The 55,456-nt window shown below is 61.4% G+C and carries 58 protein-coding genes (1 of these 58 cut by a window edge); 27 read left to right on the plus strand and 31 right to left on the minus strand.

Going from position 1 to position 55,456, the window contains the following annotated elements:
- Window positions 1–791: GAP family protein (locus tag AC5Y5B_RS18475; protein ID WP_500006092.1), on the plus strand; the 791-nt coding region annotated here is incomplete at its 5' end.
- A 13-nt stretch (window positions 792–804) separates the two neighbouring features.
- On the opposite strand, the gene AC5Y5B_RS18480 is transcribed toward AC5Y5B_RS18475, so the two are convergent.
- Complete coding sequence (locus tag AC5Y5B_RS18480) at window positions 805–1,569, minus strand: ANTAR domain-containing protein (protein ID WP_500006136.1); 765 nt, start codon at window positions 1,567–1,569, stop codon at window positions 805–807.
- A 93-nt stretch (window positions 1,570–1,662) separates the two neighbouring features.
- On the opposite strand from AC5Y5B_RS18480, the gene AC5Y5B_RS18485 reads away from it, so the two are divergent.
- Window positions 1,663–2,466 carry a transglutaminase-like domain-containing protein gene (locus AC5Y5B_RS18485; protein WP_205869132.1) on the plus strand — a complete coding sequence of 268 codons (804 nt, stop codon included), beginning with the start codon at window positions 1,663–1,665 and terminating at the stop codon, window positions 2,464–2,466.
- A gap of 212 nt (window positions 2,467–2,678) precedes the next feature.
- A complete protein-coding gene (locus AC5Y5B_RS18490) occupies window positions 2,679–3,149 on the plus strand; it encodes a DUF5994 family protein (RefSeq protein ID WP_500006093.1) in 471 nt (156 codons plus the stop codon).
- Window positions 3,150–3,217: 68 nt separating this feature from the next.
- On the opposite strand, the gene AC5Y5B_RS18495 is transcribed toward AC5Y5B_RS18490, so the two are convergent.
- Window positions 3,218–3,745, minus strand: coding sequence for a DUF5994 family protein (locus AC5Y5B_RS18495; protein WP_500006094.1), 528 nt, complete (start codon window positions 3,743–3,745; stop codon window positions 3,218–3,220).
- A gap of 775 nt (window positions 3,746–4,520) precedes the next feature.
- Here AC5Y5B_RS18495 and AC5Y5B_RS18500 point away from each other — a divergent pair.
- A complete protein-coding gene (locus AC5Y5B_RS18500; protein WP_112633609.1) occupies window positions 4,521–4,724 on the plus strand; it encodes a cold-shock protein in 204 nt (67 codons plus the stop codon).
- 129 nt (window positions 4,725–4,853) lie between these two features.
- Here AC5Y5B_RS18500 and AC5Y5B_RS18505 read toward each other — a convergent pair whose 3' ends face one another.
- Window positions 4,854–5,294: a hypothetical protein gene (locus AC5Y5B_RS18505; RefSeq protein ID WP_500006095.1), complete on the minus strand. Its 441-nt coding sequence runs from the start codon at window positions 5,292–5,294 to the stop codon at window positions 4,854–4,856.
- Window positions 5,295–5,436: 142 nt separating this feature from the next.
- Here AC5Y5B_RS18505 and AC5Y5B_RS18510 point away from each other — a divergent pair, with 142 nt between their 5' ends.
- Window positions 5,437–5,571 (plus strand): hypothetical protein, encoded by a 135-nt coding sequence (locus AC5Y5B_RS18510; protein ID WP_276310833.1) that lies wholly within the window; start codon window positions 5,437–5,439, stop codon window positions 5,569–5,571.
- A gap of 19 nt (window positions 5,572–5,590) precedes the next feature.
- Here the strand turns inward: AC5Y5B_RS18510 and AC5Y5B_RS18515 are convergent, their stop codons facing one another.
- The gene (locus AC5Y5B_RS18515) at window positions 5,591–6,859 is read right to left on the minus strand and encodes an MFS transporter (RefSeq protein ID WP_500006096.1); all 1,269 of its coding nucleotides are present in this window, start codon (window positions 6,857–6,859) and stop codon (window positions 5,591–5,593) included.
- A gap of 164 nt (window positions 6,860–7,023) precedes the next feature.
- Here AC5Y5B_RS18515 and AC5Y5B_RS18520 point away from each other — a divergent pair, with 164 nt between their 5' ends.
- The 3 genes from AC5Y5B_RS18520 (at window position 7,024) to AC5Y5B_RS18530 (ending at window position 9,945) form a co-directional block, all read left to right on the plus strand.
- The gene (locus AC5Y5B_RS18520; protein WP_500006097.1) at window positions 7,024–8,580 is read left to right on the plus strand and encodes a succinic semialdehyde dehydrogenase; all 1,557 of its coding nucleotides are present in this window, start codon (window positions 7,024–7,026) and stop codon (window positions 8,578–8,580) included.
- 88 nt (window positions 8,581–8,668) lie between these two features.
- A complete protein-coding gene (locus AC5Y5B_RS18525; RefSeq protein WP_500006098.1) occupies window positions 8,669–9,106 on the plus strand; it encodes a DUF4383 domain-containing protein in 438 nt (145 codons plus the stop codon).
- 167 nt (window positions 9,107–9,273) lie between these two features.
- Window positions 9,274–9,945 (plus strand): DUF2510 domain-containing protein, encoded by a 672-nt coding sequence (locus AC5Y5B_RS18530; protein ID WP_500006099.1) that lies wholly within the window; start codon window positions 9,274–9,276, stop codon window positions 9,943–9,945.
- Between the two features lie 19 nt (window positions 9,946–9,964).
- Here the strand turns inward: AC5Y5B_RS18530 and AC5Y5B_RS18535 are convergent, their stop codons facing one another.
- Complete coding sequence (locus AC5Y5B_RS18535) at window positions 9,965–10,393, minus strand: cellulose-binding domain-containing protein (RefSeq protein ID WP_112633605.1); 429 nt, start codon at window positions 10,391–10,393, stop codon at window positions 9,965–9,967.
- A 737-nt stretch (window positions 10,394–11,130) separates the two neighbouring features.
- Between AC5Y5B_RS18535 and AC5Y5B_RS18540 the strand changes: the two genes are divergently transcribed.
- Both AC5Y5B_RS18540 and AC5Y5B_RS18545 read left to right on the plus strand, forming a co-directional pair.
- Window positions 11,131–12,471, plus strand: coding sequence for an Rv2253/PknI dimerization domain-containing protein (locus tag AC5Y5B_RS18540; RefSeq protein WP_500006100.1), 1,341 nt, complete (start codon window positions 11,131–11,133; stop codon window positions 12,469–12,471).
- 54 nt (window positions 12,472–12,525) lie between these two features.
- Window positions 12,526–13,560, plus strand: a complete 1,035-nt coding sequence (locus tag AC5Y5B_RS18545; protein ID WP_500006101.1) for a hypothetical protein — start codon at window positions 12,526–12,528, stop codon at window positions 13,558–13,560.
- 101 nt (window positions 13,561–13,661) lie between these two features.
- Here the strand turns inward: AC5Y5B_RS18545 and AC5Y5B_RS18550 are convergent, their stop codons facing one another.
- Window positions 13,662–14,516, minus strand: a complete 855-nt coding sequence (locus AC5Y5B_RS18550) for a DUF2637 domain-containing protein (protein WP_500006102.1) — start codon at window positions 14,514–14,516, stop codon at window positions 13,662–13,664.
- Window positions 14,513–14,743 (minus strand): helix-turn-helix domain-containing protein, encoded by a 231-nt coding sequence (locus AC5Y5B_RS18555; protein WP_500006103.1) that lies wholly within the window; start codon window positions 14,741–14,743, stop codon window positions 14,513–14,515. Before AC5Y5B_RS18555 ends, AC5Y5B_RS18550 begins: the two co-directional genes overlap by 4 nt.
- Window positions 14,744–15,170: 427 nt before the next feature.
- Here AC5Y5B_RS18555 and AC5Y5B_RS18560 point away from each other — a divergent pair, with 427 nt between their 5' ends.
- The 3 genes from AC5Y5B_RS18560 to AC5Y5B_RS18570 all read left to right on the plus strand — a co-directional run bounded on the left by AC5Y5B_RS18560 (window position 15,171) and on the right by AC5Y5B_RS18570 (window position 17,594).
- Window positions 15,171–16,019: a hypothetical protein gene (locus tag AC5Y5B_RS18560; protein ID WP_500006104.1), complete on the plus strand. Its 849-nt coding sequence runs from the start codon at window positions 15,171–15,173 to the stop codon at window positions 16,017–16,019.
- An 18-nt stretch (window positions 16,020–16,037) separates the two neighbouring features.
- On the plus strand, window positions 16,038–17,012 hold the full coding sequence (locus tag AC5Y5B_RS18565; protein ID WP_500006105.1) for a DUF4268 domain-containing protein: 975 nt from the start codon (window positions 16,038–16,040) through the stop codon (window positions 17,010–17,012).
- A 63-nt stretch (window positions 17,013–17,075) separates the two neighbouring features.
- Window positions 17,076–17,594, plus strand: coding sequence for a hypothetical protein (locus AC5Y5B_RS18570; RefSeq protein ID WP_500006106.1), 519 nt, complete (start codon window positions 17,076–17,078; stop codon window positions 17,592–17,594).
- A 92-nt stretch (window positions 17,595–17,686) separates the two neighbouring features.
- On the opposite strand, the gene AC5Y5B_RS18575 is transcribed toward AC5Y5B_RS18570, so the two are convergent.
- Genes AC5Y5B_RS18575 through AC5Y5B_RS18585 form a run of 3 tightly spaced genes read right to left on the minus strand, consistent with a single transcriptional unit; the run spans window position 17,687 to window position 19,005 of the window.
- Window positions 17,687–18,049 (minus strand): helix-turn-helix transcriptional regulator, encoded by a 363-nt coding sequence (locus AC5Y5B_RS18575; RefSeq protein WP_500006107.1) that lies wholly within the window; start codon window positions 18,047–18,049, stop codon window positions 17,687–17,689.
- A 29-nt stretch (window positions 18,050–18,078) separates the two neighbouring features.
- Entirely contained in the window at window positions 18,079–18,564 is a 486-nt protein-coding gene (locus AC5Y5B_RS18580) for a helix-turn-helix domain-containing protein (RefSeq protein ID WP_500006108.1), read from the minus strand.
- A gap of 36 nt (window positions 18,565–18,600) precedes the next feature.
- Complete coding sequence (locus AC5Y5B_RS18585; RefSeq protein WP_500006109.1) at window positions 18,601–19,005, minus strand: helix-turn-helix domain-containing protein; 405 nt, start codon at window positions 19,003–19,005, stop codon at window positions 18,601–18,603.
- 448 nt (window positions 19,006–19,453) lie between these two features.
- Here AC5Y5B_RS18585 and AC5Y5B_RS18590 point away from each other — a divergent pair, with 448 nt between their 5' ends.
- The gene (locus AC5Y5B_RS18590) at window positions 19,454–20,089 is read left to right on the plus strand and encodes a DUF4760 domain-containing protein (RefSeq protein ID WP_500006110.1); all 636 of its coding nucleotides are present in this window, start codon (window positions 19,454–19,456) and stop codon (window positions 20,087–20,089) included.
- Between the two features lie 370 nt (window positions 20,090–20,459).
- Here AC5Y5B_RS18590 and AC5Y5B_RS18595 read toward each other — a convergent pair whose 3' ends face one another.
- Window positions 20,460–21,341, minus strand: coding sequence for a hypothetical protein (locus AC5Y5B_RS18595; RefSeq protein ID WP_500006111.1), 882 nt, complete (start codon window positions 21,339–21,341; stop codon window positions 20,460–20,462).
- 267 nt (window positions 21,342–21,608) lie between these two features.
- On the opposite strand from AC5Y5B_RS18595, the gene AC5Y5B_RS18600 reads away from it, so the two are divergent.
- The gene (locus AC5Y5B_RS18600) at window positions 21,609–22,532 is read left to right on the plus strand and encodes a hypothetical protein (RefSeq protein ID WP_500006112.1); all 924 of its coding nucleotides are present in this window, start codon (window positions 21,609–21,611) and stop codon (window positions 22,530–22,532) included.
- A gap of 15 nt (window positions 22,533–22,547) precedes the next feature.
- On the opposite strand, the gene AC5Y5B_RS18605 is transcribed toward AC5Y5B_RS18600, so the two are convergent.
- Together AC5Y5B_RS18605 and AC5Y5B_RS18610 are read right to left on the minus strand one after the other, a co-directional pair.
- Complete coding sequence (locus tag AC5Y5B_RS18605; protein WP_500006113.1) at window positions 22,548–23,225, minus strand: PaeR7I family type II restriction endonuclease; 678 nt, start codon at window positions 23,223–23,225, stop codon at window positions 22,548–22,550.
- Between the two features lie 28 nt (window positions 23,226–23,253).
- Window positions 23,254–24,921: an Eco57I restriction-modification methylase domain-containing protein gene (locus AC5Y5B_RS18610; RefSeq protein WP_500006114.1), complete on the minus strand. Its 1,668-nt coding sequence runs from the start codon at window positions 24,919–24,921 to the stop codon at window positions 23,254–23,256.
- A gap of 403 nt (window positions 24,922–25,324) precedes the next feature.
- On the opposite strand from AC5Y5B_RS18610, the gene AC5Y5B_RS18615 reads away from it, so the two are divergent.
- From AC5Y5B_RS18615 to AC5Y5B_RS18625, 3 genes are read left to right on the plus strand one after another with little or no spacing between them, the layout of a single operon-like run.
- On the plus strand, window positions 25,325–25,609 hold the full coding sequence (locus tag AC5Y5B_RS18615) for a hypothetical protein (RefSeq protein WP_500006115.1): 285 nt from the start codon (window positions 25,325–25,327) through the stop codon (window positions 25,607–25,609).
- 58 nt (window positions 25,610–25,667) lie between these two features.
- A complete protein-coding gene (locus AC5Y5B_RS18620; protein WP_500006116.1) occupies window positions 25,668–25,892 on the plus strand; it encodes a hypothetical protein in 225 nt (74 codons plus the stop codon).
- A gap of 52 nt (window positions 25,893–25,944) precedes the next feature.
- Window positions 25,945–26,535 (plus strand): hypothetical protein, encoded by a 591-nt coding sequence (locus AC5Y5B_RS18625; protein ID WP_500006117.1) that lies wholly within the window; start codon window positions 25,945–25,947, stop codon window positions 26,533–26,535.
- 570 nt (window positions 26,536–27,105) lie between these two features.
- Here AC5Y5B_RS18625 and AC5Y5B_RS18630 read toward each other — a convergent pair.
- The 9 genes from AC5Y5B_RS18630 to AC5Y5B_RS18670 all read right to left on the minus strand — a co-directional run bounded on the left by AC5Y5B_RS18630 (window position 27,106) and on the right by AC5Y5B_RS18670 (window position 38,100).
- Window positions 27,106–27,360, minus strand: coding sequence for a hypothetical protein (locus tag AC5Y5B_RS18630; protein WP_500006118.1), 255 nt, complete (start codon window positions 27,358–27,360; stop codon window positions 27,106–27,108).
- Window positions 27,353–28,729 (minus strand): hypothetical protein, encoded by a 1,377-nt coding sequence (locus tag AC5Y5B_RS18635; RefSeq protein WP_500006119.1) that lies wholly within the window; start codon window positions 28,727–28,729, stop codon window positions 27,353–27,355. The genes AC5Y5B_RS18630 and AC5Y5B_RS18635 overlap by 8 nt, the downstream gene beginning before the upstream one ends.
- Before the next feature lie 185 nt (window positions 28,730–28,914).
- Window positions 28,915–30,339: an ADP-ribosylglycohydrolase family protein gene (locus tag AC5Y5B_RS18640; RefSeq protein ID WP_500006120.1), complete on the minus strand. Its 1,425-nt coding sequence runs from the start codon at window positions 30,337–30,339 to the stop codon at window positions 28,915–28,917.
- A gap of 189 nt (window positions 30,340–30,528) precedes the next feature.
- A complete protein-coding gene (locus AC5Y5B_RS18645; protein ID WP_500006121.1) occupies window positions 30,529–31,128 on the minus strand; it encodes a recombinase family protein in 600 nt (199 codons plus the stop codon).
- Between the two features lie 294 nt (window positions 31,129–31,422).
- Window positions 31,423–31,644, minus strand: a complete 222-nt coding sequence (locus tag AC5Y5B_RS18650) for a hypothetical protein (RefSeq protein ID WP_500006122.1) — start codon at window positions 31,642–31,644, stop codon at window positions 31,423–31,425.
- Window positions 31,645–32,030: 386 nt separating this feature from the next.
- Window positions 32,031–32,432 (minus strand): DUF2510 domain-containing protein, encoded by a 402-nt coding sequence (locus tag AC5Y5B_RS18655; RefSeq protein WP_500006123.1) that lies wholly within the window; start codon window positions 32,430–32,432, stop codon window positions 32,031–32,033.
- Window positions 32,433–33,205: 773 nt separating this feature from the next.
- Window positions 33,206–33,703 carry a hypothetical protein gene (locus AC5Y5B_RS18660; RefSeq protein ID WP_500006124.1) on the minus strand — a complete coding sequence of 166 codons (498 nt, stop codon included), beginning with the start codon at window positions 33,701–33,703 and terminating at the stop codon, window positions 33,206–33,208.
- Window positions 33,704–35,603: 1,900 nt separating this feature from the next.
- Window positions 35,604–35,966: a hypothetical protein gene (locus AC5Y5B_RS18665; protein ID WP_500006125.1), complete on the minus strand. Its 363-nt coding sequence runs from the start codon at window positions 35,964–35,966 to the stop codon at window positions 35,604–35,606.
- Window positions 35,967–37,815: 1,849 nt separating this feature from the next.
- A complete protein-coding gene (locus AC5Y5B_RS18670; RefSeq protein WP_500006126.1) occupies window positions 37,816–38,100 on the minus strand; it encodes a hypothetical protein in 285 nt (94 codons plus the stop codon).
- Between the two features lie 277 nt (window positions 38,101–38,377).
- Between AC5Y5B_RS18670 and AC5Y5B_RS18675 the strand changes: the two genes are divergently transcribed.
- From AC5Y5B_RS18675 to AC5Y5B_RS18690, 4 genes are all read left to right on the plus strand, one after another.
- Window positions 38,378–38,641 carry a helix-turn-helix domain-containing protein gene (locus AC5Y5B_RS18675; protein WP_500006127.1) on the plus strand — a complete coding sequence of 88 codons (264 nt, stop codon included), beginning with the start codon at window positions 38,378–38,380 and terminating at the stop codon, window positions 38,639–38,641.
- A 342-nt stretch (window positions 38,642–38,983) separates the two neighbouring features.
- Window positions 38,984–40,915 (plus strand): putative alpha/beta hydrolase, encoded by a 1,932-nt coding sequence (locus AC5Y5B_RS18680; RefSeq protein WP_500006128.1) that lies wholly within the window; start codon window positions 38,984–38,986, stop codon window positions 40,913–40,915.
- Window positions 40,896–41,474: a lipoprotein LppJ family protein gene (locus AC5Y5B_RS18685; RefSeq protein ID WP_500006129.1), complete on the plus strand. Its 579-nt coding sequence runs from the start codon at window positions 40,896–40,898 to the stop codon at window positions 41,472–41,474. Before AC5Y5B_RS18680 ends, AC5Y5B_RS18685 begins: the two co-directional genes overlap by 20 nt.
- A 77-nt stretch (window positions 41,475–41,551) precedes the next feature.
- Entirely contained in the window at window positions 41,552–43,222 is a 1,671-nt protein-coding gene (locus AC5Y5B_RS18690) for a serine/threonine-protein kinase (RefSeq protein WP_500006130.1), read from the plus strand.
- Window positions 43,223–43,818: 596 nt separating this feature from the next.
- Here the strand turns inward: AC5Y5B_RS18690 and AC5Y5B_RS18695 are convergent.
- From AC5Y5B_RS18695 to AC5Y5B_RS18715, 5 genes are all read right to left on the minus strand, one after another.
- Complete coding sequence (locus AC5Y5B_RS18695; protein ID WP_500006131.1) at window positions 43,819–44,181, minus strand: hypothetical protein; 363 nt, start codon at window positions 44,179–44,181, stop codon at window positions 43,819–43,821.
- Between the two features lie 75 nt (window positions 44,182–44,256).
- Window positions 44,257–44,760, minus strand: a complete 504-nt coding sequence (locus tag AC5Y5B_RS18700) for a hypothetical protein (protein WP_500006132.1) — start codon at window positions 44,758–44,760, stop codon at window positions 44,257–44,259.
- A 456-nt stretch (window positions 44,761–45,216) separates the two neighbouring features.
- Complete coding sequence (locus AC5Y5B_RS18705; RefSeq protein WP_500006133.1) at window positions 45,217–46,206, minus strand: hypothetical protein; 990 nt, start codon at window positions 46,204–46,206, stop codon at window positions 45,217–45,219.
- A gap of 121 nt (window positions 46,207–46,327) precedes the next feature.
- Window positions 46,328–46,513, minus strand: a complete 186-nt coding sequence (locus AC5Y5B_RS18710) for a helix-turn-helix domain-containing protein (RefSeq protein WP_500006134.1) — start codon at window positions 46,511–46,513, stop codon at window positions 46,328–46,330.
- A 120-nt stretch (window positions 46,514–46,633) separates the two neighbouring features.
- Window positions 46,634–47,827 carry a tyrosine-type recombinase/integrase gene (locus tag AC5Y5B_RS18715; protein ID WP_500006135.1) on the minus strand — a complete coding sequence of 398 codons (1,194 nt, stop codon included), beginning with the start codon at window positions 47,825–47,827 and terminating at the stop codon, window positions 46,634–46,636.
- 362 nt (window positions 47,828–48,189) lie between these two features.
- Here AC5Y5B_RS18715 and AC5Y5B_RS18720 point away from each other — a divergent pair, with 362 nt between their 5' ends.
- The 3 genes from AC5Y5B_RS18720 (at window position 48,190) to AC5Y5B_RS18730 (ending at window position 49,478) form a co-directional block, all read left to right on the plus strand.
- Window positions 48,190–48,459, plus strand: coding sequence for a type II toxin-antitoxin system TacA family antitoxin (locus tag AC5Y5B_RS18720; protein ID WP_008257334.1), 270 nt, complete (start codon window positions 48,190–48,192; stop codon window positions 48,457–48,459).
- Between the two features lie 3 nt (window positions 48,460–48,462).
- The gene (locus AC5Y5B_RS18725; RefSeq protein WP_008257335.1) at window positions 48,463–48,975 is read left to right on the plus strand and encodes a GNAT family N-acetyltransferase; all 513 of its coding nucleotides are present in this window, start codon (window positions 48,463–48,465) and stop codon (window positions 48,973–48,975) included.
- 233 nt (window positions 48,976–49,208) lie between these two features.
- Complete coding sequence (locus AC5Y5B_RS18730) at window positions 49,209–49,478, plus strand: TOTE conflict system archaeo-eukaryotic primase domain-containing protein (RefSeq protein ID WP_371277662.1); 270 nt, start codon at window positions 49,209–49,211, stop codon at window positions 49,476–49,478.
- A gap of 104 nt (window positions 49,479–49,582) precedes the next feature.
- On the opposite strand, the gene AC5Y5B_RS18735 is transcribed toward AC5Y5B_RS18730, so the two are convergent.
- The 3 genes from AC5Y5B_RS18735 to AC5Y5B_RS18745 form a co-directional block, all read right to left on the minus strand.
- Window positions 49,583–50,566 carry a DUF732 domain-containing protein gene (locus tag AC5Y5B_RS18735; RefSeq protein ID WP_008257338.1) on the minus strand — a complete coding sequence of 328 codons (984 nt, stop codon included), beginning with the start codon at window positions 50,564–50,566 and terminating at the stop codon, window positions 49,583–49,585.
- Between the two features lie 350 nt (window positions 50,567–50,916).
- Window positions 50,917–51,876 (minus strand): M56 family metallopeptidase, encoded by a 960-nt coding sequence (locus tag AC5Y5B_RS18740; protein WP_008257340.1) that lies wholly within the window; start codon window positions 51,874–51,876, stop codon window positions 50,917–50,919.
- Window positions 51,873–52,031 (minus strand): hypothetical protein, encoded by a 159-nt coding sequence (locus AC5Y5B_RS18745; protein WP_154074423.1) that lies wholly within the window; start codon window positions 52,029–52,031, stop codon window positions 51,873–51,875. The genes AC5Y5B_RS18740 and AC5Y5B_RS18745 overlap by 4 nt, the downstream gene beginning before the upstream one ends.
- A 467-nt stretch (window positions 52,032–52,498) precedes the next feature.
- Here AC5Y5B_RS18745 and AC5Y5B_RS18750 point away from each other — a divergent pair, with 467 nt between their 5' ends.
- Complete coding sequence (locus tag AC5Y5B_RS18750) at window positions 52,499–52,936, plus strand: transposase (protein ID WP_008257343.1); 438 nt, start codon at window positions 52,499–52,501, stop codon at window positions 52,934–52,936.
- 310 nt (window positions 52,937–53,246) lie between these two features.
- On the plus strand, window positions 53,247–53,885 hold the full coding sequence (locus tag AC5Y5B_RS18755) for a DUF5134 domain-containing protein (protein WP_008257344.1): 639 nt from the start codon (window positions 53,247–53,249) through the stop codon (window positions 53,883–53,885).
- Window positions 53,886–54,113: 228 nt separating this feature from the next.
- Here the strand turns inward: AC5Y5B_RS18755 and AC5Y5B_RS18760 are convergent, their stop codons facing one another.
- A protein-coding gene (locus AC5Y5B_RS18760) for a copper-translocating P-type ATPase (RefSeq protein ID WP_008257346.1) crosses the window boundary here: on the minus strand, window positions 54,114–55,456 show its 3' portion. The gene runs 1,003 nt beyond the window's last position; only the last 1,343 of its 2,346 coding nucleotides appear in the window; its start codon lies beyond the right edge, outside the window; the stop codon is at window positions 54,114–54,116.

Raw genomic sequence — 55,456 nt, forward strand, 5'->3', positions numbered from 1 at the left:
GGGGGTCTGTGCTGGGCTTGGGGATCCTGGCAGCGCTCAATCCGGTCCGCCTCGGCCTCGCCTTGTTGATGATCTCGCGACCCCGTCCGGGGCCGAGCCTGCTCGCCTATTGGCTCGGCGGATTGACGGTATGCGTACCCGAGCTGCTCGTCCCGCTGATGCTGCTGAACTTCACGCCGGTGTTCGGCCACCTTGCGCACGGCTCGGCGTCCCCGTCGACGAGCTCGGCCCTCGGCAGAATCCAGATCACCCTCGGCGTGGTCGCCCTGTCGGTCGCCGCACTGATGACGGTCCGCTTCCTGACCGGGCAGCGGAAGCTGGAGCCCGCGCCCGACGCCGACCGCTCGCCAGAACTGTCGATGGTCTCGGGTGCGCCGATCGCGATGCCGCGGCTGCTGACCCGGGTCCAGGACGTCCCGGCCGACGACCCGTCCCGATTCCGGCGCCTGCTCGGCCGCATCCACCACGCCTGGGAAAGCGGGGCGTCGTGGGTGGCGTGGGTAATCGGCGTCATCGCGGTGCCGGTCGACGGCGTCCTCTTCATCGTCGCCATCATCGCCGCCTCGGGCGCCTCGATCACCGCGCAGGCCGGCGCCTCGGTTGCATTCGTCATCCTGATGTACGCCGTCGTCGAGATCATCCTCGTCGGCTACGTGATCAGGCCGGCGAAAACACAGTCCTTACTGTTGGTGCTGCACGACTGGGTGCGGTCCTACCACCGGCAGATCCTGGTGGCCCTGTTCACCGTCGTCGGGGTCTCGGAACTGGCCCAGGGTCTGCACATCCTCTGAGCGACTCGCCGACTCAGGACGACCCGCGACCCGCCGGCCCGGTCGGGGGCTGCTCGGACTCGACCAGCATGCGGGCGATCTGCTCGACCCGCGTATTCGTCTCCTGCGAGAGCCTGGTCAGTAGCCCGAACGCGGCGGCGGCATCAATCTTGAATCGTTCCATCAGCATGCCCTTGGCCTGACCGATGGTGTCCCGGGTGTCGATGGCGCGCATCAGCTGCGTCACCTCGTCGGACAATGCCCGCTGACGTTGGAGGTGACGGGCGGTCTCCACGGCGTTCACCGCCTCGAGCGTGTGCAACAGCTCACCGGGATCCCAGGAGGCGCCCTGCTCGACGTCGCGCGTCACCTCGGCAAGAACCTGCTTGCTTTCCGAGACTTCCGTGGCGCAGTGCACCACACCCACCAGTTCGCCGTGGTCGAGCAGCGGGGAGTTCGTCGGGCTCCACACCTTCGGCAGGTATTCCTCCGGGTTGGCGGGGTTGCGGATGTCGTACCGCTGCAGCCGCATCTTGTGGGTGTGTCCACTGTGCATCGCGGTCTCCAGCGACGACGCGAGTTTGGCGGTTCCGTCGGCGTGTGGGTCGTTGGGGTTGTCCGGGAAGGCGTCGAACAGGTACTGCCCGGGCAGCTCGTCGTGCTCTCGCAGCGTGACGTGCTCGTAGGCCGGGCTTGCCGCGCGGATCCGCAGCCCGCTGTCGAGCAACAAGCAGCACACCCCCGGTGCCCCTCGGACCAAATCCCGGGCGATCACGTCGAACTGATCTTGGTTGCGCACTGTGGAAGGCACTTACCCGTTTGTCAAGGTGCCTAACCCGCCGGTGGCGGCGTCCCGGTGGCGAATCCGGGGCGACTCGCGCAGGATCGCGCTATGAGACGCGAAGTGGGCGCCGAGCTCGAAGTCGAAATCACCGCGGCCACGACGCTGGAGTTTCAGATCGCTGTGGCACCGCATCCGCGGGCCGAGGTGTTCGAGTCGCTGCGGTTCGTCCTGAACGGGCGGCCGATCACGCCCCTGGAGATCAGCGGGCTGCACGGCAACCGCATCCACAAGTTCGACGCGGCGGTGGGCACGCTGCGCGTCGATTACGAGGCGACGATCGTTGGTCAGACCGATCCGGCGCCGGTGACCGAATACGACCAGTCGATGTACCTGCGGCCCAGCCGCTACGCCGAATCCGACAAGTTCTTTGGTTTCGCCGCAACGGAATTCGGCAAGGACCGCGATTCCGCCGAACTGCTGGAGCACGTGAGTTCGTGGGTGGGCACCAGGCTGGACTACGTGCCCGGCTCCAGCGACCCGATCGACGGGGCGGTGGACACCCTGCTCGCCGGCGAAGGCGTGTGCCGGGACTACGCGCATCTGGTGGTGGCGCTGTTGCGGGCGGTCAGCGTCCCGGCCCGGGTGGTGTCCGTGTACGCGCCCGGCGTGTACCCGATGGACTTTCACGCCGTCGCCGAGGCGTTCGTCGACGGGCACTGGCGGGTGGTGGACGCGACGCTGCTGGCGCCGCGCCAGACCCTGGTGCGGATAGCCACCGGCCGCGACGCCTCCGACACGGCGTTTCTCGACAATCACAAAGGCTCGGTCACCCTGAACCGTCTGGGCGTGAGCGCCGTCGTGGACGGCGATTTGCCCATGGACTCCATCGACCACCTGGTTTCCATCCGCTGAAATCGGTTGAAACCGACTGCGCTACAAGGCAAATCGAAGCCGACCAGGCAGCACACAGCCGGAAACCGCGATTTGGTGATTTGCGCCCCTTCGGGCCGGGGATACCGGGTAGTGTGGGAGCAATCGGCGATACTTCGTGCGTGGCTATTCAAAGCCATCGTCGTCGATTCGAATAATTTGGCCGGTTTCGCGGTCAAGACGGGAGCGTCGCTATGACGCCGCAAACGGACCATATGGATGTCGGACATCGACACACCCCACCGATCCACACCCCGCGGTTGCGCCTCAAACCCAAGGCACCGCCCAGCGGGTCTGTCGATGGAGCGTGGTGGCCACGCAGCCAGGATCTCGTGGCAGAACTGCCAGACCTGTTGGCGGTGCTGTCAGTCCGACTCGGTCCGGTCGGCCGGGTGATCTACAAACTCACCGATTGGGCGCCGGCGCCCGCCAAATGCGAGTTTGGCAACCAGGTGGTACGACTCGACGGGTATCGCCTCCAGCCCGTCAACACCATCGAAGTCGTCGGGACCAACCGCAAGAGAATCGTTCTCCTGGTGCTGTCGCCCGAGACCGACCCCGCGCAGGCGCATGCCGTCATGATGACCGCCGCCGGTCCGAACAACGGCTTGACGGTCGAAAGCTTGCTGATGATCAGCGCGAAAGAGATAGAAGCCCGCACGTAGGTCGCCCATACCGGCGGCAAGCGCTGCGATATTCAACGAGAACTGTCTATCCTGCCCGCGAGATCGTCTCAGCGGCGACGGCGCGCCACGGACATCGGCTCGCCCCCGGCGGTGCGCACAATGCCTTCGGCGGACTTGAACGCGCGCGAATCGTGATCGACCGCATAGACGGGTAGGCCGGCAGCTCGCCGTAGAACCATCACCGCCAGCGCAGTACCGGTGCGGTGCGGGACAATCAGAAGTGTTGCGCGCGCATCCCGTCCGGAGACCGTCATGATTTGAGGGTCAATGCCTAGCCACCAACCCCAATTCAGTTGCGGCTGGCCTTGCAACGCTGACCAGTTGACGTTGATGTCGACGACCTGCCCCAAACGGACGTTCAAGACGGACACCAATTCGGGGAGTTCTCGCGAGATCACCCCGGTCCGGGGCCACCACGCCCCATCGACCTTGTTCCCGAGCCGGGTCGCTAGCGTGAGCCGCAGCGAGCTCTGTCGGCACGCCGGCCCTATCGTCCCGATCATCCGTGGGGGTGGTTCCGCCACCGCATTCTGTCCTGATGCGACGAGATCGAACGACGGATTTGCGCGATTCATTTGCGACCCTTCACACTTCGCCGTGGCCGGCCCGAGAGACCGGGTCGACGGAGGAATCGCATTGTCCGTGATCTCGTGCGTGCGATGACGTTCGAGGCCAGTGCCGACAATGAAACGGCTCTGTATCAACGTTACGCCATCATGTGCTCGAGTAGCACCCAGTCGGCCACGGCACCCAACAGCAACTCACGTCGACGGAGCGAACCCCGTTGCGGCTCAACGTACCTCGTCACGAACCGGACGTCGGTGCACCCGTGGGCTGGGCCGACCGGAAGGTGATGGAACAGCGCGCCATCAGCCCAACCCATCGGCTCGCGCTGCACGCAGGTTTGCGGCGAACGGCGGAAAACGTGACTTTTTGCGGGCAGCCAGATTTCACCGTTTTGTGTCTTTTCAAGGCGTTCACCAGCAGTTTCTGGATAGATGAGGACGGGCGGCCCCGCAGGAGCGTAGACTCGGCGAACCGGGACCGATCAGGCCCCCAAATCACAGGGCGGCGATGTCTGACAAATCCCCCCGCCAAACTATGTCGAAGAAGTCGGGTAAGTCCCTGAAAGAAAAACGCGCTGCGAAGCGTACCGAGGCCGCCAGGGTGTCCCAGACTGATTCGTTACTGCACGGCAAAAAGGCCTGATCGGGGAACTAGCGATTCCACCATGCCGGCCGTCTCGAGGGTGCCGGGCAAAATCGGTCGGCACGTCGCGTTGCTGCCGCGTCGCGGCGGAATGTGGATATGCCTGAATCAGATCCACTGGGAAAAGAGAGAGAAGTTGTCATGCCGCAAGGAACTGTGAAATGGTTCAACAGCGAAAAGGGTTTCGGATTTATCGCCCCTGACGGTGCAGAAAAGGACGTGTTCGTCCACCAATCCGAGATTCAGGCAAGCGGTTTCCGAACGCTTGAGGAGAATCAACGGGTCCAATTCGAGATCACACAGGGGCCTAAAGGTCCCCAAGCGGTCGGAGTGTCCACCCTCTAGCGACGAAGCACGAGGCCGCGGCGCCTGACACCGTTGTCCGCGCCTGCCGTTCAGCGGCGTCGCGAAACTGCCTGAGGCAGTTGCCTTATCGAGCGCTGCCCGCGACCCGAAACGACCGACGAACGGTCCTCAATCCTCGGAGTCGTCGTCGGACTTCTCGGAGTCCTCGGAGTCCTCGGAGTCCTTCGACTTGCCGTCTGAGTCGTCCTTGTCGTCGGAGTCGTCCTTGTCGCCGGAGTCGTCCTCGTCGTCGGAGTCGTCCTTGGACTCGTTGTCCTTGTCCTTGTCCTTGGACTCCTTGCCCTTGCCCTTGTCTTTGGACTCCTTGTCCTTGGACTCGTCGTCCTTGGACTCGTCGCCCTTGGACTCCTTGTCGTCGGACTCCTCGTCCTTCGCATCCGCCTCGTCGGCCTTGTCCGCATACTTCGTCAAGAGGCCGGCGAGCTCGCGGGCCTCTTGTGGCGACAGCAGGTCGTCGAATATTCGCTCATCGCTGTCAGAGATGCGCTCGAGATAAACCGCCTTGGCTTCGGCGCCGACATCCCAGCGGCCCCCTTCGTGACGAACCATCCGATGCCGCCTTTCGACTACCTGATTGCACACTCGGCGCGGTCCCGCGCTTGTACGGTGCTTACCCACTTTTGCCGTCGAAGACGACCACGATTTTGCGCCGGGCCCGGCGGGTAGTCCTTGCGTCGACAGAGGAGTTGCGATGACCGAACGCCCAGAACCCGACCGCGACGACCCCAAGGACGACCCTCCCGGCCCCGCGGATCATGGCCGCGAAGGTGGAATGGCGACCCGCGAGAACGCGCCCGAACTCACCAAGCCCGACCGCGACGACTGACGTCGCGGCCCGCGCCGCCTCAGCGCGGCCGCAACAGACCCGCGGCCAGCATCGCGGCGGCCATCCAGGCCGCGGCGTAGCCGAACGCCGCCGCCGGAGACACCAGCGTGTACAGGAAGCCGGCCACCACGGTCGCCACTAGGTCACCCGCCGCCTGCACGGCGCCAAGGACACCGAAACCGCTGCCGCGCAGCCGGTCCGGCAGCAGCTGAGACACCACCGCCGACTGGGTGGGTTCGGCCAGCCCGATGCCTATCCCCGCCGCACAAAACGCCACCACGATCAGCGCGACGCTATGCCCCCCGACGGCGAACAACCCATATCCGACGACGTAGACCGCGGCGGCCGTGGCGAAGACGGCCCGGGGCCCCGCGCGGTCATACCAGCGTCCCGCCAGCAGCGAGGCGACCGTCGCGGCGACGTTGTGACCCGCATAGACCAGGATGGCCAGTGACGTGGCGGCGGTCGCCGACCGCAGCGGCGAAACGAAAAGATGTGCCGCCCGCAGAATGAGCAGAGTCGCGGCGAGGTTGCCGAACTCGAACAGCGCGACCGGCAGCAGGGCGCGCAGCATCCCCGCATCACGGAGCGCCGCAAGCTGCAGCCGCCGTGCCGCCGGCTCGCCGCGTGCGGAATCGTCGCGACGCGCCGCACGCGCGGCGACGAGAATCGCGAGCGCGGCGAACAACCCGGGCACCGCCGCCAGCAACAGCGCCGGCCGAACACCTACCCACGCCACCAGGCCCGCGGCCAGCAATGGCCCGACCACCGCGCCGAGGTTGTCCCCCGCCCGCTCCAGCCCGAAGGCTCTGCCGTGCGCCGACGGCGGGCTCAGCGATGCCAGCAGCGCATCGCGCGACGGCGAGCGCAACCCGCGTGACAGCCATGCCAGGGCGCGGAACAGCCCCGCCTGCCAGACCGCGACCGTCGCACCGATCGCGCCGGTGGCCAGCGCCGTACCCAGATAACCGCCGGACGCCGTGCGACCTCGCTTTGTGCGGTCATTGGCCAACGGAGCACCGGCCAGTTTCATGACGCCGACGAGAGCGTCACTGATGCCGTCGATGATTCCTAGGGCACTCGCGGAGGCCCCCAACGTTCCGGTGATGAATGCCGGCAGCACCGACGTGGTGATCTCGTGGCCGGAGTCGGAAAAGAAGCTTGCCGCGCCGACGGCTCCGACGCCCGGGGTCAGCCAGCGCCCTGCGGCACCGTCCCCGTCCGGCGCCCCCGCACCGGCAGGGAAGGCTTCCTCGAGGGGACGGTGCGACGACGGCTGATCGGACATGCGCCCTTCCTTCAACGCCTGCGGCTGCTCGCGTGCCGGCCCGGTGATGTCGATATTGTGCCGGACGCCCGCCCATTGCGTCGTCGCCGTGACAGCTACCGGCGGGCCCGCCGCCGCAGAGCCAATAGTCTGGTGTTTTCCGACGCCGTTCGAGAGGTGATGACATGCCTGCACCGTCTGCCGAGGTCTTCGACCGCCTGCGTCCGCTGGCCGCGATCAAAGACGCCACCGCACGCCAGACCAAGACGATCGACGAGGTCTTCACCGGCAAGCCGCTGACCACCATCCCGGTCGGCACCGCCGACGACGTCGAAGCCGCATTCGCCGAGGCGAGGGCGGCCCAGGCCGCGTGGGCGATCCGGCCGGTCACCGAGCGCGTCGCGATCATCGCCCGCTACCGCGACCTCGTCGTCGAGAACCGCGACTTCCTGATGGATCTCCTGCAGGCGGAGGCCGGCAAGGCCCGATGGGCGGCGCAGGAGGAAATCATCGACCTGATTGCGAACGCGAACTATTACGTGAGCGTCGCGGCCGACCTGCTGAAGCCGCGCACGGTGCAGTCGTTGCTCCCCGGGATCGGCAAGACCACGGTCGGCTACCAGCCCAAGGGTGTCGTCGGGGTGATTTCGCCGTGGAACTACCCGATGACGCTGACGGTGTCCGACTCGGTGCCGGCACTGCTGGCCGGTAACGCGGTGGTGCTCAAACCGGACAGCCAGACGCCGTATTGCGCGCTCGCGTGTGCCGAGCTCCTGTACCGGGCCGGCCTGCCGCGCGCGCTCTACGCGATCGTGCCCGGGCCGGGCTCGGTGGTGGGCACCGCGATCATCGACCGCTGCGACTACCTGATGTTCACCGGCTCGACCGCCACCGGCAGGCAGCTCGCCGAACACGCCGGCCGCCGCCTGATCGGCTTCTCGGCCGAGCTCGGGGGCAAGAACGCGATGATCGTCACGCGGGGGGCCAACCTCGACAAGGCCGCCAAGGCGGCCACCCGCGCGTGCTTCTCGAACGCGGGCCAGCTGTGCATCTCCATCGAGCGCATCTACGTCGAGAAGGACATCGCCGACGATTTCATCGGCAAGTTCGGCGCCGCGGTGCGAAACATGAAGCTGGGCACCGCATATGACTTCTCGGTGGACATGGGCAGCCTGATCTCCGCGGGCCAGCTGAACACGGTGACTGATCATGTCGAGGACGCGAAAGCCAAGGGCGCCAAGGTGATTGCGGGCGCAACGGCGCGGCCCGACGTCGGCCCCCTGTTCTACGAGCCGACCGTGCTGACCGATGTCACGCCCGAGATGGAGTGCGCGGCCAACGAGACGTTCGGGCCGCTCGTCTCGATCTATCCCGTCGCCGACGTGGACGAGGCCATCGAGAAGGCCAACAACACCGACTACGGCCTCAACGCCAGCGTGTGGGCGGGCTCCTCGGCCGAGGGCCAGCAGATCGCCGCCCGGTTGCGGTCGGGCACGGTGAACGTCAACGAGGGTTACGCGTTCGCGTGGGGCAGCCTGAGCGCGCCGATGGGCGGCATGGGCCAGTCCGGCGTCGGTCGCCGGCACGGTCCCGAGGGCCTGCTGAAATACACCGAGTCGCAGACGATCGCGACCGCGCGCGTGTTCAATCTCGATCCCCCGCTTGGCATTCCGGGAACCCTGTGGCAGAAGTCGCTGCTGCCGATCGTGCGGACGGTGATGAAGATCCCCGGCCGGAACTGAGCTCGCCGGCGACCGATCGCCCCGTTGACCCCGTTCTACTACCGAGCGTAGTATCCGGGCTACCCGATCCTGCACAAGGAGGTGCGATGTGAGGTGGAGTTTCGCCCAGATCGGGCTGCTGGTCATCTGCGTTTTTCACGTCGTCCAGGCGGTGATCGGCCTCGTCATCAACCCGAGCTTCGCCACCGGCCCCACCGCGCCGACCGTGCAGCTGCTCGGAATGGACTACAACGGCTGGCACGCCGTCGCCGGTCTGGCGCTGTTCGCCCCGGGACTGGTGTTCGCGCTGCGCAAGTCGTGGTCCGTGCTGTATCTGCTGCTCGCCGCCATAGCCGGCGCGCTGCCGGGCATTTGGGCGTTCTTCTCCCATCAGGTCGCGTTCGTCTTCACCTTTCCCAATAACACGACGGACGCGGTGGTGCACCTGGTGACCGCCGAGGTGATGGTCGCGGTGGCGGCCGTGCAGATCCGGATGGACGGCGGTCTCAGGAATTCGCTCGGTGATCTGCGGTGCCGACTGCGCTGAGACGCTCGCCCACCCGGGCCGGTGCCGAGTTCACCTCGGCGCCGCTGCGGGCTGTCCGTCCGTCGGCTGACCGGCTGGCGGCGCGGCGCCGGCCGAAACGGATCGCGTTTCGCGCGGTCAGCGGGGGCGGGTGGCCGGGATGTCGCCGCCGCGACGAAAATGGAGGGATGCCGTCAGAACAGGCGCCGCCGCCGCCGCAATCGGCGCCGGGCTGGTACCCCGATCCCGCCGTAGGCCACGGGCTGCAGCGATATTTCGACGGCACCAGCTGGACCAGCGAGTGGGCCTTTTCGGCAGACCCGCCGAAGAAAGGCCTTCCCGGCAAGGCGGTCCTGGCGCTGGCGGCGCTGTGCGTTTTGGTGCTGCTCATCATCGTCGGCAAGAGCTGGGTTTTCGATCCGAAGAAGGACAGCCGATCGGCCGAATCGAGCAGTTCGGCCACGGCGGGACCGACCGAGGGGGCGCCGTCGACGTCGGCCGGTCCCAGAAAGCCCGACGGCGTCACCTTCACCATCGCGTCGGGTCCCAACGGCGACGTGGTCGACGCCAAGTTCGCCATTCGTGACAACTACACCGAGCAGATGATCAAGGACGGTGCCCGGCTGGACACCATTGGCATCCTCAAGTACGCGCGGGCGACCTACCCGGACGCGTCGGCGGTGAATGTGCAGGGCACCTTCCCGATGACCGACCCGTACGGCAACACCTCGACTCAGGTCGCCATCGACCTCACGTATTCGCGGGCCACGTTGGACAAGATCAACTTCGACGGCATCAGCAAATCCAGCATCTGGGAGATTCGCGACTCCGGCACCGTGCTTCCGGCCTTCCAGCCGTAGGCCGGTCGATGCGTTGCGGCTAGGTGCTGCAGTATTGCCCGTTGATCAGGCAGTTCGCCGGTGGGGTGAAGGAGCCGGTCAGCACGCCCCTGAAACCGCCCGTGGCCGAACCCCCGGGTGCAATGGTGCGATTCCAGTTCGCGGGCGTGAGGACATAGTGCGTGCCCGATTGGGTGACGGTGCTGTTCCAGGCGTGCAGGACGGATTCGCCCGCCGGCAAGTCGAATTCCAGTTTCCAGTCGTTCAGCGGCGCCATGCTCGCGTTGGTGACGCTGAAGCGGGCGATGAAACCGTTCTGCCACGCATGATCCACCGACAACGTCGCCGTGGCCGCGGCCGCGTGCGCTGCGGGGGCGACGCCGAGTCCCACGACGGCAGCCGTCAACGCCGACACGGTGACGTGAAACGCTGCGCGCCAGCCATTCCCGCGATTGTTGACTCCTCCCATGACAGCCAACCCTAAAACCGCGGGGCCGAGATCGGCCCGCGCGGCGCGGCTAAGCTGCAATACCTTTGCCCAACCGAAACCGTCATGAAATTTTGGCCCCGGCGCGGGCCGGCGGACCGGGGTGCCGGCCACAACCGCCGCTGACCTCTGGTCGGGCTGACAGGATTTGAACCTGCGACCACTTGACCCCCAGTCATATCTTTGGGGAGTCCTAAGAAGTACTGAATGGTATTCATACAGGTAGTGGGCCTAGAGACACCTAGAGACACCTCAGTACTTCTCCCCCAATTGGCGTCAAGATTGGCGTCAAACTATCCGCAAAAATATGTTTGCTGGCTTGGCGGCTTAACTCGCTGAGCTGGGAAATGATAAGAGGGCTTGTCTTGCTGATGAAACGGATTCTGGACGTATCTTTATCTCACCCGGTCCACCTCCAGACACCCGAGAGGCGGTGGTACCGATGCCCCATGTGACCGATAGAGACGAAATGCCTAGTCAATCCCTAAACGGAAATACCTACCCGGCACCATTTGGAATCGGATGCGGCACGCACGACGAGTTTCGCCGGTATCCAGGTAGCAGACTGCCACCGGTGCAATTCCAGTATCGCGCACCAGTGTTCGTGCAGATGAGAGTCGGTATCTAGACTTTGAGGATCTCGTGCTAGCCGATCTGGCCGTGCTCCGATGATCCGCGACTTACCCTTTTCTCACCGAGAGGGAGCGGAGCTATCCACGATGGGCGCACACGACGAGGGTGACGACGACACCCAGCTCGCGATCACTGATGACGCCAACACTGCCGTCGTGCTAGACAGCGGCGATACAACTAGGTGTTCTGCAGAACACGAAGTTCGGTCCGAGGAACTAGCGTGGTCGGTGGAGGACTCCGCGCCGGAAGTCGAGTCGAATCGCCGCCCACTGTCGCTGTCCTTGCGGCTACTACTTATTTGCGTCCTCGTCGGCGCAGTGGGGTTGGCAACATTCGTGTTGGGGGGTCGCCCGGTTCTGTCGCGGCATGTCGCGGCGACCACGCCAACGGCCCCGGTGCACGCCCCGCCAGCCGCCCCACCGCTCGACGGAACTTATTTGGTGCAGGTAGACCTCGCAAAACAGACTGAGAACGGCGCGCCCGACCCGGGACCCAAAGGCGACATCGTGTGGTGGGCGTTTCGGTCATCGTGCAGATCTACCGGTTGCACTGCTACCGGGACGGAGCTTGACGTCAGCAACCATCTGGTCGCGTCCAACCCTAGTCACACAGCTGAGCTTCATTTTCTCAACGGCCACTGGCAGAGGAAGCCCGTTCGGGTACAAGCGCAACGTCCGAAGTGTCTGGGAGCGGACGGGAAAAGCGTCGTAGCTGGCGCGGACACACAATTGGTTGCATGGTCGTTGGAGCCTCAACCCGACGGAACGCTCGGCGGTGTTCTCACCGACACCACGATGACCAATGAATGCGACCCGCAGGGAATGGTGGTCCAAGCCCCGTTAGTGGCGACGCGGACGGGTGACGTGCCGCCGAGTGTCAGCGTGACCGATCCCGCGACAGTTGTCGCTTCCACGATGACCAGCACGGCAGTCTCGGCCGTTGCGGGCCCGGCATTGGATGGCACCTATCGCCTGGATGAGAACCTTGCAAAGCAGACGGCCAACGGCGCTCCCACGACGGGAGACACTTCGGCGATAGCTTGGTGGGCCTTTCGTTCACTGTGTACGCCCTCTGGATGTGTTGCCACAGGGACCGAGCTAGGCAACCGGAATCACCAAGAGGCCACCGGCAGGAATGCGGCAGTGCTCCGTTTTGTCGACGGGCGTTGGCAGAACGCACCCCGGCTACTGTTTGGCCCATGCAATGGGGTAAACCAACCGGGAGCAGACCAAAGCGGCACGGCCACGGGTCGTTGGTCGTGGGAACCGCATCCCGATGGCACGCTGGGCGGTGTTTTAACCTTCACCCAGTTAACCAATGCATGCGGAAACCAGGGAACGGTCTACCGGACTCCCATGTCAGTGACACGAGTTGGTGATGTGCCGCCCAGCGTCGTACTAGCCGATCCGGCCCTATTTGTCGAATAGTTCCGAGGGGCGACACAGCGCCACGCCGCTTCGACGGGTGCGAACATCGCAAGGATGATGTACACGTTTCGCAACCGCTTCCGAATCCGGGCCAACTTCCTAGACGCCGACGTACCAGAGATCAGGCTGGCCGACTCGGCTGATGATGGCCTCGTCACCCTATGGCCCGTTCAAAAAGACAGGGGTTCCACGGGAGGCGGCTTCATCTTCGGGTTCGGACTTGTCAAGAAGGGCGGTCTGATTTCCGAGACGGACGAGTTGGTGTTGCAAGGTGACGGATACTCCGATGCCGAACACGCGGCAACCGCTGGACGCAAGTGGCGTCAATACCTGACTGCGGCTCTAGCTCGCGAATACAGGGCGGTCGATTTCGGCCCCGACGATCGAGTAGTGCCGTCGATCGATTTGGTATACGAAGTCGATCCGCCCAAAATGTTCGAAGGAATGCTAAAAGTCGGCGACAGAGCCATCGATGATGATCCCCGACTGCTCGTTTTTCCAACCGAGCCAGAAGCCAAGTTCCTTAAGTCCATGGTGGGAACTCCGACAGTGAGAGTGTCAGGCTGGCTCGAAAGATTCGAGCAGCGAGTAAAGGAGATGCGAAAGCGCGATCAGGGCCGCCCGCCGTGGAGCACCGAGAAGATTCTCGCCTATCGCCTTGTGCATCTGGCCTTTACGGACCTAAACCCAGAGACCCGGCATATACAGCTGGTGACTGCGATCGAAGTGCTTCTCAAGGAACAGGATCGCCCGAAGCCCATCCTGGACGCGCTGGACAAGCTCCGCGACGCGATCGATGGATGGCAGGAAGACGACGTAAAGAAGCGGATAGCAGAAATACTGCGACATAACAAAGAGGAATCAATATTGCGCGCCGGGCAGGAACAGGTCGCCGCAAAGCTAGAGGGCACATATAGCGACAAGTCTCCAGAAGATTTCTTCAAGCACGTTTACAACCTCCGGAGCCGACTCGTGCATCGCGCGAGAAAGAATGAAGCCAGGCCAAGCACCGGCGATCTACAAAAGGTCAATTCGCAACTCGTTAAGTTCGTTCTAGATGCGTTGGACGCATGTGAGACCACTGGCTGACGCCTCCGTGTCGCCTATGGCGGGGGCAGCGGGTAGCACCTCATATCCGAGCGAACCGCTGCAAGTCGTCACTGCTCGGCTGACAGGCCAGGCGCTGAGCGTCAGCTGACCACCGCAAGCTGCCGCTGCCGGTGGTCTGCTCCGGCGTGAACAATCCGCTGGGCTGTCCTGTAGTTGATCCCCGATGCTTTGGCGGCAGCATTGATCGATGCACCGTCACGGGTCGCTGCCAGTACGGCAATCACGGTCTCGGCGGGCTGCGTTGTTGCACCAGAAGCGATCAGCTCGGATGCAAGGTTTGCATCCGACTGCGCCGCCCCGGTTTGTGCTGAGCCCTGCACCGCCTGCTGTGAAGCGAGCTGAACGGGTATGGCGGTCTGCATCCGCTCGGCCTCGACCGACTTCGTCCGTGAACGGGTTGGTGCAGACGGTTTCACCTTGGCTTTTGCACCCTTCGATGGGAGGTGGGCCAGCGCCTGCACCGTGGCAGCCTGTGCGCTCACAAACGTGGTCGCTGTACGCGAGCGGCGTGCTGGTTTGTCTCCGAGTGCAACCAGCATCAGCGTGCTGACCGCAACTGCCGTGTCAATAATCGCCGGGAAAACCCAGGCCGTTGCAGGGCCGTATCCGATGACTTGCATCAGATCCCGTAGCGCAAGAAAGCTCACCGCAAATGCGCCTAACCCGATCGCCGAAACGGCGCTGATTGCCCACCAGTAGACCCTGCCCGATGCCCCGGCGCGAACGGCGAGGGCAATGCCGTGCACGGCTGCCAGGAGGGCGATGGGAGGAACAGTGGCCGCGCCGACCTGGACGACGAACCGCGAGATATAGGGCAGCACGGCGTGGGCCACATTGCCGAGAAGGCTGATTGCAGTCGCCCCAATCAGAAGGCCCCAGAAGAACCGGACAGCTCGGCTGTGGTTCCGATGGGTGATTTCGGTCTGTCCCGTCATTTCGGCCTCCTGCCGGGCGTGAGGTCGTATGTCATCGTCTGACCGCCCACTTCAACAACGACCATGGCATTGGCACCGAGCGCCGAGAGATAGGAAGTCAGGGTGCTGATCAGCATGTCGCCCTGGCGCTCAAGGCGGCTGATCTGCCCCTGACTAGTGCCGAGCGACAGGGCCAGCTGCGCTTGGGTGACACCAGCCCGTCTGCGAAGGTCCGCCAGACCGATCATCCGACTGATTATAGCAATGATGCGATATTACTTTGAAGCTATATCGTATCGCCTACCGGCAGATGCCGCGACAGCTCGACTGATTCGCACGTCGGGCAACGTCAAATCAGTCAGAACCTCTCGGCGGCAACCATCTCCTGCAAGACTTGTAGGCGTGGGGATGAGCTTCGGGGTTCGGATCGCCCCGGGTGTACGGATTCGCGCGTCGCCATCAGGCATTAGGACCAGCCTCGGCCCCCGCGCGGCCCGAGTGCATCTAGGTGGCGGAAATGCCGCTATCAGCTCAGGATTCGGACCGTTAACAGCATCAGCGACAAGCGGCGCAAGCCGCCGGTCATCTAAGTCGTCCCACAGATCATCTCCCTCCCAATCGCCGAAGCCCGGTGGTTCACCAGCCTTCGGCGCGGTCAGCGATGGACTGGACGCAATGGCGACAGGTCTGGAATTAGTCTCCGGAATACTCTGGGCCATTGACAAAACCACGAGATGGATCGGCGAATCTGCCGAACGCGCTGAGGCGAAGCAGCTCGTCGCAGATGGTGTCCGCGCCGCCGAGCTGCTCACCACGCTGCATCTCGAAGACTTCCCCCGCGAGGAACCACCTCTGCCTCCACCCACCCCCAGGCGGTGGAAGAGAGCGCGCCGTTTCGACGAGGGCGAGCAAGCCGCGCGCGATGAGGCCCAAGCGCGATGGGACTTGCTCCAGGCACACGATCAAACGGCGGTAATAGAAAACATCGAGGCGGCGTTCGCTGACAACGCCTCACACTCAGCTTGTATTGATGCTGGGATGACCAACGATGGTCTGTACGTCACGTTGGTCGTGCACTTCCCCGGTCCGGAGATCGCCGAAGGACTAATTCAGCAAGGAACGACGGTGCGAGAGCGGTCCCCGAAAGAGAAAACGGCTCTTTACCGTCGAGCGCTAGCGTCCACCGTCATCGCTACCGCCAAGGAAGCCCTGTGCCGCGCGCCGTCCGCTAGCTACGCCGATGTCGTCGTGCTGCGATACGACATGCGGCGGAAGTTCCTGAATCGCGACGTCGAGCTGGATGCGATCTATGCAGGCTCGTTTGAACGCACACTTCTCGACCTCAAGTGGAAGCGGTGGAACAAGCAAAAACCAGTGAATGTGCTTCGCCAGGCGCGGAATGTCCACATCAATGAAGCGCCTGACGGCTCATTTAAGCCGTTAGGCCGAATGGCCGGAGATGACCTCCGAGCACTCGTCCAACAGATTGCGGCTGCAACTAGCGCCGGAAATTCTCCATCCTGAACTCGTTCAAGGGGATTCGTGGAAACAACGCCGAACCTAGGCCGTCTGATCGCAGTCGCACCCCGCACGGTGTGGCCGCATGAGGCCCACAGCTTCACACCTTGGCTACTCAACAACGTCGACGTTCTCAGCGACTTGCTTGGGATGGATCTTGAGCTACAGGTAGCAGAGCACCCCATCGGGGGTTTTTCGTTGGACCTACTAGGCCGAGATCTCTCAGATGAGAGTGTCGTTATCGTCGAGAACCAGCTCGAACTGTCTGACCACACGCACCTCGGACAGATCCTCACCTACGCAGCGGGAACCGATCCGAAAACAATCGTATGGATCACTGCTGGATTCCGGCCCGAGCATCGCGCTGCGCTCGATTGGCTGAACGAACACACCGACCCAGACACCCGATTCTTCGGCATCGAAATCGCGGTTGTTCAGATCGGCGAGTCCGCCCCTGCGCCGAACTTCAAGTTGGCAGTTGAACCCAACGACTGGGAGAAGCAAGTCAAGGCCGCTACGACGGCGGGCGCGATGACCGAGAGGTCGAAGCTTTATTGGGACTTCTGGGAGCAATTCCGCAGCCGAGTGGTTTCCGAGCATCCCGGATGGACTAACCGAAAAACCTCGACACGTGACTCCTGGTACAGCCTGCCCACCGGGACGAGCGTGGCCTCACTAGAGTCAAATTTCACGCAAAAGGGTTTACAGGCTCAGCTCTATTTCGGTGGTCCCGATCCCGAAGTCAACACTGCCCGCTTCGAGGCGCTGCACGCGCGACAAGCTCAGTTCGAGCAAGCCCTAGGCCAAGTCGCCGTGTGGGACGAGATGACGGGCCGAAAAGCGGCCCGGGTCTGCGTCACTTCGGCTTTCAACGACGTTGCGAAGGTCGAGCAATGGCCAGTGATGATCGACTGGCTGCTCGATCAGCACGCTCGATTCCGCCGAGCGATTCAGGCAATCGGAGGGCTGGGTTCGCTTGACCACAGTGGCACACAATAGTTGGCGCATGCGAGGCGAGCGGGCGGATCGTTATCACCTGTTAGTGCGATTAAGTCCCAGCCGATGACCGAGGGAGAACGCATGAATCCAGGTCTCGACGAAGCTTTCCCACCCACGCCTGAAGTGTGGGCTGAGTTAGCCCAGCACGAGATGGCAGGTGACCACCAATTCGGAAAGGCTGTCCGGTTTTTGGAAGAGGGTGGCACCGACCGTAATCTTCTCGCAGAGCGGCTGGGCGTCAAAGTTGACTATGCCGACTGGCTTCTGAACCACGCCCGGAAGATGAAGCGCGGGACTATCCGCGTCGTGGTTAGTGCGAAAAACGCCGGTCACGAGACGGCGAGTATGCAGGCTCACCACTACCGCTACGTGTTGGACGACGATCTCACCCCTGAAACCCGGAACTATGTGGAGACGGTGATAGCGAAATTTCGGACCGTCAACCCTGACATCCCGATGAAGGCAGCGAATGCTCAAGGCGCTCAGGATTGCTACGAGCGAGAACTTAGGTTTGAACCGGCGCTATGCACCAACCCTGATTGTGAGTGGGCCTGGACGCATCACGGTGGCGAATGCTCATAACGATTGAGCGTTTGACGCGATCGTCAAGAGCTTAATCTGACAAGCCGTTTCGGAGCCGAGCAGTTCCTGTCGGTCCCATTGCGCGGGAGCGGTCATCGTGCGTCCTCGATCCACTTTTCGACATCAGCGCGGCGATACATCACCCTCCGGCCCAGCTTGAACGACTTCGGACCGCCCGTGCCCACTGAACGCCAATACCGCAGAGTGGCCGGGTTCGTCCGAGTCATCTCGGCCACCTCGGCGAGTGTGAGTATGCCGTGATCATTGACTGGGGTCCCCGGCTCTAGGTACTTGACGCATTGCTCGTTCGCGCAGCGGAGTTCGCCACACGACTTCGGTTTCGAGCGAGAAGGCCCACCAGACGCCAGGATTTCCGCGATGGACAGCACGGCATAGGTTGTCGCTAGTTTCCATGCCGAGGTGTGTGCCGGGTCGATGCGGTTGGCGGCGTCCACGGCTCTTCTGTACCACTCCATGGTTACTTCTAAGATTTCATGGGTTTCCGCTTGCGCCTCTCGGTGTCCTCTTCGAACTGTTTGCATTCGCACTGCCAGCACCTGTACCTCGGCTCGGGTACGTCAACGCCAGGCCCATACGTTCTTCGCATGCCGTGAGCCCCATCGCCATGACCGCATTTGCACCACAACGTCACTCGTTTCGGCTTGCGCTCAGCGGCCTTCTTGACCGCCACGGACTCCTCGACCCTTTTAACTGCCGTTGCCCGGTCCGGCACGGGTTTGTTGTTGGTGCGCTTGCGGGGCCTCGCCGAGGGATCGTTCCAGTACGGACCGATCGGCTGCATCAGTTTTTCATCTATCTCGTCGAGGTCGACCCTGAGTGTTCGGTGGCTCGCATAGTTGCCGATGCGGTAGCCAGTGATCTCGCCTTCGCTAATGAGATTTCGCACGAACCTTGTACTTATGCCTAGGTATTCGGCAGCCTCGGAGAGGCTGATGTAGCGCCGACTCACGACTGACTCCGCCTGGATCGGGCCAACGTGGTCAGCTTACGTTCGACCGGAAGCGTCATAGCGTTTTCTCCTGACGAAATCATCGAGGTCTTCTGCTTGGATGAATGAGCGGCTGCCGATCTTGACGAGCGACAGTTCGCCTTCCTTGACCAGCGCGTAGAACGTGGTGCGGCTGATGTCGCCCAGCTGCCGACGGGCTTCATTGAGCGGAATGAGGTGCCGCATATGTTTCCTGTTGCACCACGGGCACAGATCAAGATTTGCCTCTGGCAGCGTCTGGCGTTCAACAGCCCGGTTAGACGGTTGTGTAGCCCGCTCACGCTCGATGGCTGCTCGCACGGCCTCGTCAATGAGGTCGCGCAGCGCCTGGGCGAGCCGGTCAGCGGGGTCGCTCATACCGCTGTCTCGAATCGTCGGTGCGCTGAATTCTGTTGCGATCAAGCCACTCCAACACATCCGACCAGCGATACAGGACCCGACTCCCTCGCTTGATGAACTTCGGGCCGGTTCCCTTATAGCGATCCTGGGCCAGCGAAGCGGTAGTGGTATGGAGGTACTCGGCTACTTCGCTTGGAACGGCTAGCGCCGGTAATTGATCGGACATGACCGGCGATCCTAGCCACCCCGGGTCGCGCCCGCTGTCGGGGCTTGAACTCGCCTGGACACTCTGCGCGCGCCGAAAAACCCTTCCCAGCAACAGAATTTCAAGACGGAGATTACTGGAGATGTCTCTGTGACTGCATAAGAGGGAAACGGTCCGATGTCACGATGGTTGAAATGCGGTGAGGTTCTGATGGACTGAGTTAACGTGGTACCCGTTCGACACACCGCCTGGACGCTGGCCTGGGCCAGCTGTGGTGCGGAATTGACGACGAAGGTTGGGGTGCGAGTGGACTCAACTAACCCAAACTGGGCGGAGATTACTACAGCCATTGCCACGGCTGTACTCGCTCTCGCAGCAATCATCGCCCTAGCACAGATCAGACAAGCCCGACACGGTAGGAATGCACAGGCATTAACGGAATTATCCAGGCGATGGGACGATGCCGCTTTTCGCCGGGCGCGTGGGAAAGTCCGGGGTTACGTCGACGCGGGTGGGCCGGAGGCAGTCAAACAAAACATGCTGGACCTTCGCAGCCGCAACGACGCGGAGTACTGGCAGCTACTCGCAGTACCGGACTACTTCGAGGACATAGCGATATTGGTCAAGCACCACGCGATTACGTTCGGCATCGTGGATGACTCGCTTGGCTCTACGGTCACATTCCACTGGGCCTGTTGGGAGCCGTTCGTAAAGGAAGTCCGCACCCGCTTGCACGATCCGAGAAGTTTCGAAAACTTCGAGAAGCTCGCCAAGAAAATCGCGAAGAAACGCGGGCTTTCAATCCGGTGGGAGGAGGCAGCCAAACAGGCGGTCATCAAGGAGGAACTCGCCAAGGAAGAAATCGCTAAGGAGGAGTTCGCTGAGGCCGTAGTCTCCACCGAGCCAGTTTCTAATGAGACTGGTCTCCGGGATCAAACATAGATCAAATCTACTTTGCTGGCCCGGCGACCACTTGACCCCCAGATTTCAGGTTTGCGTGTCGTGGGTGTGCACAAGAGTGCATCGCTGCAGTTCGAACAGCCGAGTGCGTTCCAGTGCACCTACTTGCACGAGATCCAGTTGGGGTCATAATTGGGGTCAGACGTGCTGTCGAAATTGCGTTTGCTGGTGACTCCCTGCGTACGCCGGGAACGTCGAGTGGCCAATCAGCTCCGGTCGCCGCCCACTGTGCCAGTCCAATGTTTCTTTGCCGGGCTCCGCCGGGTCAGCTGCCGCCCGCAAGCTGGCGCTTCCAGCGCTCCTTAGCAACCCGCACGATCCGCTGCGCGGTCCTGTAGTTGATCCCGGATGCTTAACGGGCCGCCTCTGACAGTCGGATAATCAGCGCGCCGACCACGTGAACCACCATCCAAGCATCACTCATATCGATGTCGGGATCGCCCGTATGCGCTTCACCTAGGTTTCGCTTCGCGGCGACCCAATCGGCTGACCTGACTACGGCTTCTGTTAGCGGCGTGTCATTTCCCTTCAACAGCCCAATGCTCCGAGCCGAGCTGAGAAGCGCGCCGAGCACGTTGCCTGTGCACCCCAGCGCCTTCAAAACATCCTGCAGTGCCGCAGCGGCATCCGTGATGGCATCGCCGGATTCATGGTCGCGAAGTTCCCTGAGCGCATTCTGATAAGCAACCTCTGCGCTGACGAAATGCGGCTGACTGTGTAGCAGGTACAAGGTGGGCTCGACTACGGCGTTGTGCATCTCGTGCGACTCGATGGGGACCAGCCGACTGTTGTGATGCAGGTGGAAGGCCACAAGGTGTGCCTCGAACGCGCGGTTAACCTCTTTTCGAAACGTCTCCGGCGCGGATTTGATCACGTCTAACCACGGTGTCGCAAACCCGTGAGCCGCTTCAGCCAAAATTGTCAACGCCTCGTGCTCGGCCTCGATGAGAGAAAGCAATTGTTCGTTGGTGGCCTTACTTGTTCCCCCCGGCATGTCGCGTGGTCGAAGGGTATACCCGATTGATCGCAGAGTTCGGCGGGCGATGCGCTCCTCGACCTCGTCGCCAAGTTGGGCAAACGCGATGTGTCCGAGCAGGTCCTCCCACGCGAGGTTTAGCTTGATACGAACCCGACTGTCGAGCTGACCTGTCCACTGCACCTCGCCCGACGCCAACCGCTCCGCCTGAGCTTTGCGCCGTACGCGCTCGGCGTACAACTCCTCTTCGAACTCCACGCGGGCGATCTTAGGTGCCCAAGGAGGCCACTCGGGGCAACACGGCACACCAGGCACGAATGTCAGCAGATAGACAGCTGGCCATCCTTCGCTGGCGTGTCGCTCGATGTCGTCACGAACGATTGCCGCCAGAATCAATTTCGATGCGCAGGTCGCCGCAGCCCATTCAGGAGGTGCTTGGGTCGGACCGCGAGATCGCCGAGCCTTCCAGATGCGAGCCACCGGCCAACAACAAGTACCAACGACGTAATCGAGACCATTGACCGAATGACCGAAGACGACAATCCCATCGAGGACCAGTCCGGCGCGATCCTCATCAAAGACGATCCGACCGGAGAAATGGCGGTTCGGTTTGAGTGGGTTGCCGATCTGTCGAAGGCGGATTACGAGCGCTTCAGTGGCGCACTCAAATCCTTGCATGACATCCACGGCTCCAACTTGTTCGCCTACGTGCGTCAAGCTGGCCTAGCGATGATGAGGGAAGTTGGCGAAGCTTACAAGGCGCTTTATGAGAACCGCATCTCACACGTGCAGCCTGACGACATCGAGGAGTGGTCGATTCGACTGCGCACGGCTGTGCTCGGCATGTGCTCATCAATCCATCACCATCAGGAACAGAGCTACATCGCCGTCAAGCGCAAGTTTGGTGCCGATTCACCTGAGCATGAGGCTATGAAGACCGCATTTGCCATGCTGTACGACAACTGTTTTGGGTACCGCTATCTCTATAAATTGCGCAATGCGATGGTGCACTACTCGATGTTCGCGGTGACAGTCGGCGCGGAGTCTCACAGGCGCGAGGAACAAGATCTCCACTGGTTCGAACTATCGGTAAATCGGTCAATTTTGTTGGAACAGCGAAGCTTTTTGAACGCTACCTTGCGCAGGGAGCTGGAAGGATTGCCTGAAGATCCAGACATCGTGGAGATGATGACCGAGGCATTCCGCGAACTCGTCAAGACCAACCGCCGCGTTGTCGAAATTCTGCACCCTGAAATCGAGGAAATCTGCGCAACCGTTGTCGAGTTCGACAACCTTTTTGGCCGTCAAGACGGTGTACGGACAATCAGTCGGAACCGCAGCCGGGAACTCAGACGCCCATTCAAGTTCAGCTACTGGCCAATTGCGGGTCGGGTCATCTTGGCTGCCAGAAGGTACTTCGAGACCAATGACGTAGCGTCAGGGCCATGAGACGGCGGGGCTCTGCTAGTCCAGCACACTCCGAACGTACTTGACTCGCCCTTCAACCGCGACGCGGAAGGCTTTGCCGGAGGCTGTCGCAAGCGGCTCTGTGTAGGAAACCTTGCCCTCTGCATCGTTTTTGGTGGTGATGAACCATCCGGCTTGATAGATGTTGTCGCCCATGAAACGGCGCAGCATTTCCTGGTACCGCTGGTTGTATGACATGCCCTTGAACACTGGGTCCGCAGGAAACAAAGCACTGGTGGAGCGATTCGACTTCTCCGTTTCGGAGTCCTCGCGGAGTACGAAAACGTAGGCCAGCCACGGAGGAAGTTCGCCGTAAGCATCGAACTTCTTTTGCGCGGCCCACGTGTCTGTGCTTGTCCCGAGCGCTTCTTCAAACCGATTGTTGATGTTCTTTCCGACGCTGCCAACCTGGCTTTTGAACTCCACGGCTGCAACCAGCGCACCCTTATAGCGCACTGCCATGTCCCAACGCTTGCGAGCGCGGTAATAGCCCGGCAGGAACGGTTCGTAGACAATCGATCCCTCCGGCATACCGGCGTCGATGAAGATCGAAGCGACGAGGTCACGAACACCGGCCATATGTCCAGCTGCCCGTGCTGCGCCCCCTGCCTGGCCACCGTCAGCAAGAGCAGCCATTTGGTCGGTGCGCTTCGTCCAAAAGAGCGAGACCGCCACTCGGGTTGGATCACCTTCTGGCACATGGTCAGGCAAGTTCGTACTCCCCCAAATCGATGCCGTAGGCGGTCGCAGCCGCGTGGGTAGCCGCATCGACATCCCGGTTGCGGAAAGCCATCCGGAGCGCTCGTTGAGTTTTCGCGTCGATCTCGTCGGGAGCAGGGACCCTGATCTGTCTGAGGTACTGCGCCTGGAAGCGCAGGGTGCCACCCCGCATCCGCACGCAATACGCCTCGATGAAGGCCTGGGCTACCCGGGCGAGCAGCAGACCACCGAGGACTTCCATATTCCAACTGTCCGACACCACGTAGTAGAGATTGTGGTGCGGATAGTGGCCGCCCGCTTCCAACACCGGATTTATATGGGCTTTCATATCCTGCAGCAACAACTTTGGCTTGTCGATTAGAGACGCATTCACCTTGTCAATGGTTCTGTACCAAGACTTGGGATCTTTCTTGGCAACGAAACGGTCCTGCAGCCCCGGATGCTTCGACAGATAATTGGCCATGCGGGGATAGTCGTCGAGCGCCACAAGCGAACTGCGCTCATCCCATGGGTTCACCAAATAGTTGCCGTGCCACTGGAACGTGCCGCTGACTAGGTCCTGCGCCATCGACAGGGGCAAGATTCGGTCATCTTCTGCCACAGTGGGATCTTTCGTCACGTAGACCTTATCGGCCCCCGTGGCAACGCCAATCGACACTCTGGTGCCAGTCTTAGGGTCGTGAAGAGGTTGGAACTGGTCGTTTAGACGCTCAATGAGGGCGAGTCGCGCCGGTGTGCCTGTCGGCCACAAGTCTTCGCCATTGAACCAGTGCGCGAGCCGGTGCGCTTTTACCCCGCAGGCTTTGAATTCATTCAACTGCTCGTCTGCGGCTGCCTTGACAAGTGCGAACGCGCTTGATGCCCCGAAATCCGCAGTGGTGTCGGCTACCGTTACATCACCCTGCGCACTGTTAGACAGGACAGTGATTGCTGGGTAAGCGGAGACGCGAGTTTCAAATGCGTCCACGTCGTGCATCGTCCAGACGTGTTCGACTGAATACTTTCTGGCCACGAGCTTCCTCAGGGCAGAACCGTACTGATTCCGCATCCAGCGATCAGCGCATATAAATCCCACCCGCCCGCCCGGGGCGAGCATTTTTAGTGATCGCTCAAAGAAGCCGACGTAGATATCGCCTCGGCCACGCATTGTCGGCCAGGTCCGCCGGTACTGTCCTGCGAGAGTCTCAGGAAGATCGTCATATCGGATATAGGGCGGGTTGCCGACAACGACATTTGGTGCTGGCGTGTCATCGCCCTCGGAGAACAGGTCCGCCCCCGAAAGAAGGAAGTCATCTTGCTGGACCCAGCGTCTTGATAACTCCGTTGCGACATGCTCAGCCGCCCCAGCTCCCATGAGGAGGTCACGGCATAGCGCACGACACGCTTCGACGTGGCCCAATTGCAGGTCGAAGGCTCGGATGCTGTCGCTCAGTGCGGTAAAGCTGTTGCCACGTACAGAAACGGTTGCCAGCAGTCGCTCTACGGCAGGCCCAAGAAACGCCCCGGAGCCGCACGAGGGCTCCACCAGGTGTAGTGCGCCGAGGTCTTGATCCGTTGTGTATCCGCACAGGTCAAGTAAAACCTCGACCACCCAGCGGCGGGTGAACACCTCACCGTAAGCCTGGACGGCTGGAACGTCAGTGAGTGTCACGCCGGTAACTCTACGAGCCGACAATGACATCAGCTTCGCTGCGACACGTCACAAGACCGGCTCAGTCATCATTCGCGCGTGCAATGTCGGTGCGGTCCTCCATACCGAATCCGGACACCGCGAGCTACACACAGCCGTTGCCGAGCGGGCAGCTAGCGTGGTGACCACATCACGTGGGAGTGCTCGGAATGTGGCAGCGTCACCTTCCACCCGTCCACCGGGGCTGGCTGCCGCCTACTGGACGCCGCCGCATCCACCCGGTGACTGGCCTGCGACTTCGCACTCGCGTCTAGCTCGGGTAGGCCCGCCGCACCCACGACACGCCGAGGATGTGTCACACCCCAGGGGTAGCTTCGCCTTATCGTGCCCACACAGCGTGGGCCGGAGATTAAGGGGCGGGGTTATGCCTTCCAAACGACAAAGACACAAGGAACGGAAGCAGGCCGCGCAGGCGAAGCATGCCAAGCGCGAACCGATGCAGCCGGTCCACCAGATGTCCCAGGAAGAGGCCGCTACTCGCTACAAGCAGGCGATGCAGGAGCGGTATCCCGAGTTCTTCGCTCACGTTGACGAAATGATCGCCAAGACGGATATCCCGGCCATCAAGGCAGAGTTGGCCAGGACCGAGCAGCAGCAGCCCATGACGGTGGTGTCCGGTGGTCTACCGGGGCATGGAAAGCGTGCCTAGCCGCAACATGTAGTGCATGTCCGTTGAATGATCCGAGCATGTATTGCATAATGGATCAATGCGGTTCAGGATCACCCGGTCAGCTCGCAAGCACCGTATTGCTGCTGGCCGCATCCGTGAGGCGATAGCCAACGCGGTGCTGGTCTCCGAGGATGGCGACTATGCGTTGTATGTCGGCATGGATGCGCGGGGAGTGGAATTGGAGATCGGGATAGTGCCCGATGACCGATTCTCCGACCAATACGCGGTGATTCACTGCATGCCCACCGCTTGGCGGCGGTGACAAGTAAACCCGGTAACGGCGGGATTGAACCCGCCCATAGGGAGTGAACAACATGGGAAAGTTCCCCAAGAGCCTGGCCGCTGCTGAGGTCGTTGAGACCGATCTGGACCAGGACGATTTTCAATTTCAGGGCGAGCAGCTCACCGAAGCGCGTGCGGCTAAGATCGCCGAAGAAAAGTTCGAGAAGTCGGCGAACCTCGTCCCGGGTGGCAAGTCGCTGTCCGGGGACAAGCAGCATTCCCCGGTCATCCAGGTGCGCGTCTCCACCGACACGAAGGCGAAGCTGCAAGCCATCGCTGATGCGCGCAGAGTCAGCGTGTCCAAGCTGTCGCGTCAGGTGCTGGGCAACTTCGTCACGCATCTCGGCGAGTACAGCCCGCTGGTCTGGCGCGGGCAACGCATCGAACACGATGGTGCATACACCCAATACGCCATCAGCGCGGACTTGCAGAGCGAGTTCCTAATCTTGGTGACCGGCGATTCCGTGGTCCTCAAGGTCCGGCATCTCGGAGAATGGCGCAAAAGCTTGTTCGTCTCCCTCACCCTGGGTGGCGACAGTCTTTCTGCAGCGATTCACGAGGCGCAACTCCGAGCCGAGGACACCAATCGTCAGCTGTGGGCATCCCAGTTAGTCCAGCGCTGACCGCAACGAGAATGGCCGCCGACATTAATCCCCCGTTGCCCCATGACATCCTCGTCATCATCGAGTGGCTTGCAGAGAAAGCCAGGGCATACAGCAGCATTGCCACCGGCGAGCCCAGGTTGCAGCTCTTGGAGGTCGCTGGCTGCAAGAGCGACCTGATGCTCAGGACGTGGCGGTGGCTTCCTGATCGGGTGTCGCTTTCCGCTTTCAGCGCTGCCTGCGTCGACGCCGGTTTGTGTGAGAAGGACACCGCCACGCCTCCTCAGTCACCTGCGGAACCGCCAGGCCGGGAAGAAGCTGATGCCCAAGTACGAGCGAAGAGGGTCGACCTACGACGCTCTTCTCAAAAGCAGGGGCCTCGATCCAGAAGAGGATCTGGACCTCGGCAAGCCGTCCCGGAAGTGGTAGACGCGCCAGCGCCAGAAACACAAAATCCCCCGGAGCGACCATGTTTGGTGATCGACATGCTAAAGCTGACTCAAGCTTCCTCGGTCGATCCACTTCACCGTCGAGCCGGGACCAGCCACCGTTCACCGGCTAGGCCCAATCTTGGTTGTCAGCCTCGGCTGGTCAACTGACCACCACAAGCTGCCGATGATCCGCTCCGGCGTGAACGATCCGCTGTGCAGTCCTGTAATTGATCCCCGATGCATTGGCGGCAACATTGATCGATGCACCGTCACGGATTGCGGCCAGCACCGCAATCACTGTCTCGACGGGCTGTGTAGTTGCACCAGAGGCAATTAGCTCGGATGCAAGGTTTTCATTCGACTGCGAGGATGATTCGTTCAGTCGCTTGTTGTCCGCTGCACAGCGTCTACTCATCGGTCATTTGCGCCTTGAGTGACGCATCCCAATCCTCAAACGAAATCACCTGCGGAAGTTGCTTTACCGACGCAATCTTCTGAACAACATCCTTCAGAGCGCAGAATTCGTATAGACCACGCTCAACCTCACGTGACACCAGGTTGGTCGGAGTCTGGACGCGGAACCTGTCGCCGGTCGGCCAAGAAATCTCGACAGAGTACGTCCCGTCTCCAACCTGTTGTGGAACGGTGAATCCTTCGTCAATCAATGCGGTGTCGACGCGACCCCAGTTGACGGCGGCAGCCATCATCAAGCGATGGTGTAGAAAATCTTGTATCGCGTTCTTTGGAATCTTATAACTAAAGAATCGCATAATTGGAAAGGCTTCTGTGTCGTATTCCTCTTCCATCGGAATTTCACGAACCAGCAAAAACCCGTTGCCTGCCGCGTCACTTGACATCAAATGTTCTCGTACCAACTCCGCATATTGGGGACCGAAGCTATTCATGTGTTCTTCCGTCACACCGTCTTTTCGATACCAAACTGTGTATCCGACGTAATTGTCAATCGAGAAGAACGCAAAGCCGTCGCGTCGGGCCTGTCGAATCGCTGCTCTTAGAGAAGCCCAATGATGGGTGTCTTGGTGCGGCACCCGAACCACAATATTTGGGATACCGTCGATGGTGGTTACCGAATTCTCGTCCATGTCTCGACGCTTGACCATCTCATCGAGTCGTCTGAATTGGCGGTTTAAGCGGCGATCCTGTTTGCGTGGCGGACGTGAAACCTCTTGCGCACTATTGGATGTGTCAACAGGAATGTCGATTAGTTTTTCGTCGGGTAGAGGTAGATTCATTTGCTCATTGCAGTACATGTTTACCGTGATCTTGGCATGAATAGCACCATCGCGCTCAACTTCGGCTTCGTCCATGGAGCTTTTGAGTTCGACAGTCTGGAACCGCCATCTATTGCCCTGTTCGTCTGGTTCTTGGTCAGGAACCATGAATGTAATATCTCCGATGCGTAACCAATTGGTGATGTCGTGGAGAATCGGTATTCCGAAATTTTGATCTAAAAGGTATCCAGACACACTTACTACCGCTTGGGTGTTAGGTGTGACATCCGCGACGGGAGGTCGCGTACCGGACATCAATGCGGCTATGGCTTTGCGGTCAAAGAGAAGCACTTGCCACGCAAGCGCATCGCCCAGGCACCGTCCATACCATCGCAATCGCTTGAGCGCTTCAAGCGCTGGTAGCGCGGCCTTGTTTCTGCGGACTATTTTTTTCAGCGCAGTGATATCTCTTTGCGTTACGGCTTGCAGGCGCAGAAGCTCGTCCTGAAACCCCACGTAGTTATCGACACCACCGGCCAGTAGATCGAGCATCGTCGCTCGACGTGACAGCCTCTCAAGTCTGTTTCGCAGCACGACGATGCGCCGGGCCGCGTATGGTTCGCCAGCAGAGTAAGGCTTCACAAGAGGCCATCGTACGAACAGGCACGGACGTTCATCGCTTGAAGTGAGGTCGCCAGCCGGGTCACAGCGGGTGTGCAGGAGAGTTGCTACTCGGGTTACGGCGCTAATCGTCCTACGGCTGCGCGAAAATCGCTGTTGGGCCAAGTATCCGGTAGTAGAGAGGCGATGTCCTGCAACGCCCGTATCCCGCTGACGGCCTCCCTACGTGCGCCGTAGAGTGCCGCCACAGTGGGTGTCCGGCTCTGACCGGCCACGCAGTGAATGAGCACCTTGCGTCCCTCGTTGCGGAGTTGCTCGATGAGCCGCACGGTGTCGGTGAGCACGAAGTCCAGGTTGGGGTTGACATCGTCGCCCTCGGTGTCGATCAACCGTATGTCGATTTGCTCAACGCCCATCGGTACGTCATCGTCGTTCACTCGGCATAGGGACACCACAGCGTCCACGCCTGGCGGGAGGCCTTGCAGCGCTGAGACATCGCCCAGCCAAACCCCATCGTCATGTGGATGCTGCACCGGAGTCATCCAGAAGAGGTCGTAACTAAAGGCCTCGTCCTCTTTCACTATCCGAGTCGCCAGTGAAACCAGACCCCGTACCGACAGCGCTGGCCAGCCATGCAGCACTCGACGCCACTGCGCAGGGACAGCCGACGCGCCATACGCCGCGCCGAGCAACCCGCCCGCGATGGCGGCCACAGTGTCAGTGTCGTTCCCACACCGGACGGCAGCATCCAGCGCCAAACGAAGATGATCGGCGCGGAAAACTCCGGCTGCCGGGTCGTCGCTCGGGACAGGAGTGGTGGCTATCGCTGACCACGCAGCCTGCAGAGCCGTCACCACCCAGCCGTTATTCGGAAAGCTGGCGGGCCGGGCGTCTTGTGCTGCGTCGAGACGGGCTGCCCAAATGTCTTGTCGGTCATCCGGTAAATGGTGCAGGCCAATACGCGCATCGAGAATGCCGGTGAGGACGGCGTGGCGGATCGCCAGACACCACAGCACGCAGGCATCCCCCGCATCCGGGTCGTAGTGCGTCAGCTCGCTCACCGTTCGTGCTGCCTCGACGAGGCCAGTCTCATCGTCTAGATAAGCCAAAGCAACTGGGGCTGTGCGCATCAGTGAGCCGTTACCCGCCGTGCGCCCTGTACGGTGATGCAGCGCTGCCGATGCTCCACGCGCAGTTTGCGCGCTCAGACCACTTGAGGCTGCGGTCCTTAAGACCTGGCTGGTCTGGATGCCAACGTCTTTGGCTGACTGCATCCAGTTGTGCCAGCGGTGAATGATGGCGTCGAGAGCCGCTTCCCCGCGCAGATCTGCTCCGCTGGCCGCAACTTCGGCGATGGCGATGGCCATGGAGGTGTCATCGGTCCATTCGCCGGGCTCCCATACGCCACCACCAGTCATGGCGACTTCCAGGTCAGGCCCGCGTGGCGGGCCGAACTCGTAAGGTGCTCCAAGTGAATCACCGGCTGCGGTGCCTAGCAGAGCGCCGACTGCACGGTCGAGTTGTGCGGGATTCAAAACCATAAGGGTACTTCTCCTTTCGCCCACCAGAATTTATGTGTAGGTGGGACAGTCGGATGTTGAAATCGTCGAAGGCTTGTCGGACCGTCGATACCCCCACCCGGGGGTGTCACGCCCGGGCGTATCCCCCAACGGGGGTGTCAGGTCCTTCCCCCGACGGGGGTGAGGCGGACAACTTCCCCCAACGGGGGTCTAGGCGTCGTCAGCCAAGTATCGATAGCAGGTCGCTCGGCTGACACCAAGGAATTTGGCGATGTCGCGGGCAGTGTGCCCGTCGTCCTTCATCCGCCTCGCCGTGGCGATATGACTAGGGTTCGCGACCTTCTTGCGCCGACCAAATTTCGTGCCGTTGGCCAAAGACATCGCACGCTTGAGCGCGGTGCGCTCCTTTGTTAGCTCACGCTCGTATTCGGCGAGAGATCCCAACACCCCGATCATCATTCGGCCCGCCGCCGTCGAGGAGTCGATGCAGTCAGAAGTCGACACCAGCGTGACGCCACGGTCGGTCAATGCCTTCACCGTTTCCAGGACATGAAGGGTGTTACGGCCCAAACGGTCCAGTTTCCACACCACGACGCTGTCGCCCTCGCGCACATAATCGAGAAGTGCAGCAAGACCGGGTCGGTCGTCCCGAGCGCCAGACATCGTGTCAGAGAAAGTCTTCGATACCCCAGCAGCGGCGAGAGCCGCGTTCTGCTGTTCCAGCGTCTGAGCGATAGTGCTGACGCGCACATAGCCAACGCGCAGCCCAACGCTGGGCGGTGAGGTGGCAAGGGAGTCAGTTTTTAGCACAGCTAATAATAGCACTTATCACACGCCGCCGATAGCGAGACGGCCTTTCGAGACACTCTGCGTGAGACGGACTTTCGAGACAGCACGACCTGGACCGAAGCGAAAGTTGAATCGATTGAGATCCGGGTCTCGTATGTGCTCTAATTCGAGACAGCTCTAGGCGCGTCACGCTCGCGCAGTTGTCTCGGGCCGCAGCACGTGAAGCGGGCCGAGGTGTCCCGCCATTGGCGGCAGTTACACAGGCAGCCAAACCCGCGAATTGAGCACCTATGACGAAGTCGATGCTTGATTCCCCTATTCCACAGCACCCAGCAGGACCCAGATGTAATGCGGCCCAGTGTGGTTTGGGTCGGGAAGCTTCACGCACTGGACCTTCTGGTTCTGGCTGTCCGTCGTCAAAGCTCCCAGCACGGTGCAATCGTCACCGAGATTAGGCACTGGGTCGGCGTGGGCAACACCCGCCGTTCCAATCAGGGCGGCGAAGCCGATCAGCACTGTAGCGATGAGGATCTTCATTTGATGTAGCCCTCATGCCACAGGTCAAAGCAGGTCTGGCTGGGTCGCCAACCTGCCGGGTCATCCGTGTCCAGGACAATCAACTGATCCACTAGTACCTCAGCGCGATTCGCGTCCATCCCGTAAACCCGTTCCAGTTCTTGCATGGCCTGATTAGGCCCATCGAAAGCAGTTTTGGGTTGATGCAGAAGCGCCTGGCAAGCATGTGGAACGTCAGAGTCGGCGTGCGCGATACTAGTTGCCCCGAACAGGGCAGCGGTGCCGACCAGGAGTGCGGTGACTAGGGTCTTCGTGATTGTCCCCGCCCCTTTAGCGTTGCAGGGGCATGGCTTAAACGCGTTGCCGCGAAACGAGTTCGGAACCATAATGATCGGAATCGGTCATTTTCATCTCTGCCGCCCCCGTAAGGTGTGATGAACTGCGAAAGCGGTCCAGATCAAAGTCCACATGCCACCCCATAGCAGCCAAAGCACGGCCATTCCAGTGCTAATGCCCGCAGCCGCACCTGCTGAGCTTGGGTCACCATGCGAGTCGCTGGCTGCATTACCGGCAACAGCAAACCAAAAGATGCTCGGCACTAACGTTGCGAGCAGTGAAATTATCGCGACGACCACGAAGCCGTAGTGGATTGTGAACCTGCGCCCGGCTGGTAGCGGTGCGACATATTGCGCCGTCGGCTGATATTGATGTGTCCAATTAGTGCCATCGAACCAGCGCAGATGCGGGCCACCTCCGGGATCGGGATACCAACCCGGCATTGCCGCATCGTTGCCCGGCTGACTTGACATTGAATGGCTCCTATCTATCTGACTGGATTCCAGGCCGACGCCTTGGGAAGAGGCCAAATGCTGGCCCAGCAGGTGTTAAACACCTGCAATGAACGCCTAACCAGGACGCAATCGACGCGGTCCACGACCTCTCATGGCTTGTACAGAATCCACACTCTTCGCTATGACGGGCACCAGATCAGATGACCATCGGTCGAGCTAGACATCACCGAATCCAGTTCCGAAGGTGCGCATGGTTGGCCCATCTGGCGGACACCCGTGGGTGTCACCGATCGCACCCATTTGCCATCGCCTGTACAGACGATCTGCCCAACAGAAGGGTCGTAGGCAAGCTTATTTAAGTCATCGCATGACTGCCCCAGCAACGGCCCCCTCGGAGCCGGAAGGTGGCCAGGCTCCGCAACAACCGACGGCGTCATCGCGAGGCTCGCCGTACAACAACCGACCGCAACGCAAACAACGCCACCGCGTAATCGGCTCAGTCGCATTGTCCTCCCTCAGTTCAAATGCGCGCCCTACAGGGACATTCGGGCAGAGGTCCCGGAGTGCGAAGTGGATTAACGCACCCACCTCGTCGTTCGACGACGCGATGCCCTGGTTAATCCGCTATGTTCCATTGGCCGTTAACGTCACCCGCCCTCATCGGACAATAATCTCGGTCGGCAAAGCACGTGACCTTTTCGGCCACTCTGCTTGGAAGAATTGCGAGAACCGTCTCCGCCGCTCGACCCAATAACGTCAACCCAACTGCGAGGCAGTCCTACGTGAGAGGCCTACCTCACCGGCCACGTATCGGACCTGCCCGTGTTTTGGTCGGTGATCACCGCGCTGGTGTAACGAAAATCGGGAGGGGTAGCGCCGGTGAGCGTAATCGTCACCGGGGAGTAGGTTGGCGAGCCTTGCGCACAGCTCGGAACGCAGGTGACCTTAAATTCGATGCCGCTGCCGGTTGCGCCATCAGCTCCCCAGCTGCGCCAAACGAGGTTATCGATTGCCCAGGTGTTGTCAGCACAGGTCAAAATAAGATGTTCCGGCTTGACCTGCGGCTGGCCGCAGTCAACCACCACCGGGGTCCCTTCATCGGCAAACGCGGTGGGCAGATTCCAACCGGCGATCAGCAACGTGAGCGACAGCAGAACCTGACCACCGGAAACTCCTCCTCGAAGACGGCGTGCTAAGCCAAGGCTTTTGGTGCTCGACGTTTCCTTACGACGCTGGAGGATTTTCGAGGGTGTCAAAACGATCGTCATCATTGCCCCGAGCACCGCCATTCGATGGCTCCTGTCTCGTTCGAGATGTGCGAAGTGATTGAAGGTGCGCCATTGTCAATGACCATGTGGTACAGCGTGTCGATGTCGCCAGCCCCGTGAAAGCCAAACCTGGCAAGGTTTTTCGGATCGCTGGCCCATTTGGCTGGATCAAGCCCCATCTCATGCGACGTCCTCTAAAGTTCAGCTGCGTTGTCAGCGCAGAAGGCCGCCAAGGGCGTTTCTGCACGAGCCTGAAATGGGCTCGCTAAGGCACCGCAAATTAGTGCTGCAATAGCCGCGAAAATAATCCGCTGAAACTGCTTGTGCACGGCAATCCCGCCGACCATAGGATTCCTCATCGCTGTAAACCTCCCGTGGTACGTGGGCTTAGGACTTTCTAGCGCGATGTTGGCCCAGCTGGACGCTGCACCCCCGAGATAGTTTGCAGAGCAGCATTCTTCCTGACCCCAGCTTGGCTAGAACGGAGACACGTTGTCGATGCTGACAAACATTCCGTGACCAGTTCCATCGTTGGTGAAGCGGGTCCCGCCCTCACTCGGAGTGATGGTCCAGCCCTGCAACTTGTAGGTCTGGCCGTAATTCAGCACAACATCATCCGCCATAGCTTGCGTCGTGCCCGGGATATTGCCGTTGTCCCATCGGAATGCACCCGCTGACGTGACCTCGGCCAGATCCCAATGAATACCCGGCCCGCCACAGCGCAAGTAAGTCCCGGGCGGAGGGGGACAACTCGGCGGGGGTTCCACGGGAGCCTGTGAAAATCCAGGTAGATATTGGCAGACGACTCGGCCCGGTCCCACTTCACATCGAGTGTTTCCGGACTGGGTCCGTACGGAGGAGTCGGCCAGCGCGTACGGCGCAGTGCCAAACAACACCATCAGCGTCACCGCCCCACCACAATAAACCAAAATGCGCAGCACAATTACCTTTCTGAACATCGTTAGTTGCCAGGCGGACGGCTGGTCGGACAGGTTTCTTCACAGGTCGGGCAAGGTCAGCGCCATTCAGTTGGCGTTGAGCGTCGGACAATATGCATATCGAGCCGCATCAATCAGTCCGTCGGCACGTTGCGCAGCCTCAACGACACTCAGCCCGGTGAGATCGGAGTTCTGGGCATGTTCCGCAGCGTCAACTATTTGCGCGCGTGACCAACCTTGTCCCAGAGCAGCGCAGATCGTTCGTTCGGTCTGCGACTCGTGATTAGGCCAGTCGGGAGGAAATGTCACCGGGTCGGCGTGAGCCGTGGCGGTTGTGTCAGCTATTCCAACCAAACCGATGAAGTCGGGCCCTGCGGCAGCAGCAAGCCAGCACCCGACGACTACGGCGCACACCAGGCCAGGCTTAAAGGCTTGATACGTATGGATTTTCATTCGAGATCAGATTCCGCTCGTATTCGGAACGTTCGGGCAAAGGTCGCGGAGAGCGAAGTGAAGCAAAGTGCCCACCTCGGCGTTGGATGACGCGATGCCCTGGTTGGATAGCTGTGTCCCCAGATGGCCCTTCTCGAGGTCGGGTGCAACGCCGCCCGCAATGTCGGAACAGGCTTGGTGCCCAATTTTGAGCAGCGTAGGTGGCGTCAAGGACGGATGTGCCATATCCCCCGTGAGAAGGTCGGACAGGAACTGGTTGTCGTCAGCCGCAGCACATGGTGCCGTCGCGATGCAGCCCCACAAAAGCGGTATCACGGCGATCGCAGCCGCACGACAACGCGAACCAGTAGAGACCCGATAGCGCCTTCTCATACACACACCCATAAGCACCCCAGCCCCAGCCCGGCTACAGCATAACCGCAGCCAACGGACCCGATGAGGCTTTTGCCGAATTTGGACAACAAGGGCGCCGACAACGAAGCGAAGTAGTCTGCGCCTGCTCATAAGTCCCTCCCCGCAAACTCCCCGTCCTACGCGCGGCAGAGCGTCTGTTCAGCGGCAATCATCTGAGTGTTGATTTGGGTTCGCGAGTAGCCCGGGTGTTGTGACTGGATATAGGAATACGGTGCCTCGTACAGAGCCATCGGATTGCTCTTCTCGATGGCACAGATCTCGTGGCCCTCTGATACTTGGGTCTTGTTGTCGCCGGACCAATTGAACTCGCAGTACGACGCCTGACCGTCTCTCACATTGGTGAAGACTTCTGGGTGCTGGCACGGATGGTGCACGGCGTCCAAGTATTTGTTCTCGGCCTGGCTGAATCCTTGCACCGCCGCACAGCTTGTCGAGCTGAATATCGTGGCTATTACTACCACCGTGAATTGCCACATCATGCGACGCACGATGCCCCTATCCAACCTTGGTCAGCACGAACGTTTCGTGGTAGACGCCCGGTGCGTTTCCACATGTTGCGCCATGCTGGGTGTCGTAGTTTCCGGCGAGAGTGGTTGCGTCCCAAGAGTAGATGCTCGTTCCAGGTGCATGACTTCCGTCTGGACAATCAACGGCGTCTGGCCGAGGAATCGTGAGTGTCCACCGGCCACCGCTGAGTACGGCGTCACCCGCCAACCCCGTGGAAGAGGTGACATGTGCGATGCATCCTTCAGATTCGCAGCTGGAACTAATGGTCCATCTGCCGGTTTTACCGCTACTACCTATGACGTTGTAAACACCGTTTAGTCCCGAGTCTGCGTGAGCCGGGCTGAGCGACAAGAGGGCGAACACTGCAGCGGTGGCTGACGCAGCGACGATTCCAGATGCCAGGCCGCCAAGAACAGCTCTGGCGGGACGAAATTGGTCCATTGGCAGTTTTCCTCGGCTGACCTTTGTCATGGGTGGTATAGCGTCCATAGACCTGACTGACACCCAATCAGGTGGTCGTCCGGCGTTTTGGCCACCGGATCGTTTGGCGAGCATGGTGCGCCCAGTAAGCGGACCGTCGAAGGCATTACGGACTGGACCCAGGTACCAGCCCGGGTGCACACCACCGCTTGGCCCGACGAGTCGTATGCCAACTTGAGTGGATCGTTGCAGGGCTGACCCAACTGTGGGCCTAGCGAAGGCGGAAGGCGACCAGGGGCTCCACTAGCCACCGAAGTCGTCGCTGTCACGGCAACAGTGCAACAGACGAGCGCGGCAGCGAGGACACCAATCGATGTATGCCTGTGTCTCATCAGCGTTCCTTTCAAGATCAGATACCTTGGGACCCCGTACAACCGGACTTCGCAGTGCTCGATGACCGGCGTTTAGGGATGCACCGTCCGTAGCCCTGTCCGGGCGTTGGTCGATCGCTACAGAACATTCGCTTTATGATCGGAGCGTTCACTCGACGACATCCACGCAACCGGCCACAAAATCTGCTGAACGGAAATCTTTCGGCAGCCTTTCCGTCGTTCCGAGAGCGGAACCTTCCATAGCGATTTGAGCTAGTTGCTGGCACGTTTGTGTCGCAGTTGCGTTGCCCAGGTGTTTAACTGGCACTTCTCCACCCTTTTTTCGGCCCATCTCGTATGAGTCGCTGTGGCTGGCACCGCAACTTGTCACCGCAAGTCCGATTGCCAGACCGGCCACAATCGTCCTGCAATCCAACGGATTTCCCCTTTCGCTTGAGCGCCAGGCACTTGGACGCGGGTTACTTCGCTCATTCGGGAAACTTGATGCGGACGGATTTCTGCCTAGTAGGACCCGCCTCGAATGTCCCAGCACCGACGCCGGTGGTCACCGCGCGAGGCCTGAGGGAACCGAGCGCAGACTCGACCACGATCGTGGCCTGCTGGGAGCCAGTCCTTCTCGGCGTTCGCGGTGACACGGCAAGGGTCAGGGTTGATTAGGTACCAGTACGTACCGTCCCCCAGGACCCAATGCGTAGTGATAGCCGGGAGGTACATGCACCGACGGAGGCGTGTATTGCGGGCGGTAGGGCGAGTTTGGATCAGTGGCCCAGGAGGCGCATGGGCCGTTGGCTGGCGGATTGGGATACATATATGTACCGCCGCTCGGGCTCGGTGCCCCGTAGCAGGCTTGGGCTATGGAAGACGTGGCAAGGCTTGAGACGCTGAGCACCAGGATGATCCCAGCGGCGGCAGCGATTCGACGGATCATGGTTTGTTCCCCTTATTCAGTGGTGCGCACGACAGGACGTCAGACGCTCGTCTCGCCGGATAGCTTGAGGCGCGCCGCATCTCAGTGCGCATAACGGGCAGCTATCGCTGCCCGCTTGCCCTCTTCGCAGCCTTCAAGGAAAGCCGCGCCGTCAATGCGAAAGTTGTATTGCCCGGCGTTTTGGAGGGCATAGGGCAGCATGTCCTGACACGCCGTGGCGTCGCCGGATGCATTGATGGGACTGTTCAGCGGGGGCGCTCCCGCAGCAACGTCGCGGTCGTACTGCATTTTGAGGGCTTCAAACATCTTGGTGTACCCCAGCGTGCATGACTTCGCAGACCACCAGGCGGGATTGCTGAAGTTCACCGTTGGGCCCGGCTCATACTGTCCGCACGGGCCACCAGGCGAGCCATGAGCTGGCGCTGCCCAAACAAGGGCCGCCCCGGTTGCACAACTGACTGTCACGCATGCCAGTCGCCAGCTTGTGCAGATCCACCGTGGCATGGCGGACTCCTGTCGGTGGGGCGCAGGTGAGGTGTTCGCCAGGAGATTAGCAATAATTAGGCCTATTACGCATGCGAATGAAACACATGCGTGCATAACGCTCTGGCCGATTCCGCGCGGGCCGTATGTGGTTGCCCTCGTGTCCGACGACCCATCCAAGCCAGCCCTTAACGAGACCACCCGCGAGTTCGGCGCGAGGGTCCGCAATCGTCGCGCAGCGCTTGGACTTAGCCAGGAGGCGGCAGCAGTGCGGTGCGGCATCCACTGGACGCAACTCGGAAAGGTAGAGCGCGGCCAACGCAGTCTTCGGCTGGAGACCATCGTCAAGATTGCCGACGGCCTGGAAATCGATGCAGGAGACCTCGTCAGCGGTTTGCCTCTGCCGCCGGACGAGTCTGGATGAACTTATCTGCCTCCGCTCAACGACCGTCGTGCCAGGCGATCTCACTGACCGGCGTTGCGCAGGTGAAGTGCTTGCTGCGGGACCTAGACATAGGCTCCCGGTATGCGCGACCTTAGCGTAATCGATGGTGAGCTTCGCCTAGTAACACGCGCCTGGCGCGTAGCCCGCGAAATGTCCCACTGCACCCCGAGCACCGAGCTGATCGATCAGTTGCTAGATGAGCGGATGGCGCTGGCCCGGGCACCATTGCAATCTCGCCTGACATCAGCCGTGCGGCCAGCAAGCGGTAGTAACCTTCACCGACATGGATGACCGCAAGGCCGGAAGGCGTCGAGCGGCGCGATGCAGCTTATATACCTGAGCCAAGCAGAGCTGGTCGCTGCTGCCGGTGGTGACCCGTGGGCAGTCAACCAGAGCCTGCAGGCTGGCAGCCCGTTTCAGATTTCTCGGTTAGCGGAGGCCTTTCACACCGCAGGCCGGTGCACTGCAGAGGCCAACGAGACGTTCGAGCAAGCCCGCAACCGCTTCAACGCGGCCTGGAACCACCAGAACGGCGATCACCCAATCAACGACTCCGCCGAAGTACAGCGCACCGTCAAATCGCTTGGCGCGCAGTCCCTGCAGCTGCCCAAGATCGGCGCTGATCTGGAGAACATCGCCGCCGCCCTAGCGGAAGCGCAAAAAGCCGGAGCCCAAGAGATCGCAACGCTGGAACGTCAGTTACAGCTGCTCGACAAAATCATCGGCGCGGCAACACAGGACCTGCAAGATCCCACGCTCGACGCGAAATCCAGGAGCGAACTGCAATCCTTGATCAACGACGCCAAAGCCGACGCCGCCGACGACACCCGCGATGCTCTTAACCAGCTCAACTCCATACGCAACGGCTACTCGGCCACCCTGGAGAAATCACTGGGCAATTTGCGTGCCGAAGGCTTCAACCCCGAAGGCCTCGGGCCAGCCGACGCGGACCCGCAGATACCCCCTTCGAACACGAACCCGGACGACGTGCACCGCTGGTGGACATCACTGACGCCCGAGCAACGTCAGCGGTTCATCGCCGAACATCCCGATCAGGTCGGCAACCTCAACGGTGTCCCGATCCTCGCTCGCAGTGATGCCAATATTTCGGTGATGAACCAGGACCTCAACCGGGTGCGTGACATCGCCAGCCGCAGCGGGGCGTCGGTCGACGATGTGCTTCGTGACCCTGGAAAATATGGCCTGTCGGCCACCGACATCACGCGGTACCACAACGCTGACGAGACCAAGCAAGGTCTTGACCACGACTCCGATCATGGCCACAACCCGGTGTATCTGTTCGCATATGACCCAACGGCGTTCGGGGGCAAGGGACGCGCTGCAGTGTGCATTGGCAATCCCGATACTGCGAAGAACACCGCTGTGATCGTGCCGGGTACCAGTAGCAGTGTGAAGGGCGGCTGGCTGCATGAGGGCCACAACGACGCGCTGAACCTGTACGGGCAAGCCAACGCCGCCGACCCGAACAATTCCACGGCGGTAATTGCGTGGATGGGCTACGACGCTCCCAACGACTTCAAAGACCTGCGCATCTCCACACCGATGCTGGCCCGAACCGGGAGTGAAGCGCTAGCGCAAGATGTCAACGGTCTATGGACCACACACCTTGGCGGCGACCAGCACGTCACCGTCCTCGGCCATTCCTACGGATCGACCACCGTTGCAGACGCCTTCGCCATGCACGGCATGCACGCTAACGACGCGGTACTCATCGGCTGCCCGGGAACCGACATGGCCCACAGCGCTGCGAATTTCCACCTCGACGGCGGGCACGTCTACGTCGGGGCGGCCTCCACCGACCCGATCAGCTTGATCGGCGAAAGCAATGGACTGAGCAAATCCATATTCGGAGGAGACGTTGTTGGGCAGTGGCGGGGAACCGACCCGGGCCTCGGCGTTGACCCAGCCGCCGACGGATTCGGATCAGTTCGCTTCCGCGCCGAAGTACCCGGCTCCGACGGCATTAACGCAAGACATGACCACAGCCAGTACTACAACCTCGGCGGGGAGGCGCTACACAGCATGGCCGACATCACCTCCGGACACGGCGACGCCCTGCAAGCCGACGGCATGACAGCCGGGCACCGGCATTACCCACTCCAAGTCAACGTCCCCGGACTAGGTCCGGTTAACGTGGGTCCGCAGACGCCAGCGTTTGTCGACCCGGAGTGGGACCGCTCGCCAGGATCAGTTACCAGCGATCATTACTTCGATGCCGAACACCACCACTGAGCCGCCGAAAGGGCGGGCACAAAAGACGGGGCTTGCTGTCCTGGCGATCATCGTCATGCTGTTGGGAGGTTGTGCACTGGTGATGAACAAACCCCAGTCATCGGGTCCGTCGACAAATCCATTCGAGGAGTCTGCCCACCCGCTCACCGACGACCAGACCATGGCCCAGGTCATCGAACCGGCCAAACAAATCGTGGCCATCGCCAATCTGCAAGGCGTAGACGGCGGATTCTCCTTCGCCTCCTGCAACGACCAAGGCGATCCCCCCTATCAGGGCAGGGTCACTATCGGGTTTCTGTTGCAAGGCGACCCCGACACCTACTTCCAGCACATCCGCGACGCGATGCGTGCAAACGGCTGGAACAGCGGTGCTCCGCCAGGACAGCACCTCCACGGCACCACCCTCAATAAAAACGGTGTAACCGCCAACTTGGGCTATATACCGTCCGACCACAGCCGAGGGCAGATCCTCCTATATGGACAATGTCGCGACCCGAACGACCACCACCATGACCCCGGCGCGGGGCTCGACATCACCAACCAGTTAACTGCTCGATGAAGCCTTCAATGCTTCATTCCCACGAAGTGTGAGCGAACTCGGCCTCGAAGGCTGTTTGCGTTCGTAGTCTCCAGTCCATGCCATTGAGCGGGGGCCAGGTTTTTGCTGGTTACAGGGTCGTGCGTCTGCTGGGATCTGGCGGGATGGGCGAGGTCTATTTGGCCGAGCATCCTCGGCTGCCCCGCTACAACGCCTTGAAAATCCTCCCTTCCGACATATCCGCCGACCCTGACTACCGCGCCCGCTTCAACCGCGAGGCCGATCTGGCGTCGAAGCTGTGGCACCCAAACATCGTCAGCGTGCACGACCGTGGTGAATACGACGGCCAGCTCTGGATTTCGATGGACTACGTTGACGGGCTTGATGCGGGGCGACTGCTTGCCCGCAGCTACCCGGACGGGATGCCCGTTGATCACGTCGCGCGGATCATCACCGCCGTGGCCGGTGCGCTCGATTATGCGCACAAACAGGGCCTACTCCACCGTGATGTCAAGCCTGCCAACATCATGCTCACCCACGCTGACGACGGTGAGGAGCAGCGTGTCCTGCTGGCCGACTTCGGCATCGCCCGCAACGTCGACGACATCAGCGGCTTAACGGCCACGAACATGACCGTCGGCACCGTCGCCTACTCTGCTCCCGAGCAACTCATGGGCGAGGAGATGGACGGTCGTACTGACCAATACGCTTTAGCGGCCACGGCCTATCACCTTCTCACTGGTTCCCATCTCTTCCCGCATTCCAATCCTGCTGTGGTCATTAGCCGCCACCTGAACGCCGCCCCACCGACACTGGGCGACACCCGCCCCCAGCTCGCGGGCCTTGACTCGGTGTTGGCGGTCGCGCTGGCCAAGGACTCCAACGATCGGTTCCCTCGATGTGCCGACTTCGCCCATGTACTGGAGAAGGCCGCAGGCCCACGTGCCGCTTCCACTACCGCACCCACCGCGCCAGCGCAAATGGCGGGCAAAAGGGATCAAAGTGCCTCCGCCAGAACGGCACTGCGGGCGTGGCTCATCCCTGCGGTAGTGGCGACCGCATCTGTGCTGGTGGCCGTCATTGCGCTGACGTGGCATCCGTGGCAACGGGCGCACCCCTCGACAGGCCCAGCCATGTCGCCTCCGGCAGCCCCTCCGAGCAGTGTCGCTGCCGTACCTCCACCAGCCCCCACACCCACGAGTGCGACAACAGTGGCAACGAAAGTCGTTACCGTAGTGCCCGTCGTCAATGGCCAGCCCACCAACGGCTTTCGAGAGGGATCGCCACCTGGCAACTCCCATCAAGTCTTCGGATGCGACGCATCGCCAGCAGCGGTGTCTTTCAGCATTTACAAGTGTTACCCGTCCGCCGCCGACGCTGATGTGTGCTGGCCATCAACGCCAGGCACCCTGCTGTGCCTGTACACCCCCTGGGACAAGCGGCTTTACCGGCAGTTCTATACCGATGCGCTTCCCGCTGCAGAACCCCCGCCCACGCCGGAGCCATTTGCGTTGCTTCTCGACGACGGCACGCAGTGTCGGCTGCGCAACGGTGGAGCCTGGGGCGGACGCGACGACAACTATTGGGGTGCCTACGGTTGCCCCGGCGAAAATCCCGCTGTCTTGGTCCCCGCCCAGAGCAGCGTGTCAGCGGTCGATCGTTCTCATGCACTATGGACGGTCAAGGTCGGCCCACTGGGTTCTACCAATGAGCATTTCCCGCCACCTGAGACTCGCACGGTGACCACCGCTTACTTTGCGGGCAATTGACATCGGTGGCTGGGCATACCTCGGATGACAGCCCGCAGCTATTCGCGCCGGGCGGGGGTCCTGAGTGGCGAGACCTCAACCGGCGGCGGCTTGCTGTAAGCACCCCCGTCAGGGACACAGATTAGAAGGGCCGCCGGGGCCATCCCGCGAACGCGCCAGATGTCAACGCCATTTACAAATTCGCTAGAGGTTTCCTATAGGGGTTTTGGGCACATGGAGACGGCTTCCCTAGAGGTTTCGGGACTCTAGTGCGTCAATTTCATTGCCCGACCGCCGATCCGCGCTAACCGCGTAGCGCCGCTAAACTGACCCTCTGCCCTACCCAGTAACCGATAAGCGCTGGCCCCAGTATGTTTTCGTGGCGCTCTCACTCAGAAGGGCGGCATGGCAAGGCATGCGGCGACAGTACATAAAGGACATGGCTCGAAATGCAAGTTGGTGTCTTGTCATTGCGAAAGTTCTATAGGTAGCCACGCTGCCAGGATCCATACATTGCGTGTCAGCACCAGATGCCGAGATCTCGGCCCCGAGAGATGATGATGGCGCCCTCCTAGACAGCCCGGGCCGTTGCGCCCCTGGCCACAGAAACGCACGGCCTAAGCGAGGTAGCATTCCTCGCGCGCGCTGTCGACCAGCGGACCCCAGCGTGAACGAGCCTCGTCTAACACCTCGGTGGTGAAGTCGCGGTGAACGATCACAGCGTAGAACAGTTCGACTCCAATATCGGCGACCCGGAGCAACTCCTCGACGCTGGCCTGGCGGTCACCCAAGTACTCCTCGCTGATACTGCGGAGCAACACACCGACCGTGAGCTGATCGCGCACCCGCCTCCGGTGGTTGGCGACGGCAACCCACTCCTCAACTTCCGATGGCAGCGCGCCGGGCGTTTCGCCCGTGGGGTATAGCTCCTTCTCTGCCAAAGTATCTGGTGACTGGTCGTACTTATCCTTGTCAATCATGTGATCTCCCTAGTCGCTGGCGCTGCCATACCTTCGTTGTCTGGCTTCGATTTTTATGTGCCCGCTGTTTCTGGATTAGTAGGGCCATAACTCTTCGGACAGTTCGTCTTGTCCACCTCCGCTAGTACCGTCCGCTGGATCAGGGCAGTGGATTAGGGTGGCGAAACCGTCTCCCCAGCCAATAGTCGTGGTGACTGGCCGACCGTCCGAGTACTTGTCCTGGTCGTTGATCAGCGTGTTGGCCAGGGGATCATGAAGCATCGTCACCCAGACCCGGGCTTCGAGCTGCTCTGTAGCAGCCTCGATCATCGCCCTTGTGTCACCACCGATCTCGGATCGGTGAATCACAGCAGTCAGTCGTCTGATGTCGCGGGTGACGAGCGCATAGCCGAACTTCTGGTGATCTTCGGTGGTCCGCCTCGTCATCTCGCTTTCCTCCCTTTCTGTGCGGTCATAGCGTCCGATGCGGTGTAGACGGCGGACTCTGGTCATGGACGTGACGATTGGCCGTAGGGGAAGAACGCTGGCGATGTTGCGTACAGACTTCACCAGGTCCGCTCGAATGCCAAGTCCTTTCATGCGATTACCCTCAACTCGCATCGCTGTCGTGTTCTCCGTCGCGATTTCTCGGCAGTGCGAGCCCGGCGGTGGCGCTGGCCCTTCCACTCCTTGGTGTTCTCCGACGCGTACTCATGAGCAGGCGGGCAGTGCGTCTTGATGGCGTTACGGGCACAAGAACGTATCCCCCGCATTGGGTCGGTGCGAAATAGCCTCCAAGTATCGGGGATTGACACAAAACCTGTTCCGGCATCGGTGTGGATCCCTCTGGGATCTGGCCATATTGGTTCTCCGAACTAAAACGATGGGCCAGCTTGCGCCAGCCGCCATGCTCCTGGCCAACCACCATTTGCCCACTTCCCGCAGGGCTATTGGTTGACCCCGTCCATACCCAGTACCGAGAGCCGCAGGCGTCAGACCATGGACCCTGCACATCGACGTGAGCCCAGAAGACGGCATGCGGAGGGGACGAGTTCCTCATGCCATGCCCCCGTTCCGGCGGATGTTGGCCAGCAACAGGGCTTCCGGACCCCCCTTGCCCCTCTGTTTGAGGTACTGCGAGATGAACTTTCGGTCATCCTCGGTCATCTCTCGGGGTTTCTGGGTCTGGGTCCTTGGCTTCGATGAAACATAAGGGAGTCCCGGGGAAGTAGTAGAAGGAATAGAACTCCTTATGTTCCAAGAGGACCCTCTGACTCTCACTATTTCCGAAACATGCTGGCGAGAGCTGTCTTTGGCTGCTATCGTGGGATCTGACCCCAGGGAAGAATCAAGACCGTCAGCGATGACGCTGTAGATCGCTGCGCACTTTCCCCTTCTGCCATGTCCCAGCCATAGACCGGTGTCGTGGCATTCCAGGATGCCGATGCCGACCAAGCTCTTCAGTGCCCGCCAGGCCGAAACTTTGGGCAATCCGGTGGTGTCCTGAATCTCTTGGACCGGGGCGGTGACGCGGACGAATCCTCGCCTGCGGATCTGCGCGGCGAGGAACGACAGCACCGTTCGTTGGTGCCTGGTGAGGGCCTGACGACGCAGTACTCGTTCCACGGCGTCGAGGTGTCGTACGATCTCGATGTCTCGGTTGTCGTCGGCAGCGTCGAGATAGTCCTGTGCCCAGTTCCATGCCTTGCGGGCGAGCGTGAAGCCCGGAGGGTAGTGCCGTCCCCGGCGGGTCATCGCGCAGAGCCACAATCGCGGTTGATGGTTCTCGCACCATTCTTCGAAAGCGTCGAAGTCCACGCCTCGGCGAATTAGGCTCATTGCCACGGCTTTGAGGGCGTTGAAGATCGGTACACGACAGCGGTCATCCTGGGGGACGCCGTCGCGCAGGATGGCGACGATGCGGGGCGACAAGTCCCAGTGGGCAGGAAGCTCCTTGAGCCACAGGGGCTCGGGCGATTCTTCGGCCAGTTCGGCGAACCATTGTTGGTCGGGACCGAGCAAAGTGTCATCGGTGTGAGTTAGCATGGGATTGACCTTCCAGGGTTGGGTTTACTGTCACTGGTTGACCTTTCGCTGTGGTTTCCGTTGGGAAGCGGATGTTGCGAGGCCCCTGCCATGGCAGGGGTTTTCGTTCTCCGGCGACAGTTCATGACGCAGAACCCACCTGGGGCAGCCCGGCGATGTATTCCCGCAACGCTTCCTCGGTGACGAAGACGCGGCGTCCCACGCGGACCGTCTTCAACTCACCGGCTCGGGTGAGACGCTGTAGCTTCGACTTGCTGACCGGGATATGTTCTGCCCGAATCGTTTCGAGCGAGATGAGTCGCGCCATGGGGGCTCCTGGTGGTTGTTGAAGTCCATCCAAGGGTATGACGAAGGATTTAGCTCTACAAGACAAGAACCCTTATCACGCAAGCAATAAGTGGTCTTATTACGTTTGCCAGAAGGTTGGCTATAGGTTGAGTTGAGCACCTAGAGCCAGCACAGCCGCCTTAGCGCCGTCCTCGGTGGAGTGGCCATAGGTGTCGCCGGTAACCGTAATGGAGCTGTGCCCCAGCAGGTCGGCTACCTGGCGGATGTGGACGCCCGACTCCAACCACGCCACCGCTGCCGAGTGCCGCAGGGTATGTACATCCACGTCCTTCAGCCCAGCCTTGGCCGAAGCAATCTCGATGGTGCGCAGAATGTTGCGGGGCTCGACAGGAGTGCCGAACTCCGTGGTAAACACCATGTCGTTGTCCTGCCACACGTTGGCAGCGCGCAAGCGCTCTTCCAGCTGGACCTTGCGGTGGGCCTTGAGCATGGCCACCACCGCAGGCGTGAGCGGCACCGTACGGCGGGCTCTCTCGGTCTTGGGCTCTGAGCTTTGGATCGAACCGCCCGTGCGGCTCATCGTGGCGCGCACCTTGAGCACTCCTGCTTCCAGGTCCACGTTCTCCCACCGCAGACCCAGGGCTTCTCCCCTCCGCAGCCCCGTGGTGGCGATGAGGTTGAGCACGCAGGCGTAGCGCAGGCCCTCAGCGCCCTTCAGCACGGCGCTCACAGAGCTGGTGTCCAGGTGCCGTGCTTCCACCCGTTCCACGCCGGGACGCTTCACCAGGGCGGCGGGATTACGCGCCAGCAACCCATCGCGGACAGCACCGTCCAGAGCGCTACGCAGCACGGTGTAGGTGGACCGGATGGTGGAGTCCGACAGCGCCCGCACGGGATCGGGGTCGGGGTTCTCCTCGGTCGGCTTCACGCACTTGGTCTGCGCCCGCATCCGCAACACCAGAGCCTCGATGTCCGACGGCTTGAGTCGGTCTAGCCGCATCGCACCGAAAGGCTCTGGCTCAAGGTGCTTGCGCGAGAGGTTCGCGTATAGCTCTTTGGTGGCCAGCTTGCGGTCAGAGGCAGCCAAGCTGGTGGTGCGCCAGTGCGTCAGCCAGGAAGCCACCGTGGAGCTGGCATCCTTTGGTGGCTTGCCCTCAGCAAGTCGATCCTTAATCTTGCCCAGTTCGGCCAGTGCGCCCTTCTGCGTGGGGCCATATGCGGACACCCGTTTCCGCGTGCCAGTGTTGGGATCGAGGTAGGAAAGCCGACCCTCCCAACGGCCATCGGCACGTTGGTAAACGTTGCCCTCATTGTTTGCTCGCCGCTTCGCCATGCGCGAAGTCTATCCGCCTGTTGGCGTCACTTTTGGCGTCATACCGTCGGGAGAAGCTCTTCAGCCGGGCTAAAAACATCCTCTGACCTCTGTCGGGCTGACAGGATTTGAACCTGCGACCACTTGACCCCCAGGAAGTAGCGGTAGCGTGTTTTCGCAGGTCGTCGGCGGTTTTCGTTGCAAGGGCGCGGTGTGCGACGTTCACGGAAGTGCAGATCGTTTGGCCTCGCGCATAACGTGTGGTCCCGAGGTGGTCCCCGGTACCGGCCCAACCTATACTCACTGTGTACGTACATTCGCCGTACAATGAAGTGATCGGCAATTGCGAGCACAGATAACTGAAGGAAGAAGGAGGTGTTGTTGTGGCAGTCAAAACGAAGCGCATCGAGCTTCGCGCGGAGCAAGCGACCTTGGACCGCATCCAGCGCGCCGCCAACCTTGTCCATGAGCAGACCTCGGAGTTCGTGCGGAAAGCTGCGATGCAACGGGCCGAAGACATCCTGCGCCAGGAGCTGGTAACGGCAATGGAGCCCGAACAGTTTGACAAACTGATGTCCTCACTCGAGGCTGCTGACGAAGCGCCGCGGCTGGCGGCAGCCGCACGGAAACCAGCGGTCTTCACAAGGCGTTGAACTGTGTTCGAGTCCGCGCGACTCACTGACGCCCACACGCTGGAAGGGTTCGACTGCGGTAAGGAGTCGCTGAATACCTGGCTCATCGCCCATGCCCGTCGCGCGGACAGCAGCGGGGTCGCGCACGTCTACGTGTGGACCCCGCTCGGCGAACCGAAAGTCAGTGCCTATTTCGCCATCTGCCCCACCGAAGTAGTACGCAACGACGACGGCGTCTCGGGATCCATGGCCGGTGGCTATTCCCGCATACCCGGATACTTGATTGCCCGCCTGGCGATCGACACATCTCTACGGGGACAGGGATATGGCGAGCAGCTGCTTCTGGACGCACTAGGCAAAGCCGTCGCCGCATCGGAAATCGGCGGCGGCCGGCTCATCGTCGTCGATGCCATAGACGACGAGGCGCAATCCTTCTACGAGCACTACCATTTCGTCCCCGTCACGAACCGCGAGCGTCGTCTGGTCATGAAGGTGTCCACCGCGGCGAAAGCGCTCGGGGAGCGTTGGCGGCAGTAGGCCCTTCCGCCGAACAGTGTGCTGCACAAAGGAGTTGGCCGTTAGCGGTGTCGAGAGTTTCCCCGGTGAGTTAGACATGCGCGTGCCGACAACGCGAGTTTGCGTCATCTCCTTCAATTGAGTGAGGAACAGGCACGCGCGGCCTCCGGTGACCAGGCGACGGTGACGGGGGTGCCGGCCTCACCGGTGACAATGGACTCCAGCTCCGCTCATAAGGTGCGGTTCTTTTCGATTTGTTCCGTTGTCGCACCGACGTTTACGCACTGCGCTGGGAAAATCGTCGAGAGGGCCGTTCAGGTTGGATGCCGGCGATCAAACGATATTGGCGCAAGGGTATGAACCGCGCCGACGCGCCTTACCTACCACTGACCCCTGAGGTCGTTGATGCCCACCTGCGAGGCGAAACACATATCGGCCTGTATCCACTCAGCGATGACGAGACCTTCTGGTGGGTCGCGGCCGATTTCGATAAGAAGCCGCGATGGCTCACGCCAAATCGATAACTGCCCTAAGGCCGCTTCGTCTGAAGGCTAAACACGAGACCATGACTACACCCAACGACGCGACCATCGGAAGGCTTTGGCGGCGGTGACGGGCCGTTGCTGTCTCATGGTGCGAGCCGGACAAAGCCCGGCGGCATGTGAGGCGCCGGTGGTGACTCCACCGGGCCGCCACCTCCGTTGCCACCACCGTCACCGCCGCCGATGCCTCCACCGCCGTCGCCGCCCCCGCCTCCGCCCGCAGTGCCGCCCGGCTGAGGAGCGGCGGCGGGTGGTTCCGCCTGTTGCGGTGGCGGCGGGGGCTCTTGCGCCGGCGGCTGTTTTGGTGGCGGCGGTGCCGCGTTTGGCCGGGGTGGGATCAGGTTGTGCGCCGTGGGCGGCGGTGGTGGCGGAATCTGCGGCGGGTTCGGCAAGTCGGAATCTCCCTCGGGAACCGCTCCGGTCAGCGAGGCGAGCTTTGTGCCCCGCGCGTGACCATCCGACCGGTCGTTCCCAGAGCGGCCAGCCACGAATTTGGCGCCGTCTATCAAGTGTGGCAGCCGGACCACGACGGTGCCCATCGGTTCCTGCCACTCTGCGAGCATGTTGATCGTGTCCAACCGCGGCGGCGGCTCGCGCTTACCGCTTGCTGAGTTGACCGTGTCGTGCGTCGACGCGGCAACCCGGTGCGTCGGTTCATTCGATCCAGGCGCGCGACTAGCCATAGCCGTGATGGAATCAATCTTTTGTTGGTTGTACGGGCAGTAGACCTCCACTGCCGCAGTGATGAATCGGGTGAGGGTACGCGTGATGCGCTCGGGCGGGTATTGGCGCTCGATCGGGTCCACGTTGAACGCAGTGTTCCTCATCAAGTCCACTACGTCGTCCACCGGCATGCCGCCATCGAGTTTGCGACAAACCTTATGGGCAGTGGCGATGAGGCTCGGCACGTTCCGGCGGGCGGGGATCTTTTTTTCAACGAGCAGCGCCAGAAACTGGTCGTCCTGGTTGGGGTCGGCGGCTACTGTGCCGGCGCCCACGATTGCGGTGCCGGCTAGCACCACAGTGGCGGTAACCAGGGCGCCGGCGTGGCTAGTGATGCCGGCGAACATGGCAGTGCTTCCATTCTTTTGGCCATCCCATCGCTCCCCTTGGCGAGGCCTTGGCTCCTCCCGGCGGAGCGGATATGTACTGTCTACTATAGTACTTAGTAGCTGGGTACATTAGCAAGTGCGGCGGGCCGCGGAGTGTGATACAGATGGTGAAAGCTGATCACGTTGCCGCGCAATTGATTTGGCCCTGAGCGCCGAGGCTTGTCGGGATTAGTTTTCCGTAATGGCGCCGTAAAGGCAGAACCTGTCGCGCGAGGGCTCGGCAGGCGGCGTTCCGACAGGCGCGGTTGTCGCCGAGGTAGCGTCGCAACTCGGTATTAAGTAGATACGCGCTCGGCCGACGTTCGCCTTTAGATAGCTATCGGGTGGCACCACATGGCGCTGGATGCAGTGAGAGCGGCGAGAATCAGAGGCCCGCCCGTGATGAGGAAGGTTGCGGCGGTTAGCAACAGCCGGCTGTTCCACCGATTTCGAGCGGCGGCCGGTGCGGCCAGACGTTCGGCGCGGGCCAGCACGTCCGTTCCAGTGGCCCCGAAGGCGCCTTGCGGCGCCTGGGCATCCATGGACAATGCCAGCAGCGCGTCCAACAGTGTCAGCGAACCGCATCTGCGGGCCGCGGCGTCATCGGCGGCCATCTCCAGCAACAGAGAGATCTCTCGATCGGCCGTGCTGAACAGGGGCACCCCGGGAATGGCAACCGCTAGGGCGCGCACGAAGGCCAGAACATGGTGGTGGCGCCCGGCCAGGTGGGCCCGTTCGTGTGCCAGCACAGCCTGCAGATTGCGATCGGTAAGCGAGTCCAGCGCTGCGCTGGTCACGACGACGGTGTCAGGGTGGCCGGCCACGCAGTACGCGGCCCGTTCGGCAGCGTCCACCACGACGGCATCCACTCCATCGATGCGGCGGCCGATCACCCGAGCTCTTTCGGCGTGCCCGCGGCTCTGCGCGCGTGCCCGCCACAGAGACCTGCCCGAGCGCCAACCCAGCATGCTCAGTGTGCTGACCGCGATCGCGGCCAGCACAAGCAAGGCCACCTGCAGCGCTATCGCGGCGCCGCCGTCGACCAGCCGCCGCAGCGACTCGAAACATGCGGTGGCGAGTCGACCTGGCTCATGCCAATAACGCACGAGGGACACGATGAGGAATGCGGTCGCGGCCAGCCACGAAGCGACAACGCTGACCATCACCACCAACCACGCAACCACCCCTAATCGCGGGACGGTACCCGCATGGGTCAACCGAGGCAGCACCCACGGTGAGAGCGTCGCGACAGCGAAGCTGTACAGCAGCAGGCAGACTGCGACGCTCATCGTGCCGTCGGGCTCTCGTCGGAGCTCGTCAGGCGCACCGCAGTGGCGCCCACGCTGACCGAAGACAATTCCATTGCCGCGCTCGTGAGGATCGGGTTGAGGAAGCTAGCCGAGGCCAAATCGGGGCCCGCAGGTGAGTTCGTGGATTCCGTCATCGCGTCAGCATTCGCGCACTTGCAAGCAGCACACGAGATTTCGAGTACCGAAACGATCGTTGTGCTCACCGCCAGTACCTCCCGATCCGTGGCACACCACCCAGTGTTATCCTTCCAGCGCACTGGAAGGTCAAGGAGGTGTGGTACGAAGATTAGCGAGTTGGCCGATCTCCCAAACGCCAGCGCCAAGACCACTGCACCTAACCCGCACAGCCTCTCCAGAGCTCCTCGGCCGCATCCTTCACGGCAGTGGCTGCGGATCGATCTCCGTGAAATCGCCGGGTTGCAAAAAGGCTCGAAATCGGTATTGCCAGTCGTGCAGTCCTGTATCTACTATCTGCGTACATAGATAGTAGCCTCGGGTAGTTGTCTGGGTCTTAGCAGCACGCACGAGGCATGTCATGGGACTGCGATGAAGCGGTGGGAACCGGCGATGACAGGACTTGTGTTCCTTGAAGGATGGCGCAATGCGACGAACTCGGCGATCGTTTACTCCTGAGTACAGGTTTACGGCCGCACATCGTGTCATCGATGGAAAAGAGCGGGTCGTCGACGTCGCCCGGGAGCTCAACTTGAATGACAGCGTGCTGCACACATGGGTGCGCGATGAACGGTGGCGGATGTCTGCAGACAGTGCTGGCGGGTTACAAGGTGATCCCAGTGGTGAACCGCTTTTACCCAAGGAGCGAGCGGAATTGGTGCGACTCCGCAAGCAGGTGGCTGAACAGGCAGAAACTATCGCCTTCCTAACCAACGCCTCGGCGTATTGCGCGGCGCAACTTAACAGTCCCGAGTTTCGTGCGCACTTTCTTGCTTGGGAAGGATGGCGCGATGCCCAGCAAGTACGACGACAGCCTCAGGGCAAAGGTGGGTTTGACGGTGACACATATGAACGATGGCTATGACCTGTATGGACGACGATGCGCGCGATCTTAGCCTGGAGCCCCCGCGTCGCGGGCAAGGTATACGGCGCGGTAGCACGGCTCGGAGTGCATCGTCTAAAAGTCTTGGACAGCACGCCAATTGGGGATTGGCCGCGCGATCGCAATGCTCTACGCGGTGGGGCCGCGCGATCGCAATGCTCTACGCGGTGGGGCCACGTCGAGAGCGGTGAGCCTGGCGCGTGTTCGTGCCACGCGCGTGACTGGCAAGCGCCGGACGACACAATGACCACTGGCGTCCTCTCTGACATCGATGGGAGCGGCTCGGTATCGCATGATTCATGACTTGGCACTTCGTTGGGTCGTCACCGGATTGTTCGTCCTGACCGCCACCGAATGCGTGCTGGCGATCGTCGGCAAACGCCGACCGTGGACTTGGGTCGTCAGTCACGGGCTGCATTTCGTCATGGCAGTGGCAATGGTGATGATGGCCTGGCCGCCGTCGGGCGCACAGCTGCCTTCGACCGGAGCTACAGTGTTTTTTCTGCTAGCGGCCATGACGTTCGTGACGATGGCCTTCGCTGTGGCCCGAACAACCGCCTTGCGCGTTAGGTACGGGTATCACACTGTGATGATGCTGGCGACGGGCTGGATGTACGCCATGATGAACGCTCGGTGGTATCCGGCCCGAACGGGCACCGAGCACCACGTTCCGCCAGCTATGTCGTCTATGCCGGGCATGGACATGGCCGGCACGGCCATGCCGGCAAGCAGCGGACCGCCTGTATGGTTTAGCGCTGTGAACTGGCTCGCTGCCGTCGGTTTCGCGGTTGCGGCGCTCTTTTGGACCTATTGGTACTTCGTCAAACGTCAGCATGAGCCGTCACTCTTCAGGTCGCTGGGTAACCTGAGTCAGGCAGGGATGGCCATCGGTATGTCTATCCTGTTCTCCGCCACGCTATTCCGGATTTGAGCGTGTGGAAGCCGCTTCCGACAGTCCTTTCGCGCCCGCAGCATCGGCGAGGCCGACGTACGTCTCCACTTCCTTATCAACTCAAGCGTGCAGTGCCATTCGGCTGTTCAGGGCTGCATCGTTCGCGAAATCTTGCGTGCCCCAGGGTCAGCCGCGAAATGCCTTGCAGGCCAGCGGAGCCGCGTCGAAATCGCATACGGCGTGGCGCAACGCCTAATGCATGGCTCCTCATTTCAGAGCGACCACTGATTTGCGTACGCCCAGCTGGGCCTCGCGACCGAAGCGGCGGAGCCGCAGCGAGTTGGTTACCACGCTGACCGAGGAGAACCCCATCGCGGCACCCGCCACGACCGGGTTCAACATGCCGAGCGCGGCGAGTGGGATTGCGGCGGTGTTGTAGCCGAAGGCCCAGCCGAGGTTCTGATAGATGGTGCGCAGGGTCTGCCGGGAGAGTCCGATCGCAGACACGACACCGTCGAGCCGGTCAGACATCAGGGTGATGTCGGAGGCCTCGATGGCCACGTCGGTGCCGGTGCCGATGGCAATGCCGAGGTCGGCCTGCACCAGGGCGGGGGCGTCGTTGACGCCATCGCCGACCATCGCGACCACCTTGCCCTCGTCCTGGAGCCGACGAACCTCGGTGACCTTGTCTTCCGGCAACACCTCGGCCAGCACCTGGTCGATGCCGACCTGGTTCGCGATTGCGTTCGCGGTGCGGGCGTTGTCGCCGGTAATCATGGCGACCCGCAGACCCATGGCGTGCAGTTGACGGACCACGTCGACGGCGTCGTCTTTGACCGTGTCGGCCACCGCGATCACGCCCACCACGTGACCGTCGCGGCCGACGAATACCGCGGTGCGGCCCTGCTCTTCGAGGTCTGCGGCGGCAGCAGCCAGGTGGTCGGGCAGCTCCAGATCGTGCTCGTCGATGAGCTTGCGCCGCCCAACCAACACCGGCCTGCCGTCAATCTCGGCGCGCACCCCGTGCCCGGCGACGTTGGTGAACGCAGTGGCGGCCGGGATCTCCAATCCCCGCTCATGCGCATCGGCGACGATCGCCGCACCGATCGGGTGTTCGGAGCCCGACTCGACTGCGGCGGCGATCCGCAGCACCAGATCGGGCTTGCGCCGCTTGCCGGCAACGACCTCGGTCACCCGCATCTGGGCGCGGGTGAGGGTGCCGGTCTTGTCGAACACCACCGTGTCGATCTTCTTCGAGGCTTCGAGCACCTCGCCGCCCTTGACCAGGATTCCCAGGTCTGCGCCCCGGCCGGTGCCGACCATGATTGCCGTGGGGGTGGCCAGGCCCAGCGCACACGGGCACGCGATGATCAGCACCGCCACCGCCGCGGTCATGCCACCGATCGGGTTGCCTGCAAGCAGCGTCCACCCCGCAAACGTCGCGACGGCAACAGCAATAACGGCCGGAACGAACACGGACGAGACCCGGTCGGCCAGCCGCTGGACCGCGGCCTTGCCGCTCTGCGCCTGCTCGACAAGCCGCACAATCTGCGCCAGCGCAGTATCCGCTCCGACCGCCGTGGCGCGCACCGTCAGTAGCCCATCGGTGT

Source organism: Mycobacterium sp. NGS33 (assembly GCF_059812885.1).

Excerpts from the sequence above, each read along its gene's own strand:
- AC5Y5B_RS18620 (WP_500006116.1), top strand. The coding sequence starts at position 25,668 with ATGCGGTTCAGGATCACCCGGTCAGCTCGCAAGCACCGTATTGCTGCT.
- AC5Y5B_RS18685 (WP_500006129.1), top strand. The coding sequence starts at position 40,896 with ATGCCGAACACCACCACTGAGCCGCCGAAAGGGCGGGCACAAAAGACG.
- AC5Y5B_RS18750 (WP_008257343.1), top strand. The coding sequence starts at position 52,499 with ATGCGACGAACTCGGCGATCGTTTACTCCTGAGTACAGGTTTACGGCC.
- AC5Y5B_RS18600 (WP_500006112.1), top strand. The coding sequence starts at position 21,609 with ATGACCGAAGACGACAATCCCATCGAGGACCAGTCCGGCGCGATCCTC.
- AC5Y5B_RS18715 (WP_500006135.1), bottom strand. The coding sequence starts at position 47,827 with ATGGCGAAGCGGCGAGCAAACAATGAGGGCAACGTTTACCAACGTGCC.
- AC5Y5B_RS18615 (WP_500006115.1), top strand. The coding sequence starts at position 25,325 with ATGCCTTCCAAACGACAAAGACACAAGGAACGGAAGCAGGCCGCGCAG.
- AC5Y5B_RS18555 (WP_500006103.1), bottom strand. The coding sequence starts at position 14,743 with ATGATCGGTCTGGCGGACCTTCGCAGACGGGCTGGTGTCACCCAAGCG.
- AC5Y5B_RS18515 (WP_500006096.1), bottom strand. The coding sequence starts at position 6,859 with ATGTCCGATCAGCCGTCGTCGCACCGTCCCCTCGAGGAAGCCTTCCCT.
- AC5Y5B_RS18700 (WP_500006132.1), bottom strand. The coding sequence starts at position 44,760 with ATGAAAGGACTTGGCATTCGAGCGGACCTGGTGAAGTCTGTACGCAAC.
- AC5Y5B_RS18665 (WP_500006125.1), bottom strand. The coding sequence starts at position 35,966 with ATGATGTGGCAATTCACGGTGGTAGTAATAGCCACGATATTCAGCTCG.
- AC5Y5B_RS18560 (WP_500006104.1), top strand. The coding sequence starts at position 15,171 with ATGGCGACAGGTCTGGAATTAGTCTCCGGAATACTCTGGGCCATTGAC.
- AC5Y5B_RS18490 (WP_500006093.1), top strand. The coding sequence starts at position 2,679 with ATGACGCCGCAAACGGACCATATGGATGTCGGACATCGACACACCCCA.
- AC5Y5B_RS18545 (WP_500006101.1), top strand. The coding sequence starts at position 12,526 with ATGATGTACACGTTTCGCAACCGCTTCCGAATCCGGGCCAACTTCCTA.
- AC5Y5B_RS18650 (WP_500006122.1), bottom strand. The coding sequence starts at position 31,644 with ATGAAGATCCTCATCGCTACAGTGCTGATCGGCTTCGCCGCCCTGATT.
- AC5Y5B_RS18755 (WP_008257344.1), top strand. The coding sequence starts at position 53,247 with ATGATTCATGACTTGGCACTTCGTTGGGTCGTCACCGGATTGTTCGTC.
- AC5Y5B_RS18705 (WP_500006133.1), bottom strand. The coding sequence starts at position 46,206 with ATGCTAACTCACACCGATGACACTTTGCTCGGTCCCGACCAACAATGG.
- AC5Y5B_RS18710 (WP_500006134.1), bottom strand. The coding sequence starts at position 46,513 with ATGGCGCGACTCATCTCGCTCGAAACGATTCGGGCAGAACATATCCCG.
- AC5Y5B_RS18655 (WP_500006123.1), bottom strand. The coding sequence starts at position 32,432 with ATGTCAAGTCAGCCGGGCAACGATGCGGCAATGCCGGGTTGGTATCCC.
- AC5Y5B_RS18745 (WP_154074423.1), bottom strand. The coding sequence starts at position 52,031 with ATGACGGAATCCACGAACTCACCTGCGGGCCCCGATTTGGCCTCGGCT.
- AC5Y5B_RS18640 (WP_500006120.1), bottom strand. The coding sequence starts at position 30,339 with ATGGTTTTGAATCCCGCACAACTCGACCGTGCAGTCGGCGCTCTGCTA.
- AC5Y5B_RS18520 (WP_500006097.1), top strand. The coding sequence starts at position 7,024 with ATGCCTGCACCGTCTGCCGAGGTCTTCGACCGCCTGCGTCCGCTGGCC.
- AC5Y5B_RS18510 (WP_276310833.1), top strand. The coding sequence starts at position 5,437 with ATGACCGAACGCCCAGAACCCGACCGCGACGACCCCAAGGACGACCCT.
- AC5Y5B_RS18735 (WP_008257338.1), bottom strand. The coding sequence starts at position 50,566 with ATGTTCGCCGGCATCACTAGCCACGCCGGCGCCCTGGTTACCGCCACT.
- AC5Y5B_RS18505 (WP_500006095.1), bottom strand. The coding sequence starts at position 5,294 with ATGGTTCGTCACGAAGGGGGCCGCTGGGATGTCGGCGCCGAAGCCAAG.
- AC5Y5B_RS18535 (WP_112633605.1), bottom strand. The coding sequence starts at position 10,393 with ATGGGAGGAGTCAACAATCGCGGGAATGGCTGGCGCGCAGCGTTTCAC.
- AC5Y5B_RS18550 (WP_500006102.1), bottom strand. The coding sequence starts at position 14,516 with ATGACGGGACAGACCGAAATCACCCATCGGAACCACAGCCGAGCTGTC.
- AC5Y5B_RS18740 (WP_008257340.1), bottom strand. The coding sequence starts at position 51,876 with ATGAGCGTCGCAGTCTGCCTGCTGCTGTACAGCTTCGCTGTCGCGACG.
- AC5Y5B_RS18485 (WP_205869132.1), top strand. The coding sequence starts at position 1,663 with ATGAGACGCGAAGTGGGCGCCGAGCTCGAAGTCGAAATCACCGCGGCC.
- AC5Y5B_RS18540 (WP_500006100.1), top strand. The coding sequence starts at position 11,131 with ATGGGCGCACACGACGAGGGTGACGACGACACCCAGCTCGCGATCACT.
- AC5Y5B_RS18570 (WP_500006106.1), top strand. The coding sequence starts at position 17,076 with ATGACCGAGGGAGAACGCATGAATCCAGGTCTCGACGAAGCTTTCCCA.
- AC5Y5B_RS18500 (WP_112633609.1), top strand. The coding sequence starts at position 4,521 with ATGCCGCAAGGAACTGTGAAATGGTTCAACAGCGAAAAGGGTTTCGGA.
- AC5Y5B_RS18695 (WP_500006131.1), bottom strand. The coding sequence starts at position 44,181 with ATGATTGACAAGGATAAGTACGACCAGTCACCAGATACTTTGGCAGAG.
- AC5Y5B_RS18660 (WP_500006124.1), bottom strand. The coding sequence starts at position 33,703 with ATGGCGGTGCTCGGGGCAATGATGACGATCGTTTTGACACCCTCGAAA.
- AC5Y5B_RS18630 (WP_500006118.1), bottom strand. The coding sequence starts at position 27,360 with ATGAGTAGACGCTGTGCAGCGGACAACAAGCGACTGAACGAATCATCC.
- AC5Y5B_RS18495 (WP_500006094.1), bottom strand. The coding sequence starts at position 3,745 with ATGAATCGCGCAAATCCGTCGTTCGATCTCGTCGCATCAGGACAGAAT.
- AC5Y5B_RS18680 (WP_500006128.1), top strand. The coding sequence starts at position 38,984 with ATGCAGCTTATATACCTGAGCCAAGCAGAGCTGGTCGCTGCTGCCGGT.
- AC5Y5B_RS18625 (WP_500006117.1), top strand. The coding sequence starts at position 25,945 with ATGGGAAAGTTCCCCAAGAGCCTGGCCGCTGCTGAGGTCGTTGAGACC.
- AC5Y5B_RS18530 (WP_500006099.1), top strand. The coding sequence starts at position 9,274 with ATGCCGTCAGAACAGGCGCCGCCGCCGCCGCAATCGGCGCCGGGCTGG.
- AC5Y5B_RS18690 (WP_500006130.1), top strand. The coding sequence starts at position 41,552 with ATGCCATTGAGCGGGGGCCAGGTTTTTGCTGGTTACAGGGTCGTGCGT.
- AC5Y5B_RS18635 (WP_500006119.1), bottom strand. The coding sequence starts at position 28,729 with ATGCTCGATCTACTGGCCGGTGGTGTCGATAACTACGTGGGGTTTCAG.